Origin of the sequence: Mycobacterium sp. WMMD1722, assembly GCF_049315205.1 — a bacterium.
Classification (GTDB): domain Bacteria; phylum Actinomycetota; class Actinomycetes; order Mycobacteriales; family Mycobacteriaceae; genus Mycobacterium.
Genome location: NZ_CP186056.1, coordinates 3932720 through 3987940, shown reverse-complemented (window position 1 = coordinate 3987940; position 55221 = coordinate 3932720). Strand labels below are relative to the sequence as shown.

At 68.7% G+C, this 55221-nt stretch carries 59 protein-coding genes (2 of these 59 only partly in view); 28 read left to right on the top strand and 31 right to left on the bottom strand.

The genetic code is table 11. From position 1 onward, the window contains the following. From ACN27E_RS19075 to ACN27E_RS19040, 8 genes are all read left to right on the top strand, one after another. Positions 1-1391 carry the 3' portion of an acyl-CoA dehydrogenase family protein gene (locus tag ACN27E_RS19075; RefSeq protein ID WP_422743808.1) on the top strand. 13 nt of this gene lie to the left of the window's left edge, so 1391 of the gene's 1404 nt are visible here — the last part of the coding sequence; its start codon lies off the left edge, out of view; its stop codon occupies positions 1389-1391. 60 nt (positions 1392-1451) lie between these two features. Next, positions 1452-2630 (top strand): zinc-dependent alcohol dehydrogenase, encoded by a 1179-nt coding sequence (locus tag ACN27E_RS19070; RefSeq protein WP_422743806.1) that lies wholly within the window; start codon positions 1452-1454, stop codon positions 2628-2630. Between the two features lie 161 nt (positions 2631-2791). Then, the gene (locus tag ACN27E_RS19065) at positions 2792-4648 is read left to right on the top strand and encodes a hypothetical protein (RefSeq protein WP_422743804.1); all 1857 of its coding nucleotides are present in this window, start codon (positions 2792-2794) and stop codon (positions 4646-4648) included. Further along, positions 4645-4809: a hypothetical protein gene (locus ACN27E_RS19060; RefSeq protein WP_422743802.1), complete on the top strand. Its 165-nt coding sequence runs from the start codon at positions 4645-4647 to the stop codon at positions 4807-4809. Before ACN27E_RS19065 ends, ACN27E_RS19060 begins: the two co-directional genes overlap by 4 nt. Positions 4810-4856: 47 nt before the next feature. Continuing rightward, positions 4857-5264, top strand: coding sequence for a hypothetical protein (locus ACN27E_RS19055; protein WP_422749981.1), 408 nt, complete (start codon positions 4857-4859; stop codon positions 5262-5264). After that, positions 5261-6598 carry a hypothetical protein gene (locus ACN27E_RS19050; RefSeq protein WP_422743801.1) on the top strand — a complete coding sequence of 446 codons (1338 nt, stop codon included), beginning with the start codon at positions 5261-5263 and terminating at the stop codon, positions 6596-6598. Before ACN27E_RS19055 ends, ACN27E_RS19050 begins: the two co-directional genes overlap by 4 nt. Before the next feature lie 29 nt (positions 6599-6627). Next, positions 6628-7296: a PAS and ANTAR domain-containing protein gene (locus ACN27E_RS19045; RefSeq protein WP_422743799.1), complete on the top strand. Its 669-nt coding sequence runs from the start codon at positions 6628-6630 to the stop codon at positions 7294-7296. 27 nt (positions 7297-7323) lie between these two features. Beyond that, on the top strand, positions 7324-7872 hold the full coding sequence (locus ACN27E_RS19040) for a nicotinamidase (protein ID WP_422743798.1): 549 nt from the start codon (positions 7324-7326) through the stop codon (positions 7870-7872). On the opposite strand, the gene ACN27E_RS19035 is transcribed toward ACN27E_RS19040, so the two are convergent. Then, on the bottom strand, positions 7869-8669 hold the full coding sequence (locus ACN27E_RS19035; protein WP_422743797.1) for an enoyl-CoA hydratase/isomerase family protein: 801 nt from the start codon (positions 8667-8669) through the stop codon (positions 7869-7871). The genes ACN27E_RS19040 and ACN27E_RS19035 overlap by 4 nt on opposite strands. A gap of 162 nt (positions 8670-8831) precedes the next feature. On the opposite strand from ACN27E_RS19035, the gene glgX reads away from it, so the two are divergent. After that, the gene (glgX, locus tag ACN27E_RS19030; protein ID WP_422743796.1) at positions 8832-10967 is read left to right on the top strand and encodes a glycogen debranching protein GlgX; all 2136 of its coding nucleotides are present in this window, start codon (positions 8832-8834) and stop codon (positions 10965-10967) included. Positions 10968-11035: 68 nt separating this feature from the next. Here the strand turns inward: glgX and ACN27E_RS19025 are convergent, their stop codons facing one another. After that, entirely contained in the window at positions 11036-11425 is a 390-nt protein-coding gene (locus ACN27E_RS19025) for a hypothetical protein (RefSeq protein ID WP_422743794.1), read from the bottom strand. A gap of 101 nt (positions 11426-11526) precedes the next feature. Here ACN27E_RS19025 and ACN27E_RS19020 point away from each other — a divergent pair, with 101 nt between their 5' ends. After that, on the top strand, positions 11527-12687 hold the full coding sequence (locus ACN27E_RS19020) for an acyl-CoA dehydrogenase family protein (protein ID WP_422743793.1): 1161 nt from the start codon (positions 11527-11529) through the stop codon (positions 12685-12687). A gap of 10 nt (positions 12688-12697) precedes the next feature. Next, positions 12698-13816: an acyl-CoA dehydrogenase family protein gene (locus ACN27E_RS19015; protein ID WP_422743792.1), complete on the top strand. Its 1119-nt coding sequence runs from the start codon at positions 12698-12700 to the stop codon at positions 13814-13816. Between the two features lie 10 nt (positions 13817-13826). Here ACN27E_RS19015 and ACN27E_RS19010 read toward each other — a convergent pair whose 3' ends face one another. Then, a complete protein-coding gene (locus tag ACN27E_RS19010) occupies positions 13827-15107 on the bottom strand; it encodes a maltokinase N-terminal cap-like domain-containing protein (protein ID WP_422743790.1) in 1281 nt (426 codons plus the stop codon). A 57-nt stretch (positions 15108-15164) separates the two neighbouring features. Here ACN27E_RS19010 and ACN27E_RS19005 point away from each other — a divergent pair, with 57 nt between their 5' ends. Genes ACN27E_RS19005 through ACN27E_RS18995 form a run of 3 tightly spaced genes read left to right on the top strand, consistent with a single transcriptional unit; the run spans position 15165 to position 17769 of the window. Further along, positions 15165-15965 carry a HugZ family protein gene (locus ACN27E_RS19005; RefSeq protein WP_422743788.1) on the top strand — a complete coding sequence of 267 codons (801 nt, stop codon included), beginning with the start codon at positions 15165-15167 and terminating at the stop codon, positions 15963-15965. Beyond that, positions 15958-16536 carry an orotate phosphoribosyltransferase gene (locus tag ACN27E_RS19000; RefSeq protein ID WP_422743786.1) on the top strand — a complete coding sequence of 193 codons (579 nt, stop codon included), beginning with the start codon at positions 15958-15960 and terminating at the stop codon, positions 16534-16536. The genes ACN27E_RS19005 and ACN27E_RS19000 overlap by 8 nt, the downstream gene beginning before the upstream one ends. 30 nt (positions 16537-16566) lie before the next feature. Next, positions 16567-17769: a DUF222 domain-containing protein gene (locus tag ACN27E_RS18995; RefSeq protein ID WP_422743784.1), complete on the top strand. Its 1203-nt coding sequence runs from the start codon at positions 16567-16569 to the stop codon at positions 17767-17769. A 22-nt stretch (positions 17770-17791) separates the two neighbouring features. Here the strand turns inward: ACN27E_RS18995 and ACN27E_RS18990 are convergent, their stop codons facing one another. The 4 genes from ACN27E_RS18990 to ACN27E_RS18975 are packed head-to-tail and all read right to left on the bottom strand — an operon-like array spanning position 17792 to position 21631. Further along, positions 17792-18826: an ABC transporter ATP-binding protein gene (locus ACN27E_RS18990; protein WP_422743782.1), complete on the bottom strand. Its 1035-nt coding sequence runs from the start codon at positions 18824-18826 to the stop codon at positions 17792-17794. Beyond that, positions 18823-19638 carry an ABC transporter permease gene (locus ACN27E_RS18985; protein WP_422743781.1) on the bottom strand — a complete coding sequence of 272 codons (816 nt, stop codon included), beginning with the start codon at positions 19636-19638 and terminating at the stop codon, positions 18823-18825. Before ACN27E_RS18985 ends, ACN27E_RS18990 begins: the two co-directional genes overlap by 4 nt. Then, positions 19635-20480, bottom strand: coding sequence for an ABC transporter permease (locus ACN27E_RS18980; protein ID WP_422749979.1), 846 nt, complete (start codon positions 20478-20480; stop codon positions 19635-19637). The genes ACN27E_RS18985 and ACN27E_RS18980 overlap by 4 nt, the downstream gene beginning before the upstream one ends. A gap of 11 nt (positions 20481-20491) precedes the next feature. Further along, entirely contained in the window at positions 20492-21631 is a 1140-nt protein-coding gene (locus ACN27E_RS18975) for an ABC transporter substrate-binding protein (RefSeq protein WP_422743779.1), read from the bottom strand. A gap of 182 nt (positions 21632-21813) precedes the next feature. On the opposite strand from ACN27E_RS18975, the gene ACN27E_RS18970 reads away from it, so the two are divergent. Both ACN27E_RS18970 and ACN27E_RS18965 read left to right on the top strand, forming a co-directional pair. After that, positions 21814-22527: a hypothetical protein gene (locus tag ACN27E_RS18970; RefSeq protein WP_422743778.1), complete on the top strand. Its 714-nt coding sequence runs from the start codon at positions 21814-21816 to the stop codon at positions 22525-22527. A gap of 7 nt (positions 22528-22534) precedes the next feature. Then, entirely contained in the window at positions 22535-22954 is a 420-nt protein-coding gene (locus ACN27E_RS18965; RefSeq protein ID WP_422743776.1) for a TIGR03668 family PPOX class F420-dependent oxidoreductase, read from the top strand. 9 nt (positions 22955-22963) lie between these two features. Here the strand turns inward: ACN27E_RS18965 and ACN27E_RS18960 are convergent, their stop codons facing one another. Next, on the bottom strand, positions 22964-24598 hold the full coding sequence (locus ACN27E_RS18960) for a dihydroxyacetone kinase family protein (protein ID WP_422743775.1): 1635 nt from the start codon (positions 24596-24598) through the stop codon (positions 22964-22966). A gap of 178 nt (positions 24599-24776) precedes the next feature. On the opposite strand from ACN27E_RS18960, the gene ACN27E_RS18955 reads away from it, so the two are divergent. Further along, complete coding sequence (locus tag ACN27E_RS18955; protein WP_422749978.1) at positions 24777-25991, top strand: MCE family protein; 1215 nt, start codon at positions 24777-24779, stop codon at positions 25989-25991. A gap of 106 nt (positions 25992-26097) precedes the next feature. Further along, positions 26098-26697, top strand: coding sequence for a sigma-70 family RNA polymerase sigma factor (locus tag ACN27E_RS18950; RefSeq protein ID WP_422743773.1), 600 nt, complete (start codon positions 26098-26100; stop codon positions 26695-26697). Positions 26698-26708: 11 nt separating this feature from the next. Here the strand turns inward: ACN27E_RS18950 and ACN27E_RS18945 are convergent, their stop codons facing one another. The 4 genes from ACN27E_RS18945 to ACN27E_RS18930 all read right to left on the bottom strand — a co-directional run bounded on the left by ACN27E_RS18945 (position 26709) and on the right by ACN27E_RS18930 (position 31370). Then, complete coding sequence (locus ACN27E_RS18945) at positions 26709-27602, bottom strand: DMT family transporter (RefSeq protein ID WP_422749976.1); 894 nt, start codon at positions 27600-27602, stop codon at positions 26709-26711. A 103-nt stretch (positions 27603-27705) separates the two neighbouring features. Beyond that, positions 27706-27978, bottom strand: coding sequence for a hypothetical protein (locus tag ACN27E_RS18940; protein ID WP_422743771.1), 273 nt, complete (start codon positions 27976-27978; stop codon positions 27706-27708). A 62-nt stretch (positions 27979-28040) separates the two neighbouring features. Further along, complete coding sequence (locus ACN27E_RS18935; protein WP_422743769.1) at positions 28041-30377, bottom strand: MMPL family transporter; 2337 nt, start codon at positions 30375-30377, stop codon at positions 28041-28043. 132 nt (positions 30378-30509) lie between these two features. After that, positions 30510-31370: a hypothetical protein gene (locus tag ACN27E_RS18930; RefSeq protein ID WP_422743767.1), complete on the bottom strand. Its 861-nt coding sequence runs from the start codon at positions 31368-31370 to the stop codon at positions 30510-30512. A gap of 95 nt (positions 31371-31465) precedes the next feature. Here ACN27E_RS18930 and ACN27E_RS18925 point away from each other — a divergent pair, with 95 nt between their 5' ends. Beyond that, a complete protein-coding gene (locus ACN27E_RS18925; protein ID WP_422743766.1) occupies positions 31466-31726 on the top strand; it encodes a hypothetical protein in 261 nt (86 codons plus the stop codon). A 29-nt stretch (positions 31727-31755) separates the two neighbouring features. Next, positions 31756-32712 carry a TIGR03557 family F420-dependent LLM class oxidoreductase gene (locus tag ACN27E_RS18920; RefSeq protein WP_422743764.1) on the top strand — a complete coding sequence of 319 codons (957 nt, stop codon included), beginning with the start codon at positions 31756-31758 and terminating at the stop codon, positions 32710-32712. On the opposite strand, the gene ACN27E_RS18915 is transcribed toward ACN27E_RS18920, so the two are convergent. From ACN27E_RS18915 to ACN27E_RS18905, 3 genes are read right to left on the bottom strand one after another with little or no spacing between them, the layout of a single operon-like run. Next, positions 32713-33585 (bottom strand): rhomboid family intramembrane serine protease, encoded by an 873-nt coding sequence (locus tag ACN27E_RS18915; RefSeq protein ID WP_422743762.1) that lies wholly within the window; start codon positions 33583-33585, stop codon positions 32713-32715. Then, positions 33582-33995 (bottom strand): VOC family protein, encoded by a 414-nt coding sequence (locus ACN27E_RS18910; protein WP_422743760.1) that lies wholly within the window; start codon positions 33993-33995, stop codon positions 33582-33584. The genes ACN27E_RS18915 and ACN27E_RS18910 overlap by 4 nt, the downstream gene beginning before the upstream one ends. 57 nt (positions 33996-34052) lie before the next feature. Next, positions 34053-35243, bottom strand: a complete 1191-nt coding sequence (locus ACN27E_RS18905; RefSeq protein WP_422743759.1) for a cytochrome P450 — start codon at positions 35241-35243, stop codon at positions 34053-34055. 136 nt (positions 35244-35379) lie between these two features. Between ACN27E_RS18905 and ACN27E_RS18900 the strand changes: the two genes are divergently transcribed. After that, positions 35380-35895 carry a TetR/AcrR family transcriptional regulator gene (locus tag ACN27E_RS18900; RefSeq protein ID WP_422749974.1) on the top strand — a complete coding sequence of 172 codons (516 nt, stop codon included), beginning with the start codon at positions 35380-35382 and terminating at the stop codon, positions 35893-35895. A 17-nt stretch (positions 35896-35912) separates the two neighbouring features. On the opposite strand, the gene ACN27E_RS18895 is transcribed toward ACN27E_RS18900, so the two are convergent. From ACN27E_RS18895 to ACN27E_RS18855, 9 genes are all read right to left on the bottom strand, one after another. Further along, positions 35913-36380: an ATP-binding protein gene (locus ACN27E_RS18895; RefSeq protein WP_422743757.1), complete on the bottom strand. Its 468-nt coding sequence runs from the start codon at positions 36378-36380 to the stop codon at positions 35913-35915. Between the two features lie 32 nt (positions 36381-36412). Beyond that, positions 36413-36760, bottom strand: coding sequence for an STAS domain-containing protein (locus ACN27E_RS18890; RefSeq protein ID WP_422743756.1), 348 nt, complete (start codon positions 36758-36760; stop codon positions 36413-36415). 132 nt (positions 36761-36892) lie between these two features. Continuing rightward, positions 36893-39106 carry an MMPL family transporter gene (locus ACN27E_RS18885; protein ID WP_422743754.1) on the bottom strand — a complete coding sequence of 738 codons (2214 nt, stop codon included), beginning with the start codon at positions 39104-39106 and terminating at the stop codon, positions 36893-36895. Between the two features lie 57 nt (positions 39107-39163). After that, entirely contained in the window at positions 39164-39859 is a 696-nt protein-coding gene (locus ACN27E_RS18880) for a hypothetical protein (RefSeq protein WP_422749973.1), read from the bottom strand. A 17-nt stretch (positions 39860-39876) separates the two neighbouring features. Then, a complete protein-coding gene (locus ACN27E_RS18875; protein ID WP_422743753.1) occupies positions 39877-40779 on the bottom strand; it encodes a hypothetical protein in 903 nt (300 codons plus the stop codon). Further along, positions 40776-41762, bottom strand: coding sequence for a hypothetical protein (locus ACN27E_RS18870; RefSeq protein WP_422743752.1), 987 nt, complete (start codon positions 41760-41762; stop codon positions 40776-40778). Before ACN27E_RS18870 ends, ACN27E_RS18875 begins: the two co-directional genes overlap by 4 nt. Next, positions 41753-42226 (bottom strand): hypothetical protein, encoded by a 474-nt coding sequence (locus tag ACN27E_RS18865; protein ID WP_422743750.1) that lies wholly within the window; start codon positions 42224-42226, stop codon positions 41753-41755. Before ACN27E_RS18865 ends, ACN27E_RS18870 begins: the two co-directional genes overlap by 10 nt. Beyond that, the gene (locus tag ACN27E_RS18860) at positions 42216-43088 is read right to left on the bottom strand and encodes a DUF58 domain-containing protein (protein ID WP_422743749.1); all 873 of its coding nucleotides are present in this window, start codon (positions 43086-43088) and stop codon (positions 42216-42218) included. The genes ACN27E_RS18865 and ACN27E_RS18860 overlap by 11 nt, the downstream gene beginning before the upstream one ends. A gap of 4 nt (positions 43089-43092) precedes the next feature. Next, entirely contained in the window at positions 43093-44094 is a 1002-nt protein-coding gene (locus ACN27E_RS18855; protein WP_422743748.1) for an AAA family ATPase, read from the bottom strand. A gap of 128 nt (positions 44095-44222) precedes the next feature. Here ACN27E_RS18855 and ACN27E_RS18850 point away from each other — a divergent pair, with 128 nt between their 5' ends. The 4 genes from ACN27E_RS18850 to ACN27E_RS18835 all read left to right on the top strand — a co-directional run bounded on the left by ACN27E_RS18850 (position 44223) and on the right by ACN27E_RS18835 (position 46358). Continuing rightward, a complete protein-coding gene (locus ACN27E_RS18850) occupies positions 44223-44843 on the top strand; it encodes a TetR/AcrR family transcriptional regulator (RefSeq protein ID WP_422743747.1) in 621 nt (206 codons plus the stop codon). A gap of 51 nt (positions 44844-44894) precedes the next feature. Next, a complete protein-coding gene (locus tag ACN27E_RS18845; RefSeq protein WP_422749971.1) occupies positions 44895-45164 on the top strand; it encodes a hypothetical protein in 270 nt (89 codons plus the stop codon). Between the two features lie 73 nt (positions 45165-45237). Continuing rightward, positions 45238-45717, top strand: coding sequence for a DUF5078 domain-containing protein (locus tag ACN27E_RS18840; RefSeq protein WP_422743745.1), 480 nt, complete (start codon positions 45238-45240; stop codon positions 45715-45717). Next, positions 45714-46358 (top strand): class I SAM-dependent methyltransferase, encoded by a 645-nt coding sequence (locus ACN27E_RS18835; RefSeq protein WP_422743743.1) that lies wholly within the window; start codon positions 45714-45716, stop codon positions 46356-46358. The genes ACN27E_RS18840 and ACN27E_RS18835 overlap by 4 nt, the downstream gene beginning before the upstream one ends. A 3-nt stretch (positions 46359-46361) precedes the next feature. Here the strand turns inward: ACN27E_RS18835 and ACN27E_RS18830 are convergent, their stop codons facing one another. From ACN27E_RS18830 to ACN27E_RS18815, 4 genes are read right to left on the bottom strand one after another with little or no spacing between them, the layout of a single operon-like run. Next, positions 46362-46832 (bottom strand): SRPBCC family protein, encoded by a 471-nt coding sequence (locus ACN27E_RS18830; RefSeq protein WP_422743741.1) that lies wholly within the window; start codon positions 46830-46832, stop codon positions 46362-46364. Further along, on the bottom strand, positions 46829-47665 hold the full coding sequence (locus tag ACN27E_RS18825) for an SDR family NAD(P)-dependent oxidoreductase (RefSeq protein WP_422743739.1): 837 nt from the start codon (positions 47663-47665) through the stop codon (positions 46829-46831). The genes ACN27E_RS18830 and ACN27E_RS18825 overlap by 4 nt, the downstream gene beginning before the upstream one ends. Before the next feature lie 9 nt (positions 47666-47674). After that, on the bottom strand, positions 47675-50575 hold the full coding sequence (locus tag ACN27E_RS18820) for an RND family transporter (RefSeq protein ID WP_422743738.1): 2901 nt from the start codon (positions 50573-50575) through the stop codon (positions 47675-47677). Further along, positions 50572-51000 carry an MmpS family protein gene (locus ACN27E_RS18815; protein ID WP_422743737.1) on the bottom strand — a complete coding sequence of 143 codons (429 nt, stop codon included), beginning with the start codon at positions 50998-51000 and terminating at the stop codon, positions 50572-50574. Before ACN27E_RS18815 ends, ACN27E_RS18820 begins: the two co-directional genes overlap by 4 nt. A 348-nt stretch (positions 51001-51348) precedes the next feature. On the opposite strand from ACN27E_RS18815, the gene ACN27E_RS18810 reads away from it, so the two are divergent. Both ACN27E_RS18810 and ACN27E_RS18805 read left to right on the top strand, forming a co-directional pair. Next, positions 51349-51702 carry a DUF732 domain-containing protein gene (locus ACN27E_RS18810; protein ID WP_422743735.1) on the top strand — a complete coding sequence of 118 codons (354 nt, stop codon included), beginning with the start codon at positions 51349-51351 and terminating at the stop codon, positions 51700-51702. A 17-nt stretch (positions 51703-51719) separates the two neighbouring features. Beyond that, on the top strand, positions 51720-52217 hold the full coding sequence (locus ACN27E_RS18805) for a hypothetical protein (protein WP_422743733.1): 498 nt from the start codon (positions 51720-51722) through the stop codon (positions 52215-52217). A 17-nt stretch (positions 52218-52234) separates the two neighbouring features. On the opposite strand, the gene ACN27E_RS18800 is transcribed toward ACN27E_RS18805, so the two are convergent. Beyond that, positions 52235-52501, bottom strand: a complete 267-nt coding sequence (locus ACN27E_RS18800; protein ID WP_422743732.1) for a hypothetical protein — start codon at positions 52499-52501, stop codon at positions 52235-52237. Between the two features lie 155 nt (positions 52502-52656). Beyond that, positions 52657-53055, bottom strand: a complete 399-nt coding sequence (locus ACN27E_RS18795; protein ID WP_422743731.1) for a heme-binding protein — start codon at positions 53053-53055, stop codon at positions 52657-52659. Between the two features lie 399 nt (positions 53056-53454). Here ACN27E_RS18795 and ACN27E_RS18790 point away from each other — a divergent pair, with 399 nt between their 5' ends. After that, the gene (locus tag ACN27E_RS18790) at positions 53455-54417 is read left to right on the top strand and encodes a ferritin-like domain-containing protein (RefSeq protein ID WP_422743729.1); all 963 of its coding nucleotides are present in this window, start codon (positions 53455-53457) and stop codon (positions 54415-54417) included. Positions 54418-54504: 87 nt separating this feature from the next. On the opposite strand, the gene ACN27E_RS18785 is transcribed toward ACN27E_RS18790, so the two are convergent. Further along, positions 54505-55221, bottom strand: the 3' portion of a protein-coding gene (locus tag ACN27E_RS18785) for an APC family permease (RefSeq protein ID WP_422743728.1). 624 nt of this gene lie beyond the right edge of the window; only the last 717 of its 1341 coding nucleotides appear in the window; the start codon falls outside the window, past its right edge — the gene reads right to left on this strand; its stop codon occupies positions 54505-54507.

Below are 55221 nucleotides of genomic sequence, written 5' to 3'. Positions count from 1 at the left end.
TCACGCCCACGATCGCCCAACACGACCTGGCGCGGCGCACACATGAGTTCGCCGAACAGTGCATTCGCCCCGTGGCGCGCGACTACGACCAGCGACAGGAATTCCCCTGGGCGGTATTGGAGGAGGCGGCTACTCGGGGTTTCTACAGTCCGCTGTTCTACCGGGATCTGATCGGCGATCCCACCGGGCTGTCGCTGCCGATGTTCATGGAGGAGTTGTTCTGGGGCTGCGCCGGCATCGGGCTGGCCATCGTCATGCCCGCACTCGCGCTCTCGGCCATCGGGCAGGCCGCCTCACCGGAACAGATGCTGCAGTGGGCCCCCGAGTGTTTCGGCACGCCGGGCGATCTCAAGCTGGCCGCGTTGGCGATCTCCGAACCCGAGGGCGGTAGCGACGTGCGCAACCTGCGCACCACCGCTCGCCGGGACGGCCCGGGCAAGGATGCCGACTGGATCATCGACGGCCACAAGATGTGGATCGGAAACGGCGGCATCGCCAACGTCCATGTGGTCAACGCTGTCGTCGACCAGGAGCTCGGCCACAAAGGGCAGGCGCTGTTCGTGGTACCCGGCGGCACCCCCGGCCTCGAGCTGGTGCGCAAGCTCGACAAATTGGGCTGCCGGGCGTCGCACACCGCTGAGCTGAAGTTCAACAGCGTGCGCGTGCCCGCCGAGAATCTCCTCGGAGGTCACGAAAAACTCGAGCACAAGCTGGGCAAGGCCCGTGAAGCCGCTGAAGGAGTGGCGGGGGGCGCGTCGAAATCGTCGGCCACCCTCGGTGCATTCGAGCAGACCCGGCCGATGGTGGCCGCCCAGGCGCTCGGCATCGCCCGCGCGGCCCTGGAGTACATGACCGAATACGCCAACCGGCGCGAGGCGTTCGGGGCGCCGATCATCGACAACCAGGGCATCGCGTTCCCGATCGCCGATCTGGCCACCCAACTCGACGCGGCCCGGTTGCTCACCTGGCGGGCATCGTGGATGGCCGCCACCGGCGTGGCCTTCGAACGCGGAGAAGGGTCGATGGCGAAGCTGGCCGCCAGCGAACTCGCCGTGAAGACGACGGAGCGGGCGATCCAGACGATGGGCGGCTGGGGCTACATCTCCGACCACCCGGTCGAGAAGTGGTACCGCGACGCCAAGCTTTACACCATCTTCGAGGGCACCAGCGAGATCCAACGGATGGTCATCTCCCGCGCGCTGGGCGCGGCCGACGGTGCTCCCCCGCTGCACGTCGACCTCGAACCGAGCGGCGGCCCGCTCAACCGGTACTTCGGCCGGGGCACCCCGCTGCGCAGTCGCGCCGCCGACAAGGCCCTGGGCGCCAAGGACCGGGTGCCCGAGTCGGTCATGCGTCTGGCGATGAAAGTGCTTCAGCCGCCGCGCAAGTGAGTCGCGTTTGGCCGGCCCGGAGACGGGAACGCTGTTGCGACGCCGACTTCAGGAGGATGCATGCGCGCAGTCACATGGCAGGGACGTCGGAACGTCTCGGTCGACAACGTTCCCGATCCGGTGATCAAGGAGCCGACCGACGCGATCATCCGGGTGACGAGCACCAATATCTGCGGATCCGATCTGCATCTCTACGAGACGCTGGCGGCGTTCATGAGCCCCGGTGACATCATCGGCCACGAACCGATGGGCATTGTGGAAGAGGTCGGGGCACAGACCGGTGACCTGAAGGTCGGCGACCGGGTGGTGATCCCGTTCAACATCTCCTGCGGGCACTGCGTCATGTGCGGTATCGGACTGCAGAGCCAGTGCGAGACCACCCAGAACCGCGACCAGGGCACCGGTGCCGCGCTGTTCGGCTTCTCCAAGCTCTACGGCGAGGTGGCCGGCGGTCAGGCCGAATACCTGCGGGTCCCCCAAGCCCAGTACACCCACATCAAAGTCCCCGGGGACGGGCCCGATGAACGCTATGTCTACCTGTCCGACGTACTGCCGACAGCCTGGCAGGGCGTCGAGTACGCCGAGGTGCCCGAGGGCGGCACGCTCGTGGTGCTCGGACTCGGACCGATCGGCTCGATGGCGTGCCGCATCGCCGCCCACCGCAAGGACTGCCGCGTGATCGGCGTCGATCTGGTGCCCGAGCGGCTCGACCGGGCCCGTCCGTACTGCGCCGAGGTCGTCGACCTGCGCAGCCAGGACGTCGTCGACGTGGTCAATGAGCTGACCCAGGGCCGGGGCGCCGACTCGGTGATCGACGCGGTCGGCATGGAGGCACACGGCTCGCCCGTGGCCACCGCCGCCCAGACGGTCGCCGGTTTCCTGCCGTCGAGCGTCGGCCGAGCGGTGATGAAGACCGCGGGCGTGGACCGCCTCGCCGCGCTCAACTCGGCGATCGCCCTGGTCCGACGGGGCGGCACCATCTCGCTGTCCGGCGTGTACGGCGGCGCGGCCGATCCGATCAACCTGATGACGCTGTTCGACAAGCAGGTGCGCTTGCACATGGGCCAGGCCAACGTGAAGCGCTGGGTCGACGACATCCTGCCGCTGCTCACCGACGCCGACCCGCTCGGTGTCGAGGACTTCGCCACCCACCGGCTGCCGCTCGAGGAGGCCCCGGGGGCGTACGAGACCTTCCAGAAGAAGCAGGACGGCATGGTCAAGGTGGTTCTCCAGCCCTGACCGACCCGGATTGGGCGACCGCACAGCGGGGTACCTCACCCGCGTGAATCGCGCCGAGTCCGGAATCAGCGGGGGCCAAATACCCGGTACCCCTGGTTTCACCTCGGGTGGTTCTGGCAATATTACTCAGCGGTAGGTTCGGCTTGCGCTACTCCGGGGAGATGACAGTGACGTTATTCAGCAAAGCCTCGAACATGTCGGTGTTGGCTCAGGGCAGCGAGGGTGGCGGCACCGCCATCCACGAGATCATCATCCTGTCGGTGGCGGCGGCCGTCGTCGCCGCGGTGCTGGTCTACATCGGCTATCTGCACCGGAACCACAAGATCACCTGGCTGACCAGCCTCGCCGAGTGGTCCGGTCGCCGCTTCAAACGGCCGCCCTGGGTCGCGCTACCGGTTGGGATGTTCATCTCCTCGATCCTGTGCGCGCTGTTCGGCTTCATCTGGGACGTCAGCCTGCACATCGGTAACGGCCGGGACGACGGCGCGCTGGCGAACCCGGCCCACTACTTCATCCTGATCGGGCTGTTCGGCATCTTCGTCGCCGGCTGCACCGCGATGGTGCTGCCCTACGACAAGCCCGGACCGGCCGCGGTGCGCATCACCGACCATTGGCACGCCCCCGTCGGCGGCATCGTGATGGCCGGCTGCGGCCTCTACGCGCTGACCGGCTTCCCGCTCGACGACATGTGGCATCGCATCTTCGGCCAGGACGTCACCCTGTGGGGCCCGACGCACCTGATGATGATCGGCGGCGCCGGATTCTCCACCATCGCCGCCCTGTTCCTCGAGTACGAGGGCCGCCGGGCCAACGCCGGCGTCGACGACGCCCCGCGCGACGGCATCGGCCTGAAGTTCGTGCAGTACCTCGCCTTCGCCGGTGTCCTGGTCGGCGCGTCGGTCTATCAGATCGAGTTCGACTTCGGCGTGCCGCAGTTCCGCCAGGTCTTCCAGCCGATGCTGATCGCCGCGGCTGCCGGTCTCGCCCTGGTCGCCGCCCGGATCTTCATGGGCCGCGGCGCCGCTCTGATCGCCGCGATCATCGGAATCGGTCTGCGCGGCATCGTCGCCCTGCTGGTCGGCCCGGTCCTGGCCGCGCCGATCAACTGGTTCGCGCTCTACCTGGGCGCCGCCGTCGTCGTCGAGCTGATCGCCCTGACGCCGCTGATGAAACGTCCCATCGTGTTCGGCGCGGTCGCCGGCCTGGGCGTCAGCACCGTCGGACTGTGGCTGGAGTCGTTGTGGGTCGACGCGGTGTACCCGCTGCCCTGGCCCTCGAGCATCTGGCCCGAGGCGCTGGCGATGTCGGTTCCGGTGGCTGTCCTCACCGGCGTCTGCGGCGCGATGCTCGGCATGGTGCTGACCGGTCAGCGCCTCCCGCGACGCGCCATCAGCGTCGGCCTGGTCGCGCTGACCGTGCTGGCTATCGGCGGCGCAGCGGCCAACGGTCTGCGCTACAACGTGCCCCAGAACGCGACCGCGTCGGTCACCCTCACCGAGGCGCCCGCCGTCGACGGAGAACGCTTCGCGACCGCCGATGTGCGGTTCAACCCGCCGGACCTGGTCAGCGACAACCCGAACTGGGTGGCGGTGCTGGGTTGGCAGGGCGGCCTGCCGCAGCAGCGCGGTGAGTTCGTCGACACCCTCGAGAAGGTCGGCCCCGGACACTACGTCTCGACGCAGCCGATGCCGATCTCGGGCAGCTGGAAGACCCTGCTGCGCGTGCACGACGGCAAGACCCTGACGGCCGTGCCGATCTACCTTCAGGGCGATCCGGGTATCGGCGCCGAAGAGGTGCCCGCCGAACCGCAGTTCACCCGGCCGTTCGTCTCGGAGATCACCATCCTGCAGCGGGAGCGCAGCCCCGACATCCCGCAGTCGCTGTGGCTGATCGGCTGCCTGATCGTGCTGGCCTGCAGCCTGGCGATGGTCGCCGGCATCAGCTGGGGTGGTGGCCGGATCAACAACACCGAGCCGACCGGCACCAAGCCCGAACTGCAACCCTCCGCGCAATCATGACGGCCGACCCGGACATCGCGATCCTCGCCGACCATCCGATCTGGATCGCGGTGCCGGCGTTCGCCCCGGCGTTCGTCGTCGCCGGCGTGGTCGTGTACATCGCCGCAAAGAACCGTCGCAAGCGCGACGCCAGCACACCCGAACAAGATGGGACGCCGTGAGGACACCTGACCGCCCGTACTCGATCATCCTGGTGACCGCGGCGGCGATGCTGGTCGCTGCGTGCGGGAGCTCCTCGGACAGCAGCGGCCAGACGTCGGCACCGGACGGGAGCCCCCCGGCGTCGGCCTCGGGGTCCCCCTCGGCGGCCGGCCCGTCGGATCTGCCGGACCAGCAGCAGCCACCCAACCGGTTGACCATCGACGTCGACATCGCCGGGGGCCAGGTCACGCCGACCAACGCCCAGCTGCAGGGCAAGGTCGGTGAGCCGATCATCCTGCAGGTCACCAGCGACGTCGCCGACGAGCTGCACGTGCACTCGGTACCCGACCACACCTTCCCGGTCGAGGCGAAACCGAATCAGCGCTTTCAGTTCACCGCCGACGTCCCGGGCAACGTCGAGATCGAACTGCATGACCTGAACCGGGTCGTCGCGAGCGTGCAAGTCCGGCAGTGACCGCGGCACCGTCGGTCGCGATCCTCGCTCACGGCCTCGGTGGTTCCACCGATCTACCGATTCCGTACACCTACGCACTGCTGGGTGCCGCGTGGGCGCTCACCGCGACCTTCGCCGTGGTCGCCCTGGCGTGGCGCAAACCCCGCTTCGACGAGACCCGGCCGGGACGGGCGCTGCCGTCGTGGGTGACCGCGGCCGTGGATGCCCCCATCACGCGCTGGGTGATCGCCGCCGTGGCGCTGCTGGCCACCGGGTGGATCGCGATGGCGGCGTTCTTCGGTCCCCAGACCGCGGACAACCCCGTGCCGGGGGTGTTCTACGTCCTCATGTGGGTCGGCCTGGTGGCGGTGTCGTGGGCGATCGGCCCGGTGTGGCGGGCCATCTCCCCGGTCCGCGCGGTCTACCGCCTGCTGCGGCTGGACCGCCGCCCACCGCGGCGGCCCTACCCGGTGCGGCTGGGCTACTGGCCGGCCGCGCTCGGCCTGTTCGCCTTCGTCTGGCTGGAACTGGCCAGCCCCGATCCCGGTTCGGTCGGGGCCATCCGCACCTGGTTGCTGGTCTATCTGGTCGTCACCTTCGCCGGTGCGCTGTGGTTCGGCCGACGCTGGTTCAGCCACGCGGACCCGTTCGAGGTGTACGGCGTGGTGGCCTCGCGGTTGTCCGCCCTGCGCCGGCAACGCGACACCGGCCGCATCGCGATCGGCAACCCGTTCGACCACCTGCCCACCCTGCCGGTGCGACCCGGCACCGTGGCGGTGCTGTCGGTGCTGCTGGGTTCGACCGCATTCGACAGCTTCTCGGCGATGCCGGTATGGCGGAACTTCGTCGACGACACCGCCGGATCGGCATGGGCGGCGACGGTGCTCAAGACCGCGGGCCTGGCAGTGTTCGCGTTGGTGGTGGCCGGCACCTTCACCGCGGCCGCACGCGCGACGGGTGGGGTGGACCGGCAGCGGCGGCGCGAACTGCCCGGGCTGATGGCGCATTCGCTGATCCCGATCGTGATCGGATACGTGTTCGCCCACTATCTGACCTATCTCATCGAACGCGGACAGCAGACGCTGATCCTGCTCGCCGACCCGCTCGGGCGCGGCTGGAATGTGTTGGGCCTCGGCGATACGGAAGTCAGCTACGTGCTGTCGATGCATCCCTCGGTGCTGGCGACGCTGAAGGTGGTGTTCGTGGTGGCCGGGCACATGGCCGGGGTGGTGGCCGCCCACGACCGGGCGCTCAAGCTGCTGCCCTCGGCGCACCAGATCACCGGTCAGCTGGCGATGATGCTGGTCATGGTGGGCTATACCTTTACCGGTTTGTATCTTTTATTCGGGGGTTGACATCCCGCGGGCGGAGTTACTGTGGCTAAGTGCCGCCCGAACACCTTCTGGAGCGGGCACTGGCCGGTGGGACACCGCAGAACGTGGGATGGTTCCGTTTCCACTTCGCCGACGAACGCTGGGAGTGGTCCGATCAGGTGCAGCTGATGCACGGCTATGAGCCGGGCACGGTCACCCCCACCACCGAACTGGTGCTCGCCCACAAACACCCCGACGACTACGTCTCAGTCGCCGCCACCCTCGACGACATCCTGCGCAGCCGAAGAACTTTCAGCACTCGTCACCGCATCATCGACGTGCAGAAGCGGGTGCACGACGTGGTGGCCATCGGGGATCGCATGCTCGACGAATCCGGGGAGATCATCGGCACGCAGGGCTTCTACGTCGACGTCACCGAGACCACCGCCCAGTCCGCGCGGGAGATGGCCGCCGCGGCCGCGGCGGCGGCGGCCGAGCACCGTGCCTCGATCGAACGCGCGAAAGGCATGCTGATGCTCGTGTACCGCGTGGACGCGGTCGCGGCGTTCGAACTGCTGAAGTGGCGCGCCTCGGAAGCCAAGGTGAAGCTGCGGACCTTCGCCGAGCGGTTGCTCACCGATTTCACCGCCCTCTACTACGAGGAGACCCTGCCGCCTCGCTCGACGTTCGACCACGTCCTGCTCACCGTCCATCAGCGGGTCGACGCCGCGGGTGTCTGATCCGCGCCGCGGCGCTACGGTGGCGCCATGCGCGCACTCGTCGTCGTCGACGTCCAGAACGACTTCTGTGAAGGCGGTTCACTGGCCGTGTCCGGCGGCGCCGAGGTCGCCCGGCGTATCAACGAGCTGCTGACCCGCCCCGAATACACCCACATCGTCGCCACCAAGGATTTCCACATCGACCCGGGCGATCACTTCTCCGACCACCCCGACTACCGCAACTCCTGGCCGCGACACTGCGTCGCCGGCACGACCGGCGCCGACTTCCACCCCGACCTCGACGCCACCCCGGTCGAGGCGGTGTTCACCAAGGGTGAATACGCCGCGGCGTACAGCGGCTTCGAGGGCCGCGACGCCGACGGCACCTCGCTGGCCGAATGGCTGCGCGGCCACGACGTCGACGAGATCGACGTGGCAGGTCTGACCACCGACTACTGCGTCCGCGCCACGGCCTCCGACGCCGTCGCCGAAGGCTTCCGCACCCGGGTGCTGCTCGACTACACCGCCGGGGTCGCCGAGGACACCACCGCCGAGGCGGTGGAGGCGCTGCGCGGCGCCGGCGTCCAACTCGTCTAGCCGGGGCGGCCCGTCCAGCGCGGCGCGCGTTGTTCCAGAAACGCCCGTACCCCTTCGCGGGCGTCGTCGTGGGCCATCAGCCGCCGGTGGATCTCGGTCTCCCGGATGCCGACCTGTTCGCGGTCCAGGTCGAAGGACTGCCAGAGCAGCCGCTTGCTGGCCGCCACCGATTGCGGGGCGGTGTTCGCGGCGATGTCGCGGGCCAGGTCATGCGCCGCGGGCAGCACCTCGCCGGCCGGAAGCACCCGGCTGCCCAGCCCCATCGCGACCGCCCGGTGGCCGTCGAACGTGGCACCGGTGAGCAGGATCTCCGCGGCGGTCGACACGCCGACCAGCCGGGGCAGCACCCAGTGGCTATAGGCGTCGCCCACCACACCGCGACGGACCTGCACCACGCCGTAGCGGGCGTCGGCGGCGAACAACCGGATGTCGCACTGCAGCGCCAACGTCAACCCCAGGCCCAGCGCATGTCCGTTGATCGCCGCGATCACCGGTTTGGCCAGCGACCAGGCCGGTACCTCGAGGCCCGCCGCGCTGAAGGCCGGCGCGGGATCGGTGAACGTCCGGTCTCCGGCGGCGAGGTCCGCCCCGGCGCAGAACGCCGGCGGCGCCCCGGTCAGCACCACCACCCGGACCGCGTCGTCGGCATCGGCGCGACGGTAGGCGTCGGCGAGCTCCTCACGCATCCCGTCGCCCAGCGCGTTACGTTGCCGCGGCCGGTTCAACGTGATGGTGGCGACGCCGCGCTCGACGTCGACCGTCAAAGTCCGATACCTCGGCAACTCTTGGTCCGTCATCAATTGGGTATACCTCCTGCGCGACGACGCGGGGCTGTTCGGTCGGGAAGCCACCTTCCCGGCCGACCCGTATCGTCGCCTTGTCAGTTGGCCCGTCCGTCAGGAGTGTGCACTTTGGCTTCACCCGCCCGTCCGAACGACAGCGCGACCACACAGTCGCCGTTGACCGGACCTATTTCGGTTGTTCCGGAGGTGTGGCCGGGCAAGGCCTATCCCCTGGGCGCCACCTACGACGGCTTCGGCACCAACTTCGCGATCTTCAGCGAGGCCGCCGAACGCGTCGTGCTGTGCCTGTTCGATGCCGATGGTGACGAAAGCCGCATCGCCATGCCCGAGGTCGACGGTTTCGTCTGGCACTGCTTCATCCCCAACATCGGACCGGGACAGCGCTACGGCTACCGCGTGTACGGCGATTACGACCCGGCCAACGGCTGTCGCTGCAACCCCAACAAGCTGCTGCTCGACCCGTACGCGAAAGCCATCGACGGCACCTTCGACTGGGGCCAGCCGCTGTTCAGCTACAACTTCGGCGACCCGGACAGCCGCAACGACGACGATTCGGCGCCGTACATGCCGAAGTCGATCGTGATCAACCCGTATTTCGACTGGGGCGTGGACCGGCCGCCGAATCACGAGTACGCCGACACCGTGATCTACGAAGCGCATGTCAAGGGTCTGACCCAGACCCATCCGGACATCCCCGAGCAGATTCGCGGAACCTATTCGGCGCTCGGGCACCCGGTCGTCATCGATCACCTGAAGTCCTTGGGCGTCAATGCCATCGAGCTGATGCCGGTGCACCATTTCGCCAACGACTCGACGTTGATCGACAAGGGTCTGTCGAACTACTGGGGTTACAACACCATCGGATTCTTCGCACCCGACCCGAAGTACAGTTCGTCGGCCACCCCCGGCGGGCAGGTGCAGGAGTTCAAGGCGATGGTGCGGGCGCTGCACGAGGCGGGCATCGAGGTCATCCTCGACGTGGTCTACAACCACACCGCCGAGGGCAACCACATGGGCCCGACGCTGTCGTTCCGCGGCATCGACAACGGCGCCTACTACCGGCTCGTCGACGACGACAAGCGCTACTACATGGACTACACCGGAACCGGCAACAGTCTCAACGTCGGTCACCCGCACGCGCTGCAGTTGATCATGGACTCGCTGCGCTACTGGGTGACCGAGATGCACGTCGACGGCTTCCGCTTCGACCTCGCCTCCACCCTGGCCCGCGAGTTCTACGACGTCGACAAACTCGCGACATTCTTCGAACTGGTGCAACAGGATCCGACCGTCAGCCAGGTCAAGCTCATCGCCGAACCGTGGGATGTGGGTCCGGGCGGCTACCAGGTCGGCGGGTTCCCGCCCCAGTGGACGGAGTGGAACGGCAAGTACCGCGACACCGTCCGCGACTTCTGGCGCGGTGAAGACGCCACCATCGACGAATTCGCCTCGCGGTTGACCGGGTCCTCGGATCTCTACGAGAGCACCTCGCGCCGGCCGGTCGCCTCGATCAACTTCGTCATCGCCCACGACGGCTTCACGTTGCGAGACCTGGTGTCCTACAACGAGAAACACAACGAAGCCAACGGTGAGGACAACAACGACGGCGAGAGCCACAACCGGTCGTGGAACTGCGGCGTGGAGGGTCCGACCGACGATGCGGAGGTCAACGCGCTGCGATCACGGCAGCAGCGCAACTTCCTGACCACACTGCTGCTGAGCCAGGGTGTCCCGATGATCTGTCACGGTGACGAACTGGGCCGCACGCAGAGCGGCAACAACAACGTCTACTGCCAGGACAACGAGTTGTCGTGGATCGACTGGTCCACAGCGGACGCCGAGCTCATCGAGTTCACGCAGAAGGTGTCAGCGCTGCGCGCCGAACACCCGGTGTTCCGCCGTCGTCGCTTCTTCTCCGGCCGGCCGGTGCGCCAGCGCGGCGCTCCGGGGTTGCCCGACATCGCCTGGTTTGCCCCGGACGGCAACGAGATGAGTGATGAGGACTGGGCCAGCGGCTTCGCGAAGTCGATCGCGGTGTACCTCAACGGCCACGGCATCCCGGATCTCGACGTACGCGGCCAGCGCGTGGTGGACGACTCGTTCCTGCTGTGCTTCAACGCCTATCACGAGCCGATCGAATTCGCCACTCCGGCACCAGAATTCGGTCGGTCATGGCGACCGGTGGTCAACACTGCCGACGACTCCGAGCAGCGCGAAGATGTGTCACCGGGTTCGAAGATCGAGGTGGCCGGCCGTTCGGTACTGGTACTGCAGGCGGTCAACGAACCGTAGGGACAGCGAAACAACAGGGCCCCGGCGATTCGCCGGGGCCCTGTTGTCACAGCTGGTCACTCCGCTGATCACTCCACGACGGGGAACAGGGAGTCGCCGTCCTCCGGCGTGCCGCTGATCTGGCCCTCGTCGGTACCGGTGTCGCCGGGCACCACCCGGTCCAGCTGATCGTCGGCGAGTTCGGCGGTGTCACCGGCCGACGCATCGTCGGCGGCCGGCGCCTGGGCCGCGTCGGGCACCTCCGCGGCGAGTTTGTCGTCGAGGGACTCCCCACCACCCTCTTCGCCGCGCGGCAGGGCGTCCGAGCGACTGGCCTCACTCCAGTCGTCCGGCGGATCGACCACGTTGTCGCCGTCGTCGTTGCGCACGTCGTCGGCGTCGAGCGCCTCGGTGGGCCGCAGCGTGTCGCCGGTGCCGCCCTCATCGTTCGCGGATGGGAAGTCGGTGTTGTCGCTCATATCGGCCCGGTTGCCCCGCCCGTCGAACCACTAAACCCCGGCCGACCAGCGTCACTACCGGCCGGTAGCAACCCCGACCAACCGGTGAGTTAGTGTGCGATATGCAATTGGCGCTGACCGACGAGGAAGCCGCATTCCGCGACGAATTGCGGACTTTCTACCGAACCGAAATCCCCGAGGACATCCGCGAACGTTCCCGGCGCGGCGGTGAGGTGTCCAAGGAAGACATCGTCACCACCCACAAGATCCTCCACGAGCACGGCCTGGCGGTACCGGCCTGGCCGCTGGAGTGGGGCGGTAAGGACTGGACCCCCACCCAGCATCAGATCTGGCTCGACGAGATGCAGCTGGCCTGCGTCCCCGAACCGCTGACCTTCAACGTCAAGATGATCGGCCCGGTGATCGCCGAATTCGGATCGCAGGAGATGAAGGAGCGGTTCCTGCCGCCCACCGCGAGCCTCGACATCTGGTGGTGCCAGGGCTTTTCCGAGCCCGAGGCCGGATCCGATCTGGCCTCACTGCGGACCACCGCGGTCCGCGACGGCGACAGCTACATCGTCAACGGACAGAAGACCTGGACCACCCTCGGCCAGCACGCCGACTGGATCTTCAACCTGGTGCGCACCGACCCCAACGCCCCCAAACGTCAGGCCGGCATCTCGATGCTGCTGATGGACATGAACACCCCGGGCATCACACTGCGACCGATCAAACTCGTCGACGGCAGCTACGAGGTCAACGAGGTCTTCTTCGAAGACGTCCGGGTGCCCGCCGACCAGCTCGTCGGCGAGGAGAACCAGGGCTGGAGCTACGCGAAGTTCCTGCTCGGCAACGAGCGCACCGGCATCACCCAGGTGGGCCGCACCAAGGTCAAACTGGCCGAGGTGAAGGCCCGCGCGAAGGAGTCGGGTCTGCTCGACGATCCGCTGTTCGCGGCGCGCCTGGCCGAAGCGGAGAACGACGTCATCGCCCTGGAGCTGACCCAGATGCGGGTGAATTCCGGTTCGGTCGGCGGCAAGCCCAACCCGGCCTCCTCGGTGCTCAAGCTGCGCGGCAGCCAGCTGCAGCAGCTGGCCACCGAATTGCTCATGGAGGTGGCGGGACCCGATGCGCTGCCCTACGACGCCGGCGACGCGATCGCCTCGCCGTATTGGGCGCAGCACTCCGCGCCCACCTATCTGAACTACCGCAAGACCTCGATCTACGGCGGCAGCAACGAGGTCCAGCGGACGATCATCGCGTCGACGATCCTCGGACTGTGAGGTTGTAACCATGGACTTTGCCCTCAGTGACGAGCAGGTTCTGCTCCGCGACACCAGTCGCGAGGTACTGGCCCGCACCTATGACATCGAGACCCGGCTCAAGGTCATCGACAGCGAACTCGGCTGGAGCCGCGACGTCTGGAACCAACTGGCCGAGGTCGGTGTGCTTGGACTCGGATTCGAGGAGGACGCCGGCGGCCAGCTCGAGATCATGGTCGTCTCCACCGAGATCGGACGACGGCTGGCACCCGAGCCGGTCATGTCGGCGGCCCTGGGCCCCGGTGCGCTGATCGCCGAACTCGGCTCCGAGGAGCAGAAGCAGCTGCTCGACGAGGTCGCCTCGGGCAGCCGGCTGCTGGCCTTCGCGCACACCGAGCCGGGGCTGCGCGGCGCCGCAACGACGGTCACCACCACGGCCGCCCAGCAGGGCGACTCGTGGACCGTCAGTGGCCGCAAGAATCCGGTCATCGCCGGCGACGCCGCCGACACGCTGATCGTCAGCGCCGCCCTGCCCGACGGCGGGACGGGCCTGTTCCTGGTCGACGTCGACGGCGAGGCCGCGCACGTCACCCGCCAGGCCTACCGCACCTTCGACGGTCAGCACGGTGCGCAGATCGACCTCGACGGTGCGGCCGCCCAGCCGCTCGGCGCGGGCGGGGACGCCTCGACGGCGATCGCCGACACCCTGGTGCGCCTGCAGTCGGCGCTGTGCGCCGAGGCGCTCGGGGCGATGGAGGAGGCGCTGCGCCTGACCACGGACTACCTCAAGACGCGTAAGCAGTTCGGCGTCACGCTCAGCAAATTCCAGACGCTCACCCAGCGCGCGGCCGATATGTACGTCTCGCTCGAATTGGCCCGCAGCATGACCTACTACGCGGCGATGTCCATCGCCGACGGCAACCTCGACCCCGCCATCGCGGCGCGGGCCAAGCTGCAGATCGGCCGATCGGGGCGACACATCGCCCAGGAGGCCATCCAGCTGCACGGCGGCATCGGGGTGACCGCCGAATATCCGGTCGGGCATTACGCGGCGCGGCTGACCGCGATCGAGCACACCCTCGGCTCGTCGCAGGACCAGCTGCACGTGCTGACCGGTGGTCTGGGCGATTACGAGGTCGTCACCGTCTAGGAGACACCCCTCAGCCGACGAGGCGGGCGATCGACCGCATCGGAATGGGCAGCCAGCCCGGCCGGTACCGCGCTTCGTAGCCCGCCTCGTACACGGCCTTGTCGAGTTCGTACGCGCCGAGCACATCGGCGTCGTCGCGCGGATCGGTACCCACCGCCGCGGCGTAGCCGTCACAGAAGGCGGCGACGTTGGCCTCGACCCACGCGCTGGCGCGCTGGGCCAGCGCATCGTCCCCGCCGGTCTCGATGAGGCGCTGATACGCGGCGTACTCATAGGACCGCAGCATCCCGGCGACGTCGCGCAGCGGTGAGTCCGGGCGGCGGCGATCCTCGAGCGGCTGGCCCGGTTCGCCCTCGAAGTCGATGAGCAGCCAGCGCTGCGGGCTGCGCAGCACCTGACCGAGATGCAGGTCGCCGTGCACGCGGTGCACGGTGATGTCGCGGTCGGCCAGCGCGCGGTAGCGCTGTTCGATCCGCGCGACATAGGGCGCCAGCTCCGACACCGACGAGGCGACCGTCGCGAGCCGCGCGAGCACGGTGTCCGCGGGGAACGGCACCGACGAGGTGTCCAGTTCGGCCGCGAGCGTGGCGTGCACGGAGGCGACCGCCTCGCCGAGCGCCTTCGAATCGGCGGTGAAGTCGGTGAAGTCACGCGCGCCCGCGACCGCCATATCCCACCCTTCGGTGGAACCCGCCGCGAATTCGGCGACCATACCGAGCGCGGAGGGTTCGCCGTCCAGGCTGGTCTCGAACGATCCGAGCAACTTCGCGACGTGGACGTTGCCGGCGCGACCGAGCACCCGGTTGAGTTCGATGTCCGGGTTGACCCCGGGGGTGATCCGGCGGAAGACCTTGAGCATGGCCTCCTTGCCGAAGATGACGCTGGTGTTGCTCTGCTCGGCGCTCGACACCTTCGGAGCGGCAGTCAGCGGCAGCGTGACGTCGGGCTCTCTGGTGAAGCTGACCTCGCCGATGCGGGCCGAGCCGTCGATCAGCGACAGCAGGTGGTGCGCGGCATCGGGGTCGTGGAGGGCGTCGTAGCCGGTCCGGTCGCCGTCGGTGCCGATCAGCGACGTGTCGCCGTCCCCCGGCGTTGCGGCCGGACCCCAGCGCACCACCACCTGATACCGCTCGGGCTCGCCCGTCGCGAAGTGGGCGTCGAGGAGCATCAGGTCGAGGTCGTCGCGCAGGGCCACCACGGCCGCCGCGTCGACGGAGACCAGTTCGCGGCTGCGTCCGCCGTACCAGCGCTGCTGGGGAAGCCATCGGTCGAACGGCAGGTTCGTGTCCATTGATGTTCTGCTACCCATCGCGGGCTGACCTGAATCCCCGGCGGTATCGTCCCGCAGGTGGCCAACCGTGATCACGGCGACCCGGGTGACGCGCCCTCGGTGCCTCCGCCGCTGAACCCGCCGGAGAGTAGCGTCCGGCCGTCGGCCGCCGAGGAGGCGCGCACCATCGCCGCCTCCACCAACACCGGCACACTGGCGTCACTGACCTCCGACGGCGACCCATGGGCCTCGTTCGTCACCTACGGACTGCTCGGCGGCGCACCGGTGCTGTGCGTGTCGAATCTGGCCGAACACGGGCGCAACCTCGCCGGCGATCCGCGGGCGAGCCTGGCGATCGTCGCGCCGGCGACCGAAGCCGATCCGCTGGCCAACGGGCGGGTGACCCTGGCCGGGGTGGTCGAACGGCCCGAGGGTGACGAGCACGCCGCCGCCCGCGCTGCGCATCTGGACGCGGTGGCGGCCGCGAAGTACTACATCGACTACAGCGACTTCACCCTGTGGGTGCTGCGCGTGCAGCGGGTGCGATGGGTCGGCGGCTACGGCCGGATGGACTCGACGACGGGACAGGCCTACGCCGCTGCCGAGCCGGATCCGGTGGTGCCGCACGCCGCGGGTGCGATCAGCCACCTCAACGCCGACCACGCGGACTCCCTGCTGGCGATGGCACGGACCCTCGGCGGATATCCGGACACGTCGGCCGCGACGTGTACCGGCGCCGACCGCTACGGTCTCGATCTTCGGGTGGAGACCGCGCGCGGGGTGGCCTACACCCGGGTGGGATACGCCCGACCGATCAGTTCCTACGGCGAGTTACGTTCGGCAGCAGTCGAATTGACGAAAAGAGCACGACATGGTTGAACCGACCGACCGTCCGGACAGCTGGCAGGCGGCGTTCGAGTTGATCCGCACCCGCGGTTACGAACATCGAGAAGAGCCGTTCCGGCTGGCCAGCGGTCAGCTCAGCCACGACTACATCGACGGCAAACACGCGATCGACAACGGCGAGCGACTGACGACGGTGGCTCGGGCGATGGCCGATGTCGCGGCGCGCAACGGGATCGAGTTCGATGCCGTCGGCGGGCTGACCATGGGCGCGGACTCGATCGCGATCGGCATCGCGATCGTCACCGGCGCCGCCTGGTTCTCGGTGCGTAAGGAGCAGAAGCAGCGCGGCCGCGAGCAGTGGATCGAGGGCACCCGCATCGAACCCGGGATGCGGGTACTGCTCGTCGATGACGTGATCAGCACCGGCGGTTCGACGGCCATCGCCTTCGACCGGGTGGTCGCCGCGGGGGCCGTGGTCGCCGGCGTCATCCCGATGGTCGACCGCGGCGACGTGGCCGCGGAACTCTTCGCCGGCCGTGGCGTCCCGTTCGCCGCGCTGGTGACCTACCGCGATCTGGGGATCGAGCCGATCCGGGCGGTCTAGCGTGTCGGACCCTGCTGCTTGGATGGAGTCATGTCCGGCAGCGCAACCTCTCTGGTCGATCGGGTAAGCCCGAAGGACCGCATCGAGGAGTTGTTCGACGAGATCGCGGAGCTGACCGGACAGCGCAATGCGATCGATGCCCGCATCGTGGAGATCGCCGCCGAGATCGAGCGTGACGAGCTCGCCGGGATGACCGGCGCCCGCTCCGTGCCCGCGTTGATCGCCTGGAAGACCGCGACTTCCTCGCGAAACGCCGAGACGATCGTCGCGATCGCGCGACGGATCGACCAGTTCCCCCGCTGCGCGGCGAGTATGCGGGAGGGCCGGCTGTCGCTGGATCAGGTGGGCGTCATCGCCGAGAACGCCGCTGACGGCTCTGACGCCCACTACGCCGAACTGGCGCGATCAGCGACGGTCAATCAGCTGCGGACCGCGGTCAGATTGGAGCCGCGCCCCGCGGCCCCGCCGAAACCCGAGTCCGGCGCCTCGCTCACCAAGTACACCGACGGCGATCACACCACCTGGAAGATCCGCCTGCACCGGCTGGAGTCCGCGAAGTTCGAGGCGGCGTTGCAGTCCCATCGGGACGCGCAGATCGCCGACCACGCCGGCGACCAGGCGCGCCCGTTTCCGACCACCCTCGATGCGTTCAACAGCCTGGTCGAGGCCGGCTGGGACGCCGACGCGGTGCGCCGCCCGCACGGTCAGCACACCACGGTGGTGATCCACCTCGACGTCGAGAGGCCCGCTGCGGCCTTGCATCTGGGCCCACTTCTCTCCGACGAAGATCGCCGCTTCCTGCTCTGCGACGCCACCTGCGAGGCGTGGTTCGAACGCGACGGCCGCGTCATCGGCTCCGGGCGGGCGACCCGAACGGTCAGTCGACGCCTGCGCCGCGCACTCGAGCATCGGGACCGCTGCTGCGTGGTGCCCGGCTGCGGGGCCACCCGGGGTCTGCATGCCCATCATCTGCGTCACTGGGAGGACGGCGGCGCCACCGAACTCGACAATCTGGTGTTGCTCTGCCCGTACCATCACCGCCTGCACCACTCGGGCGGCATCGATCTCCGGGGACCTGCCGGCCAGCTGGTCGTCACCGACCATCGCGGGCGACCACTGAGCAGCGCCGCATTGGCCCGCCCGCCGACGACACCCCCGCCGAGCGTCGCGCCCTGCCCGGGACCGACCGGGGAGCGCGCCGACTGGTGGTGGTATCAGCCGTTCGGGGCCTAGGCTCTGCCCGGTCCACTCCGGCCTAGACCACCAGCACCGCATTCGGCTCGACGCCGACCGACACCGGATCCCCGGCGGCGAAGTCGCTCGCCGACGAACTGGAAAGCTGCGCGCTGCACACGGTTCCGTCCTCCAGCGCCAGATACACCCGCGAGATCGGGCCGAGGAACGCCACCGACGTCACGGTCGCATTCGGTTCACCGTCGACGCTGACGGACACCGACTCGGGACGCACCATGGCCAACCCCGCACCCGAGGTGACCGAACCGGGCAGCGTCGGGACCGACGTGCCGAGCAGATGTGCTGATCCCGACGAAACCTGTGCCGGCAGTTTGTTGTTCAGCCCCACGAACTCGGCGACGAACGGTGTCGCCGGGTTGGCGTACAGCTCGGCCGGGGCGGCGAGCTGCTCGAGCCGGCCTTGGCTCATCACCCCGACCCGGTCGGCGACGGCCAGCGCCTCCTCCTGGTCATGGGTGACGAACAGCGTCGTCGTTCCGAACTCCAGCTGTACCCGCCGGATCTCGTCGCGCAGCTGCGCGCGCACCTTGGCGTCCAGGGCGGAGAGCGGTTCATCGAGCAGCAGCACGCGCGGCTGGATGGCCAGCGCTCGGGCCAGCGCCACCCGCTGCTGCTGACCGCCGGACAACTCGCGCGCGTACTTGTGCTGATGCGCCGACAGTCCGACCACCTCGAGCATCTCAGCGGCCCGAGAGATACGGTCCGCCTTGGCCTTTCCGCGCATCTTCAGGCCGAACGCGACGTTGTCCAGCACGGTCAGGTGCGGAAAGAGGCTGTACGCCTGGAACACCATGCCCATGTCGCGCTTGTTCGCCGGAACCCGGCTGACATCGCGGCCGTCCACGCTCACCGTGCCGAAGGTCGCCTCGTCCAGACCCGCCAGGATCCGCAGCGCCGTGGTCTTCCCGCACCCCGACGGGCCGAGCAGCGCCACCAGCTCACCGGGCCGCATGTGCAGCGTCAGCCCGTCGAGCGCCTTGACGGTGCCGTACACCCGGGTGAGGTCGTTGAGTTCGACGGCGACTCCGACGGTCATGCGGCTCCTGCGGTGGTGGGGGTGGCGCCCGGCACGGGCACGGGCGCGGATGCGGGATCGGCGCGGCGGCGCCCGCGGGTGACCGCCGACAGGATGAGCAGCAGCGCAAAGCCGAACAGCAGCACCGCCAGTGACGCCGCGACCGACGTCGGGCCGTCGGTCTTGCCGAGGGCGACGATCTGCACCTGCAGCGTTTGATAGCCGGACAGCGAGGCGATCGTGTACTCGCCGAGCACCACGGCGATCGAGATGAACGCCGCAGACAGGATGCCCGACCAGATGTTGGGCACCACCACCCGCACGATCGTCGTGAACCAGCCCGCCCCCAGCGAGCGCGCCGCCTCCGAGAGGGTCTGCAGGTCGATCCCCGACAGCGCGGCGTCGATCGCGCGGTAGGCGAACGGCAGCACCAGCACGACGTAGACGAAGGTCAGCGTCAGCGCCGACTCACCGAGGAAGTAGGTGACCCACAGGTAGACGTTGCGCAGGCCGACGACGATCACCAGCGCCGGGATGGTCAGCGGGAGCAGGCACAGGAATTCGACGGGCCGGCGCGCCCACGGCACCCGCAGCCGCACCCAGATCATCGTCGGGACCAGCACCGCGAGCATGGCCAGGACCGTCAGCACGGCCAACGACAACGAGACCAGGATCGACTCGTAGAGCGCCTGGTCGGACACCAGGTTCTGCCACGCCTGCAGCGTGCGCCCGCCCGAGACGAGGTCGCGGGTCGAGAAGTCGGCCATCGCATAGAGCGGGAACAGGAAGAACAGCGCGAAGGCGACCCACAGCAGGGCCCGGACCGCTCTCATTGCAGCCACCGCGCAGTGCGCCGAAGCAGCGCGTTGTAGGCCACCATCACCACCGCGACCACGACCACCATCTCCAACGCCAGCGCGTACGCGAAGCCGGACTGGCCGAGTACCACCTCACTGGTGAGCGCCGCCCGGATGAGCAGTGGCACGATCGGACTGCCCTGGCTGACCAGCGCCGCCGCCGTCGCATAGGCGGCAAAGGCGTTGGCGAACAACAACAGTGCCGATCCGAGGAACGCCGGTGCGAGCAGGGGGAAACCGACCTCACGCCAGTACCGCCAGGTGGACGCACCCAGATTGAGCGCGGCTTCGCGCCACTGTTCGCGCAGCCCCTCCAGCGCGGGCACGAAGACGATCACCATGAGCGGGATCTGGAAATAGGTGTAGACCAGGATCAGCCCGGTCAGCGTGTAGAGCCACCCCGAGCCGGCCAGGTTCCAGCCGAGCGCCTGCTGCACCCACAGGGTCAGCACCCCGTTGAGCCCCACGGTCGCCAGAAACGCGAACGCCAGTGCGACACCGCCGAATTGGGCCAGCACACTGCACAGGGCGAGCACCGCCCTGCGCAACATCGACTGCGGCGGGCTGCTGACGATCAGCCAGGACAGCAGCGCACCGAGCACCGCACCGATCAGGGCGGTGCTCCCCGAGAGCAGCACGCTCTTCCACAGCGCGGACAGGGCTGTCTGGGAGAACAGCGCCTGGATGCGAGCCAGGGAGAACACCCCGTCGGCGAAGAACGCGCTGATGACGACGGTGATCGTCGGGATGAGCAGGAAGACCGTCAGGATCGCGAAGAACGGCAGCAGCGGCACACTGTCGCGGACCCGTCGGACCAGCACGGCGGTGGTCAGCCGATCGCGCTGGCCCAATTCGCGGCCAGATAGTCGGTCGCCGCCTTGTTCTGCTCCACCGAGACGATCACCGGTTCACCGGTGACCGCCGGCAGCGCCGCATACGCGGCCGCATCCAGCGTCTTGGCGGCGAGCATCGGCTCGGCCCGCACCGGGCGGGCACCGCCGCCGAGGTAGAGGTTCTGGCCCTCGTCGCTGTAGAGGAACTCCTGCCACAACCGGGCGGCCGCGGGATGCGGCGCTTCCTTGTTGATGGCCTGGTAGTAGTAGCCGGCGACGGCGGGACCGGGCGGCACCACGACCGTCCACGACGGCAGCTTCTTGGTCTCCGCGGCGTTGAGGTAGTCCCAGTCGATCACCACCGGCGTCTGACCGGATTCGATGGTGGCCGGCGTCGGGTCGACGGGCAGGAAGTTGCCGGCCTCCTTGAGCTTGCGGAAGAACTCGACGCCCGGGGCGATGTCGTCGGCCGAACCGCCCTGGCTCAGGGCGACCATCATGACGCCGGAGAACGCGGCGCCGGCCTGGGTGGGATCGCCGTTGAGCGCCACCTTGCCGCGGTATTCGGGCTTGAGGAGGTCGTTGACCTCCTTGACCGGGGGCACCTTGCTGGCGTCGTAGCCGATGGACATGTAGCCGCCGTAGTCGTTGACCCAGGTGCCGTCGGGGTCCTTGAACTCCTCGGGGATGTCGTCGAAGGTGGCGACCTTGTAGGGCGCGAACATCGCGGTATTGGCCAAGGCGACCGACTGGCCGAGGTCGAAGACGTCGGGTGCGGTGCTCTTGCCGCGCTGCTGATTGGCGGCGTTGATCTCGTCCTGGCTGGCGGCGTCGGGCTGCGCCGAGTTCACCTTGATGCCGTATTTCTTGCCGAACGCTTCGATGATGGCGCCGTAGTTCGCCCAGTCCGGCGGCAGGGCGATGACGTTGAGTTCGCCCTCCTGCTTGGCCGCCTCGACCAGCTTGTCCATCCCGCCGAAGTCGTCGGCCGAGGTGGCCTTGCCGACCTCGACGCCGGAGTCGGTCTGCCCGCCGCCGCTGTCCTTTTCCGGCGGTGCGCACGCGGCGAGGCCGAGCCCCACCAGAGCGGACGCGCAGACGGCGAAGAGCCGGGAAGTGAGCCGTGAAGAGGTCATGCCGAACCTTCCGATGGTCAGGAAGCGCCGCGGTGACACGTCGGTTACCGCGACGGGTCAGCGCAGTTAATGGATCCCGATGGGGCGAGAAGACACTATCGTGACGGGGCGCTTCGGGCAGGGCGTTGGGGATGTCCGCCGCGACCGCGCGATCGCACTGTTCGCACCGATAGCATCGGGACGTGGCTGAAGGCAGACCGCAGTTCGAGGCCCCGGCGCAGTCCGACTACCGCTGGGACGAACCGACGCGTGGCGTCGACCAGGACTACCTGAGTCAGGACTTCGTCGACGAGGACGCCGACGAGATCCTCCAGCCCGCCGCCGACGACTACGCCGAGCAGCAGCAACCGGCTCGGCCCCCGGAATCCGTCGAGCCGCCGCCCTTCGAGCCGCCGCCTTACGAACCGCCGGCCCCACAGCAGGACCGCTTCGACGCATTCAACGCCAACACCTGGACCTTCCGGCCCCCGCCGACCCCGTGGTACCGCACGCGTCAGGCCGTCACCGTGCTGCTCGCGCTGGCCCTGGCGGCCGGCGCCCTGGTGGTGGCGGCGGTACTGCTGATCTTCGGCGGTTCGGAGGACGAGGACGGTCCGGCTGACCGGCCCGGCGTACAGCCCACCCCCACATCGACGCCGTCGCCGACACCCACTGCGACCAGTCAGCTCCCACCCCCGCTGCCTCCGCCCCCGCCACCGCCGCCGCCCCCACCACCACCGCCGGTCGCGGGCAACGGCGGCCCGGTCTACTACCCGACGGAGCGCCCGAGCAAGAAGCCGGAGATCAACGTGACGCGCACGCCGTCGGTCAAGACCCAACCACCGCGCGCGACCAACATTCCGCGGGACAAACCGGAGGTGGGAGCGAATCGCGGGTCGTCGAGCGACGAGGACTGATGTCGCCGTGACCGCGTACGGCGAACAGCCGAGCCCCGCCGAGCGGTTCGCCACCGCGCCGGTCGCGGTGCTGGCGACGCTCAACCCCGACGGGGCCCCGCATCTGGTGCCGGTGGTGTTCGCCGTGCACCGCGACGTGGTCTACACCGCGGTGGACGCCAAGCGGAAATCCACCCGCGAGCTGAGGCGGCTGGCGAACATCGAGGCCGACGAGCGGGTCTGCGTGCTCGTCGATCACTACACCGAGGACTGGACCCAGCTGTGGTGGGTGCGCGCGGACGGCGCCGCGGCCGTCCACCACAGCGGCGACGAGATGGCTACCGGTTATGCGCTACTGCGCCAGAAGTATCCGCAGTACGAGCGGTTGGCGCTCAATGGTCCGGTGATCAGCGTCGCGGTACAGCGCTGGTCGTCCTGGCAGGCCTGAGCCCGGCCGTCAACGGGATTCCGCGGCCGCCTCGAACAGCCACGAGACCACCAGCGCGCCGGGGTCGATGGCGCCGCGGCCGGCGTCTCCGACGTAGCTCGCCCGGCCCTTGCGGGCCACTCGGTCGCGCGTCGACTCCGCCCCGTCGGCGGCCGCTCGCGCCGCCTCGGCCGAGGAACCGCCGTGCTGCAACGCCTCGTTGGCCGGATGCAGCGCGTCGACGACGGTGTTGTCCCCGACCTGGGCGCCGCCCAGGTCGACCACCGCCCCGAGCCCCGCACGCACCCCCTCGGCGAAGGCCCGGTCGAACGGCTCATCACCGGAGAAGCTTTTCGACAGTTCCCGCAACAGCGTGCCGAACACCGCGCCGGAGGTCCCCCCGGCCCGGACGAAGAAGGATCGGGACAGCGCGTCGAGCACCTCGGCATCCGTCCCCCGTAGCGGCAGCGCGAACGGGCCGAGCGCCGCGGACATGTTGACCCCGAAATCTCCGTCACCGGCCTGCCGGTCGAGCGCGGTCAAGTCATCGATCGCCTCCTGCACCCGGCCGACGAAAGCGGTGAGCCAACCGCATTCGGGACCGGAGTCGGCGTGGTCGTCGGGTTCGGCCAGGGTGGTGTCGACCAGGTCGGCGGGCTCGGCGGCCGCCAGTCGCGGCCAGGCCGGGGCGTCGGTCGGCGCGTCCCAGCGGCGCACGATCTCGTCGTCGGCGCGCACCACCGTCACCGAAGCCCCCCGCATGTCCAGAGCCGTGACCAGGGTTGCGACCAGACTGCGCACCACCCGAACCCCGGCGGCGCGCAGCTGCGCGAGGACGTGGCCGTAGACCAGGTGCAGCTCGAGCGGGTGGGTGCTGCCGAGCCCGTTGACCACCACGATCACCTGTTCGGCGCCGTTCGGCGCCAGCGAGCCGAGGATTCGCTCGAGCAGGATCTGCACGATCTCCCCGGCCGGGCGCAGCGCAGTGCGCTCCACCCCCGCCTCACCGTGGATGCCGATGCCGATCTCCATCTCACCAGCAGCCAGCTCGAACGACGGCTGGTCGGATCCGGGCACCGTGCAGGGGGCGAGCGCCACCGACATGCTGCGGGCGTTGTCCGCCACCCGCCGGCCGAGGGCGGCCACCTCGGCCAGTGACGCGCCGTCGGCGGCCGCGGCCCCGCAGACCTTCTCGACCAAGATCGTGGCGCCGGTGCCCCGCCGGCCCGGCCCGTCGTCGTCGGAGTCGGTCGCGACGTCGTCGGCCACCACCACGACGTCGGTGTCGATTCCCTCCTCACCCACGATGTCGCGGGCGATCCGGAAATTCATCATGTCGCCGGTGTAGTTCTTGACGATGTGCAGCACCCCGGCGCCGGAATTCACGTGTCGCGTGGCACCGGCGATCTGTAAGGCGTTCGGGGAGGTGAAGATCTGGCCTGGGCAGACCGCGTCGAGCAGCCCCTGCCCGATCAGGCCGGCGTGCATCGGTTCGTGTCCCGACCCGCCGCCGGACAGGATCGCCACCCGCCCCGGCGTCGGCTCCCGGCGCGCGAGGAAGCCCGGATCGCGGTGCCACGCCACGTCGGGGTTCGCCGCGACGAAGCCGCGCAAGGCGTCGGGCAGAAAAGACTCGACCGAATCGACGAAGTAACGCTGGGACATGCCCCGACTGTAGGCGGGAACCACCGACCGTGATGTGGGCCGCATCTTCGGCACAGAGCTTGCGTTGGCGTCAACCGGTTGGAAAAGTGAGTTAACTTAACTATCCGGTTCGGGTCGTTACGCGAAATGGCCGACTGCTTCCGGTCGGGGAAAAGGATGTGCGGTGGCGTCGTCGGCGATGCAGCGACGGTTGACCAAATGGCGGTTCGACCCGCCTCTGAAAATCGCCTTCCTGGTGACCGTGCTGCTGATCGTCGTGGTGCTGGTGCTGGTGTGGATGCAGTTCCGCGGAGCTTTCACCCCGAAGACCAGCCTGGTGCTGATCGCCGAACGCTCGGGACTGAACATGGACCCCGGGTCCAAGGTCACCTACAACGGCGTGCAGATCGGCCGCGTCGACACGGTCGAAGCCGTCGACGACAACGGAAACCCCGCCGCGCAGCTCAACCTGGACGTCGATCCCAAGTACATCGACCTGCTACCGGCCAACGTCGACGTGGCAATCCAGGCCACCACCGTCTTCGGCAACAAGTACGTTTCGTTCACAGCACCGGAAAACCCTGTGCCGCAGCGTGTCTCGAGCGCCGATGAGATTCGCGTGAGCGGGGTGAGCACCGAGTTCAACACGCTGTTCGAGACCATCGTGGACGTCGCCGAGCAGGTCGACCCGATCAAGCTGAACCAGACGCTGACCGCCGCCGCCCAGGCCCTCGACGGGCTGGGGGACCGCTTCGGTGAGTCGATCATCGACGGCAACGCGATCCTGGCCGACGTCAACCCGCGGATGCCCCAGATCCGCCGCGACACCCAGCTGCTCGCCGACCTCGGCGAGGTCTACGCCGATGCCGCACCGGACCTGTTCGACGGCCTGGACAACGCCGTCACCACCGCACGCACCCTCAACGAGCAGCGCGGCAACCTCGATCAGGCGCTGATGGCCGCCGTCGGGTTCGGCAACACCGGCGGCGAGGTCTTCGAACGCGGCGGACCCTATCTGGTGCGCGGACTGGAGGACCTGATCCCCACCGGTGAGGTGCTCGACCGCAACAGCCCGGCGCTGTTCTGCACCATCCGCAACTACCATGACGTCGCGCCGCGGTTCAGCCAGTTCAACGGCGGCAACGGGTATTCGGTGCAGTTGCACAACACCATCCAGGGCGCACCCAACCCGTACGTCTACCCGGACAACCTGCCGCGGGTCAACGCCAAGGGCGGACCCGAGGGCCGGCCCGGCTGCTGGCAGCCCATCACCCGCGATCTGTGGCCGGCGCCCTACCTGGTGATGGACACCGGCGCGTCGATCGCCCCCTACAACCACCTCGAACTCGGCCAGCCGATCGCGATCGAATACGTGTGGGGCCGGCAGGTCGGCGAGAACACCATCAACCCCTAGCCCGACGGGTCTACCGGCTAGCAGGTAGCCGGTTTTGGCGCTCGCGTGGACGACTTTGCTCAACGCAGCGGCGAGTCTTGGTGCAAGGACACGAAGGGAGCTCGCCATGCAGGTCCTCGCCCACCCGGCCGCTGATCAGGAACTCGTCCGACGATTCCAGCGTGCGGCCCAGCCGCTGCTGCCCGATCTCCATCAGCGCGCTCTGCGGCTGACGCGCAACCACCACGACGCCGAGGATCTGGTCCAGCAGACCGTGCTCAACGCCTTCCGTGGCTTCGCGAAGTTCAGCGAGGGCACGAACTTCCAGGCGTGGATGTACCGCATCGAACTCAATACGTTCATCAACGACTACCGCAAACTGCGACGGCGGCCGCAGCAGCAGCTCACCGCCGAATTCAGCGACGCCGAGCTGGCCGACGTCCAGCGCGGCGGGCGCGCGACGCGCTCGGCCGAGGAGCACGCCCTGGAACTCCTGCCCAACGCCGAGCTGCGCGCGGCGCTGCAGTCCCTGCCCGAGCAGTTCCGCACCGCGATCTACTACGCCGATGTGGCCGGGTACCCCTTCCGCGAGATCGCCGAGATCACCGGCGTCCCGATCGGGACGGTCATGTCGCGGCTGCACCGCGGCCGCAAGCAGTTACGCCGGTTGCTGACCCTGGCCGGCGAGCACCGGCCCACCACCGAACCACACGCACTGGCCGGCTGAGTCCGGCTGAGTTACGCGCCGCGGTCGGCCATCTCGGCTTCGAGCTTCTCCTCGTACGCGCCTTCCCCACGGCCCAGCGCCACGGTCGCGGCCACCATCGCGAACGCAGCGGCGGTCAGCGCGACCGGCTCGGCACCGCTGATCGACAGATGCTCGCCGAGCACGATGGCGCCCAGCACGACGGCGATCACGGGCTCCAGCACGAGCATCGTCGGCACCGAGGTCTGCAGCGATCCGGCGTGAAACGCCGACTGCTGCAACAACGTCGCCGCCACCCCGAGGATGAGCACCAGGTACAGGGCCGGAGTGGTCAGCGCACTGACGAACTGCCCTTCGGTGAGCATGTGCATGACGATCTTCGTGAGCACGGCCACCAGGCCGAACAGCACCCCGACCCCGACGGCCAGCAGCACCGCGCGCCGCCAGTCGCTACTGCGCACGGCCAGGGCCACGCTGGCCAGCACGATCACGACCGAGACCGCCACCACCACGACGGTCAGCGCCACCGGGATGTCGTAGTCGCCGGCGCTCGCCTTGGCCAGGGCGACGAATACGGTCAGCGCCGCCGTCAGCACCAGAGCCCACGTCCATTCCGCCCGGGTCACCCGGCGTCCGGCCAGGCGCGCGCTGAGCGGAAGCGCGAACAACAGCGCTGACACCAGCACCGGCTGGACGAGCAGCAGCGACCCGTAGCCCAGCGCCAGCGCCTGGAATGCGTATCCCGCGACCGCGGCTGCCGTGCCCGCCCACCACAGCCGGCGGCGCAGCAGCGTCGTCAGCATCATGGTGCTGACGCCCTTCTCCGCCGGCACGTCCATGGTGGCCCGCTGGCGGACGACGATGCCCACCGCGGCGAAGATCGCTGCCAGCAGGGCGAAGAACACCGCTAATCCATGGCCGAACAAGCCGGTCACTCCTCTGCGCCGTGTGAGACCGCTGTCGACGGACAGCACCCACCACCGTAGAGGCAGCGCGCAACCACGTCCCTATGGCCGCGGGACCGCCAGGTCAGACCGCTTTGAGCCGGACGGGTTCGGCGGTGTCCTCCACCGGCGCCGCCGGCGCGATCCGGTCGTTGACCGAGGCGACGACGGTGTCGACGCGGTGCACCGCCGCGTCGCACATATCGCGGACCCGGTCGCCGGCGGCGTCGACGTCATCGGCGGCGGACAGCAGATGGGCCCGGACGGCGACCCGTAGCCGCTCGCCCCGCCGGCGGATCCGCTGCCGCCACCGGTCGTCGATCTCCACCGTCACGTACGGCATCACCCGGATCTTCATGCGACTGCTCCCGTCCCCGGTCCCTGGCTCTCTGCCACAGTAACGGCGCGACCAGGGTGCGGTCACACCGTGACGGCACGGGCGTCCGCGTCCGCGCCGTCGCGGGCGGCCTCGGTGAGCCGGCGACTGAGCTTCTCGCCCTCGATGTCGAGGTCGGGCAGGAATCGGGCCACCCGTCGCGGCAACCACCAGGCCCGGTCCCCGAGCATCGACATCACCGCAGGTACCACGGTCATGCGCACCACGAATGCGTCGATCAGCACACCGAACGCCAGCGCGAAGCCCATCTGCTTGATCATCGGGTCGGCGTTGAACACGAACCCGGCGAACACCGCCGTCATGATCAGCGCGGCCGCCACGACGACCCGGCTGGCCTGGGTGAAGCCGTGCGTGACCGCAGCGTCGCCGCGGTGGCCGTGCACATGCGCCTCCTTCATCGACGACACCAGGAACACCTCATAGTCCATCGCCAGCCCGTAGAGCACGCCGATCACCATGATCGGCAGCAGGCTGAGGATCGGTCCGGTGGCCGAGAGACCGATCAGCTGCTGGAACCAGCCCCACTGGAACAGTGCGGTGGTGGCGCCGAACGTGGCCAACAGCGTCAGCAGGAAGCCGGCGGTCGCCTTGAGCGGCACCGCGATCGACCGGAACACCAGCGTCAACACCAGGATCGAAAGACCCATCACGATCGCGACGTAGACCGGGATGGCCTTGCCGAGGCGGTCTGACATGTCGATGCCCATGGCCGTGATGCCGGTGACGCCGAGGTCGACGTTGCGCAGACTGGCCAGCGGGCCGGCATGAGCGCGGATGTCACGCACCAGCTGCGCGGTCGACTCGTCGGTCGGACCGGCGTCGGGCACCACCGAGAACACCGCGGTGTCGGATGCGTCGTTGAGCCCGCCGAGGCTGACCTCGGCGACCCCGGGCAGCCGGCGTAGCTCGTTGTAGGTGTCCACGACCTCGGCGGTGGTGAGCGCATCGGCGCCGGTCGGTTCGGCGACGACGACCAGCGGGCCGTTGTACCCGTCGCCGTAGTGCTCGGCGATCGCGTTGTAGCTCTCCCGTTGTGGGGTGCCCTGGTTGTAGCTGCCGCCGTCGGGCATGCCGAGCGTCACGCTCAGCGCGGGCAGCGCGATCACGCCGGTGACCGCCAGCCCAGCCAGCGCGGCGGGCACCCGGTTGCGCAGCACCGCACCCACCCACGCCGAGGCGAACCGGTGGTTGCCCCGTTCGGAGGTGTCGGTGTGCTTGCCCTGCGGCGAGCAGATCCGCTCGCCGACCAGACCCAACAACGCCGGAAGCAGGGTGATCGAGGCGAGCACGGCGACGATCACCGTCGCCGCGGCGGCCAGTGCCATCGGGGTCAGCAGCGAGATCCCGACGATGGTCAGCGCCACCAGGGCGATCACCACGGTGGTGCCGGCGAACACCACCGCACTGCCCGCGGTGCCGACCGCACGGGCCGCGGCTTCGGCGGCGGACAGACCTCGGTCCATGATCAGCCGGCGCTGCCGGTTGACGATGAACATCGCGTAGTCGATCCCGACGGCCAGGCCCAGCATCAGCGCGAGGACGACCGTCATCGATTGCACGTTGAACAGGTGCGAGAACAGGAAGGTCCCGCCCACTCCCACGCCCACCGACAGCAGCGCGGTCACCAGCGGCAGGCCGGCGGCGACCAGCGAGCCCAGCGTCACGATCAGGACGACCGCGGCGACCATCAGACCGACCACCTCACCGGCACCGACCATTTCGGGCATCTGCGCCATGGCCGCCGACGGCAGGACGGCGATCCCGCTGTTGCCGACCGCCTCCCGGGCGGCGTCGACGGTGTGCTCGACGACTCCGGTGGGTAGCTCGTGGGTCTGCTTGTCGAACTGGAACTGGTAGAGGGCGACGGCGCCGTCCGCCGAGACGGTCACCCCGGGTACCGGTTGCCCGTCGACGAGCAGGGGCGTGGGTGCGCCGGGTTCCGGAGGCGCATTGATCCGCGCCTGCCCGATCGCCGCCGATGCGGCCAGCGTGGGGCTCTGCGGACCCTTCGCCATCTCCGCGCGGGCCAGTTCCCGCGGGTCCAGGACGTGGTCGGCGCGCGACACGGCGTCGACGGCGGCCAACACGGCCGCCCGGTTGGCCCCGGCGTCGATGCGCTGGCCGTCGGGTGCGGCGAACGCGATGCTGCCCTGCCCGCCGGAGGATTGCGGCATGCGCTCGGCGAGCTGGTCGATCACCTCCTGGGCGGGGGTGCCGTTGATGCGCATCTCGTTGGAGATCTTGGGCGGGTTGAGCGCCAGGACGCCGCCCACCACCGCGATGAGGACCAGCCAGCCGGCGATGACGCGCCAGGGGCGGTGGTAGCCGAATCGCCCGATCCGGTACAGAAAAGTCGCCATGGCATCGAGGGTAGGGAGGCAACCGAGAGCGGGCTTTCACTTGTCGTGAACGACACGTTGGGGCAAAGTGCATGATCCGCACCACTTTTCGCACCTTTGCGGCAAACCCTGTTTGGGTGCGCGGCGGGCGGGTTATCTCAGTGCGTCCCGCGCGGCCCGGACCACCTCTGCGGCCTGCCGGCCCGCCCTCTTGGCCTCCTGATAGGCGGCCTCGGCGTCGCTCAGGGCCTCCTCGGCCCTGGCCAGCCGATCCCGGGCGTCGTCGCGCCGCAGTCGCGCGGTCGCCAGGTCGCTCTGCCGCTGCGCGGTCGCGTCGTCGGCGTCGGCCTTCGCCCGCTCCGCGGCGGCCAGGACAGCGCGGGCCTTGCGCTGGGCCGACTCATCGAACGTCGGGGTCTCCGGTGTCGGGGTCTCCGGTTTCGGCGTCTCCGGTTTCGGCGTCTCCAGTTTTGGCGTCTTCTTCGCGGGCGCGGCCGCCTTCTTCCTCGGCACCGGGCGGCTGAGCACCGCCTCGGTCTCGCCGAAACCGCCGAAACCCGACCACTGCTCGGCGCGCACCAGCCGGCCCAGCCGGGCGGTCACCTCCGGATCGGCGACCGCGGCCTGCAGCGTGTCGGTCACATCGTCGCGCAGTGCGGCCGTCGGGTCGGCGATACCGGCGGCCGAGAGGGCCGCGCGGGTCAGTCCGGCCACCAGCGTGCGCTGCTCGGCCGACAGCTCCCGGATCCGCTCGCCGTCCATCTCCGCGTGCGCGGACCGCAGCCGCTCCCCCACGTCAGCGATGCGGACCACGGCCGCGCGATCCCCGTGCACGAGGCGGTTGACCACCGACGCCGCGACGGTGGGCTTGCGGGCCGCGCTGATCTGCGTGGCGGTCGCAGCGTCGCCGCGCTTCTTGGCCGCCGCGGCCAACTCGGTGCGCAGCGCGGTGAACTGCTCGGGCGCCACGGCATAGAGCTGGTCCAGCGCGTCGTCGAGCTGCTCGGCGGCCATACAGCCATGATGGCCCGGCCGCGTCGACCACCCGCGCGCCGCTGACCTGATGTCCCGAGTTTGGTCCGTGGCGGCATCCGGGTACCTGCGAGCCCATGAGCAACCTCACCGACAGCCCGATCGAGGAGGTCGCACCCGGCGACCTCATCTCCGTCGACCGCGGCCAGGGCACCCAGGCCTACAAGGTCGTCCACAAGAACGAACCCCAGGCCCACGGCGATCGGTCCTACCTGATCACGTTGGAGGGCGCTGACGGAGAGACGTTCGACCGCGAGTTCGCCGCCGGTACGACGGTGACCCGGTCGCTGGAATCGAAGTGGGAGTCCGACCAGAGTCCGACACCGCACGCCGAGTAAGCACGCAGCGACGGGGTACCCGTGGCGCCATGTCCAAGATCGGGTATTTCCTCTCGAGTGAGCAGTACACCCCCGCCGAACTGGTCGACCAGGCCAAACGTGCCGAAGCGGCCGGCTTCGACGCGCTGTGGATCTCCGACCACTTCCATCCCTGGAACGACGAGCAGGGTGAGAGCGCCTTCGTCTGGGGTGTGATCGGCGCGCTCTCGCAGGTCACATCCCTCCCGGTGTCCACCGCCGTCACCTGTCCGACGGTCCGCATCCATCCCGCGATCATCGCGCAGGCGGCGGCCACCGCGGCTGTTCAGCTCGACGGGAAGTTCGTCCTGGGCGTGGGCAGCGGCGAGGCGCTCAACGAGCACGTGCTCGGCGATCCGTGGCCATCGGTCGGTGTGCGCCTCGAGATGCTCGAGGAAGCGATCGACGTGATCCGCCTGCTGCATTCGGGCCGGGAAGTCAGCCACCACGGGCTGCACTACGAGGTGCAGGACGCCCGCATCTACACGCTGCCGGAGAACCCGGTGCCGATCTACATCTCCGGGTTCGGACCGCAGGCCGCCGAGTTCGCCGGGCGGCTCGGCGACGGGTTCTGCACCACCATGCCCGACGCGGACCTGATCAAGACGTTCCGAAACTCTGGCGGCGGCGACAAGCCGGTGCAGGCGGGCACCAAGGTGAGCTGGGACCGCGATGCCGACAAAGCCCTCGAGATCGCCCACCGGCTGTGGTTCAACGAGGTGCTGCCCGGCCAGCTGGCTCAGACGCTGCCCCGGCCGCGGGACTTCGCCGATGCCGGGACCCTGGTGCCGCCGGACATGGTCGGCGATTCGATGGTGTGCGGCCCCGACGTCGACAAGCACGTCGCGCAGGTCCGCGAGTTCCTGGAGGCCGGCGTCGACGAGATCTACGTTCAGCAGGTAGCCCCCGACAGCGAAGGCTTCTTCACCGCCTGGGAGCGCGACGTACTGCCGCAGCTGCGGTCCTGATCAGCGCGCGCCGAACAGGTCGAGGATCTGTCCGGTGCGCCACCAGATCAGCACGAGGAACAGCACGAGGACGGCCGTCGTGGCACCCGCCTGGATGGCGGTGCGGCCGTTTCGGGGGGCGTAGGTGTAGACCGCCGCGATCGCCGCGCCGGTGACCAGACCGCCCACGTGCGCCTGCCAGCTGACGGCCTGTCCGCTGATCAGCGGATAGACGAAGGTGAAGACCAGGTTGATCACGATGATCGCCGCGATGCCGCGGATGTCGAGGTTCAACCGCCGCGACACCACGAACAGCGCACCGAAAAGACCGAACACCGCACCTGACGCACCCGCGGTGGCCGCGTTGACCGGCGAGAGCAGGTACACCACCACGGAGCCGCCCAGAGCGCTGAGCCCGTAGAGCGCTCCATATCTGAGCCGGCCCAGCCAATTTTCGAGCGGCGGGCCGACGACGTACAGCGCCCACATGTTGAACAGCAGATGCATGACGCCGTAGTGCATGAACGCCGAGGTGACCAGGCGGTACCACTGGCCGTCGGCCACCGCGGGGGCCCACATGACGAATCGGCTCTCCAGATCACCGGAGGCGGTCTGCAGGATGGCCACCAGCACGTTGATCGCGATCAGCACGTAGGTCAGCACCGGAGTGGCCGAGTTCGGGGTGCGGCCCCCGAACTGGGTGCGGGGCCGGCGCACCGAGCGGTTGCCCTCCTGCACGCATTCCGGGCACTGGTGGCCGACGGCGGCCGAGCGCATGCAGTCCGGGCAGATGAACCGGCCGCAGCGGGTGCACCGGACGTGGGTCTGACGGCCGGGATGCCGGTAGCAGCTGGGCGCCTCGGCCGGGGACTGGGGGTTGGGCGGTGAGGTCACAGTGTTCCGAAGAGTTCGATCCAGTTGCCGTCGGGGTCGGCCAGGAACATCCACCCCATGCCGGGTACCGGCGCGAACTCCGTCACCGGTTCGACGATCTCGTACGGCGAATCCTCGACGGTCGCCGCGACCGCCCGCAGATTCTTGACGCCGATGGTGAAGTAGCGCACCCCGGCCTGGGCGCGGCCGCCGCCCGGGGCCGCCGGCTGAGCCGGCGGCGATGCATAGGTGACGAGTTTGAGCACTCCGTTGCCGAGCGTGTAGCGGCGCTGTGACCCGCCGGGGAAGTCGAGCTCACCCTGGCATTCCAACTCGAGGAAGCCCTCGTAGAAGGCGACCATCGCGTCGAGGTTGGTGGTCACCAGACCCACCTCGATACCGGGGGTCAGCAGGTCCAGTTTCACAGCCACCTCGTTACTCGTCGGACGACAACGCCTCCATTGTGGCCAAGACGAGCGCGCACGCCATCAGCGCACCAGGATCCGCAGCTTCTCCCAGCCGCGCACGGTGGATGTCGGCGCCAGTCGTGCGGTCGCGTGATCGATGTCCCACTCCGGCCAGCGGTTGAGCAGTTCGTCGAGCGCCACCCGGCCTTCCAGCCGTGCCAGGTTCGCACCCAGGCAGTAGTGCAGACCCTTACCGAAGGTGAGGTGGCTGATGGATTCGCGGCCGATGTCGAAGGTGTCCGGGTCGGTGTAGCGGCGCGGATCGCGGTTGGCGGCGCCGAACAGCAGCAGCATCGCGCTGCCCTGGGGCACCGTCATGCCGTAGGCGGTGAAGTCGCGGGCCAGCCAGCGCGCCACATGCGGACCGGTCGGTTCGAACCGCAGCGTCTCGTCGACGGTACGGGTGAGCAGCGATCGGTCGGCGTGGACCAGGCGTCGCTGGTCGGGATGCTCGGCGAGCACCTTGGCCAGCCAGCCGATCAGCCGACCGGTGGTCTCGTTACCGGCACCGGCCACCACCTGGGTGTAGTGCAACACCTCTTTGCGGGTGAGCTTGCGGGTGACACCGAGTTCGTCGGTGAATTCGATGTTGAGCAGACCGGTCATCAGGTCGTCGGACGGGTTCTTCGACCGCCACTCGACGTAGTCGGCGTAGATCCGGCCGTCGGCGATCCGGTCGGCGGCGAGCACCTTCATCGGCGCGCCGGGTGTGGTGCGCAGGCTCGCGTCGTTGGCGTCGCGCACCGAGATCTGGTCCGACTCGGGGATGCCCAGCAGCATGCCAATCACCCGCATGGGCATCATCGACGCCAGCTCGGCGATGATGTCGAAACCGTCGGATCCGACGTGCGGATCGAGGCAGTTCACGCAGAACCGGCGGATCTGGTCCTCGATCTCGGCCATCCGGCGCGGGGTGAACACCCGCGACATCAGGTTGCGCAGCATCGTGTGCACCGGTGGGTCTTCCATCATCATCACGCCCTCGGGCATGGGGAAGTCGGATTGCACCAGTTCGAGGATGTCGCTGCGGCTGTTGGAGAACGTCTGCCAGTCCGACAGCGCCCGCTCCACGTCAGCGTGCCGCGACAACGCCCAGAAGTCGTAGCGCTCGTTGTGATAGAGCGGTGCCTCGTCGCGCAGCCGCGCGTAGGTCGGATAGGGATCGGCGACGATGTCGATGTGGTACGGGTCGTAATAGACGCTGGTGGTCATTTCGCCTGCTCTGTTCCGCCCACGCTGTTGGGCGATCGCTCAACACTAGGCTGGGGCCATGTCTAGCAGTCGCTCCGATGCACGGTCAAGGGTGGGCGACACGCGCCGGGCGCTGCTCGCGGCGACGGCCGAGATCATGCTCGAGGAGGGCTACGCCGCGGCCACGTCACGCCGGGTGGCGGCCCGGGCCGGAGTGAAGCCGGCGCTGGTGCACTACTACTTCCCCAGCATGGACGATCTGTACCTCGCGGTGCTGCGGGCGGGAGCCGACGCCAACCTGGACCGTCAGCGCGAGTCGATGACCGGTCCGACTCCGCTACGAGCACTGTGGCAACTCAACAACGCCCAGGGCGCCCAGCTGTGGATGGAGTTCATGGCGCTGGCCAATCATCGCAAGACGATTCGCAGCCAGATCGCCGACTACGCGCAGCGCTTCCGCGACCTGGAGGAACAGGCGATGGCCGACGCCATGCGGGCCCACGGTGTCGACGCCACCCGATTCCCGCCGGTGGTCATGTCGATGATCGTGACCAGTCTGGCCCGCGTCGTGCGGCTGGAACAGGGTCTGGGCATCACCCGCGGACACGCCGAAGCCGAGGAGTTCATCGCCGGTCATCTCGCGCGGCTGGAACCCCCGCTGACCGAGCCGTAGGCAGGCGCGGGGCGATATCAGGCTGAGATAGGGGTGCGGGCCCCAACCCGCAACGGGCAGTGGTCGAACTGCAGATGAACCTGCGTGCCCTCGGAGGTGGTGTCGATGTCCACCCGGTCGGACAGCGCACGCATCAGCGGAATACCGCGACCACGGGACAGCGTCTGATTGGTGGCGTCGCTGACGCGCCATTCGCCGCGATCGGTGACGGTCACGATCAGGGTGTCGGTGGCCCCGCGGTGGGTGGCCTGCAGCGTGATGGGGTCGGCGGTGTCCCGATTGCGGTAGGCGAATTCGGCAGCGTTGGCGAGCGCTTCGTTGACCACGAGGATGATGTCACTGCTTCGCACGTCGTCGAGGTCGAGCTGGACGCACAGCCACTCCGAGAACTCTTCCCGCAACCGAGCGACGGCCCGCGCGTCGGCGGCCGTCGTGCGCACGAACCGGTGGTCCGTGGGGTCGGTCTCGATCTGTGAGGAACTCATGATGGACATGGGCTACCCCGTTGAGGCGATTGTCATTCCGCCAGTGTGTCCAACGCCGCATCCAGGCTGGCGAAAAGCTCGATGAAGTCGGTCAAACCCATGATCTTCAGCGGACGGCTGGTTCCGGGCCCATCGGCCACCACCGCGAAACGGGCGCTTTCGCCGACCTCCTGGTTGGCGATCACCAGCGTCTGCATCCCGGCCGAGGACAGGAAATCCACCTGCGACAGGTCGACGACCACACTCGCAGGCTGCTGGGCGTGAGCGGCCCGGATCGCCTCGAGCAGCGGCGGAGCGGTCAGCATGTCGACGGCGCCGACGGCGCGTACGACAGCGATCCTGCCGTGCCACTCTTCGACGTGCGCGTTGTCCTGTTCCATTCCCACCCTCACTGGTGTCCGTACCCGGCCGACGGTTCGCGAGGCACAACTGTGAAGGCTGCGAGTTTGAACCAGCACGTCGTGGCTTCGAGATACGACGACAGCAAGGCTAGCTCAGACCGCCTGAGAGGGTCAGACGGTCACCCCCTGCGAGGGCGTTTCGGCCCCCACGTTGTCGCGCATGTTGCGCCCCTCGACGTCGACATTGGGCAGGATCCGGTCGAGCCAGCGGGGCAGGTACCAGGCCTTCTCGCCGAGCAGCGACATCACCGCGGGGATGAACACCATGCGCACGACGAACGCGTCGAATACGACGGCAGCAGCCAGGGCGAAGCCCATCGACTTGGCGACGTTGTCCGGAGCCAGGATGAATGCGGCGAACACCGAGATCATGATCACCGCGGCGGAGGTGACCACGCGCGCGCCCCGCTGGAATCCGGTGACCACCGCGGCCCGTGCGCTGAGATCACCGGCCACCTCCGGGTCACGCTGTACCGCCTTCTCTCGCATCCGAGTGACCAGGAAGACCTGGTAGTCCATCGCCAGGCCGAACACGATGCCGATCAAAAAGATGGGCAGGAAGCTGATCAGCGGCCCCGGGCTGGCGACCAGGCCGAACCATCCGAGCTGGAAGATCGCGACGGTGACCCCGAAGGTGGCGCCGACCGAGAGCACGAAACCGAGCGTGGCCGTCAGTGGCACCGGCAGTGAGCGGAACACCAACGTCAGCACCAGGAAGGCCAACCCGATCACCAGCGCGAGATAGGGCACCAGCGCCTTGGTCAGCGATTCGGACAGGTCGGACAGGATCGCGGTCTGGCCGGTGACGCCGATCTCCACCCCCTGCTGATCGGCGAGCTGGCGGGCCAGCCCGCGGATGTCGTCGACCAGCGCCTGGGTCTCGGGGCTGCTGGGGCCGCTGCGGGGGATCACCGTGATCAGCGCGGCACTGCCGTCGGCGTTGGGTCTCGGCGGGGCGACCATCTGCACGTCGTCGAGTCCACGCAGCGCATCGGCGGTCGCGGTGTAGCCGGCCGCCGGGTCGGGGGTGTCCGCCCCGTCGACCACCACGATCAGGGGGCCGGTCAGCCCCTCGCCGAAGCCGCGGTCGATGAGCTGGACCGCTTTCTTCTGGTCCCCGGTGGCCAGATCCATGCCCAGTTCCAGCTTGGTCACCGGCAAGGCAACCACCCCGAGTCCGATGACGACGGCCAGGATGGCCGGGACCGGATGGGCGGCAACGAGTTTGGCCCAACGGAGACCGTTGGTCGGCGCGGTGTCGGGTTCATCGCCCTGGCGCAACCGGGCCAGTCGCAGCGCGAAGGTGCGCCGGCCGAACAGGCCCAGGAACGCCGGCAACAGCGTCACCGCGGCGAGCACCGCGAAGACCACCGCCAGCGCCGCGGTGAGACCCATGACCGAGATCATCGGGATGCGCACGACGGTCAGCCCGACCAGCGCGATGACGACGGTCAGCCCGGCGAACACCACCGAGGAGCCCGCGGTCCCCACCGCGCGGCCCGCCGCCAGCGCGCGGTCGTCGGTGACGCGCAGCTCGTTGCGATAGCGGGACACGATGAACAGCGAGTAGTCGATGGACACCGCGATTCCGATCATCGAGGCGAGCAGCAGCGCGGAGCTGTCCATGTCGACCAGCGAGGTGGCGCCGGTGATCAGCGCGACCGAGATGCCGACCCCGAACAGCGCGGTGATGATGGGCAGCGTCGCGGCGACCACCGAGGCGAAGGCGATGACCATCACGACGAGCGCGACCCCGAACCCGATCGCTTCGCTCATCCCGCTCTGCGGTGACTGGCCGTTGAACAGGGTGCCGGTGGCCTCGACGGTCAGGCCGCTGTCGCGGGCTTGGGCGAGCACCTGCTCGAAGGCCGCGATCTGGTCGGCGGAGACGTTGACGAACTTCTGGTCGTAGACCACGTTGAGATAGGCGATCGAGCGGTCGGGGCTGATCTGCGTCGCGGCGGCCGCAGTGGTGAGCGGGTTGACCACCGCGGGCGCTCGGACGTGCTCGAGCCCGCGCAGCCCGTCGGCCAGGGCGTCGATCCTGGCGACGGTGTCGGGCGCATCGAGGGTCTGCCCCGGCGGAGCGGCCACCACGACCATCGCCTGCGCGACCTCGTCCGCGTCGCCCTGCTCGGGGAACTTCTCGGCCAGGAAGTCACTGGCCTGCTGCGACGGGGAACCCGGCAGCGAGAAGTCGTTCTGGAACGGTTTGGCCAGCGTGGTGGCGCCGAGCGCGGCGAGCAGCATCAGCAGCCACAGGCCGATCACCAGCAGTCGCCGCCGGTACGCGAAGTGACCGACACGGAACAGGAAGGTCGCCATAGCTGAGCTAACTACCCAATGGCCACGGCTTCACACCCTCAGCCGGCCTTCACACCCTCAGCCAGCAGAGTCGCGCAGGATTTGCTGCAGCCGCTCGATCGGATCGGCTCCCCGCGGGTCGAGTCGGCGTTCGACGTCGGGGGCCGGGTCCTCGGACGACCCGTCCGGCGCCAGGACCGCGGGCGGCGGCGGTGGCGGCGCCGCAGGGGCGGGCGGCGGAGGCGGGAGCGGCGGCAGCTCGTCGACGGCCGCGATCTTCGCCCGCAGTCGGGCCTCGGCGTCGGCCCGGACCGCGCGGCGCTGCGGATCCGGATCGGCGTTGCCGGCGAAGCACCGTGGCGGCGCCTCGGCCACGACGCTCAGCGCCGCTCGGTAGTGCTCGCGGGCGGCATCGGCCCTGCGATCGAATCCGGCGTGATCCCCGAGACGCTCCCGGACCAGTGCGAGATTGACGCGCACCGGACACGACCGGTCGGCGGGGGTACGTGCCAGCGCATCGGAGAAGGACGTTGCGGCGTCGGCGAGCCGATCGTCGAGCACGGCCGAAAGGCCCGCGACGAACGGCGCTTTGGCCGGTTCCACCACATTGACGACGCCCAGTACCGCAGCGTCGGAGCGCAATGCGTCCGCGTCACCGTCGGCGAAGTCCTCGACCGCGGCGTGTCCGGCGACCACGACCGACACGAGTTTGACCACCACGACCAGCACCACCGCGACCAGCGGGGCCGACCACAGCAGCAGACGACGGCGCATCCGCAACCGGGCCGGAGTCACGCGGTCACCTCCCGCCGCGCCACGCGGCTGTACCGCAGCTCCCGGACACTGATCCAGATCTCGGCGAGCAGCAGCACCGCCGCCAGCAGGCAGAGCAGCCAGTACAGTTCCGTGCGCGCTGCCGCGGGGGCCGGCTCGGCCGCCGGCGCCGTCGCGGTGTCACGCACCGCCAGCTCGGGCAGCGCACCACCGCCGGCCCGGTTGGCGTACGGCACACCCAGTTCGGCCGCGATGCGGCGCAGGGTGGCTTCGTCGATGCTCTGATCGGGCGCGGCCCCGGACGGATATCCGAGCACGATGCCGCCGTCGACCGTGGCGGCCACGACGTCGAGATCTCGCGGCGTGGCCCGTGAGCCCGGTGCTCCGGCCCCGGCGTACACCACGAGGTTGGCCGAGCCCGGGTACTGCTGGTCGGCCTGAATCAACTGGTAGCGCAGGATGTTGCCGGCGGCCGCGGCGTCGGCCTGGGCCGGGTCACCGGGTGCCGGCGCAATCAGGCCCGCGACCTCGGCCGCGAGGCTCCACACGTCAGCGGACAGCGGCCACGCCAGGGTCGGCGGGGCGAAGGTGATGACGGCGAAACGGGCGGCGGGATACCGCTCGATCAGCGCGTCGATGTCGGCGCCGGCGTCCACGGTGCGGTCGGCCACGACGACGATGTTGGTGTCGGCGCCGGCGCCGTGGGCAGCGGTGTCCCCCGCGGAAACCAGGGCCGGACGCGTCGTCGCCAGCAGCAGGGCCGCGACGGCCAGCGTCATCGCACCCCAGCGCAGCAGGGCCTTTCTCCGGTGCTCACCGCGCGCGGTGAGCACTTGGCGCAGCGTGATCAGCCGGGCGAAGAGCAGCGCGACGGCGACCACCGCGAAGATGGCCAGCGGGAGGATCGGGGCGAACGTCACCGGCGCAGCACCACCAGGGTGACGCTGAGCAGGGCGGTGACGACGAGCACCACGGCCAGAACCGGCACCGGCGCGTCCTCGGTGCGACTGGTCACCCGGGTGCCGTCGGCGAGGACGAGCGGGGGCGGCCCGGCGTCGATCTGGTCGAGTCCCCGGGTCACCCCGGCGTCGTCGGTGGCGACGACGAACCGGCCACCGGTCCGCTCGGTGAGGCTGCGCAGTGCGGCGTCCTCGCCGGCGGCCACCACATTGATCTGCGCCCCGGCCCGCTCGGCGAGGTCGGTCACCCGGCGGGCGTCGAACAGCTCCGGACGCGGCTCACCCGGGTCGCGCAGATCCGGCGGTCCGAGGTACACGATCGACCGGCGGTGCGAGCTCGTCTGCTCGAATCCGGGAAAACCGGTCAGGCACAACGCCAAGACGTCCTCGACACCGGCCGCGTAGTCGACATACCGCACCGGTGCGGCGAATGAGCGCAGTGCGGCCCGGTCGGGCCTGGGCGTCTGCGAGAGCGCGGCGAAGTCGGCGAACCGGGCCGCGGCGTACTGGTAGTCGCGGGTCAGCGGCACGACCCGCGAGTTCACCGACGTCAGCCCGATGCGTTGGGTCTGGTAGCCGTCAGCCTGCCGGGCGTAGTGCCGCAGCAGAGTTCCGGTGCTGGGGTCGGTGACCGGTGCGCCCACGCAGAGCATCAGATCCTGGGGGTGGACGGCGTCGAAGGTGTCGTCCACGCCGGTGGGACGGGCGGCCGCGACCGCCGCCGCGGTGAACAGCACGAGCAACAGCGCCAGCGTCAGCACCGTCGAGATTGCCTGCAGTCGCGCGGCCCTGACGTATTCCGGCAGGCGGGTCAGCCGGGTGACATTGGCCAGCGGCCGCAGCGCCCGCCGGTCGGGCGACAGCGCAAGGCCGGCGGCCAGCGCGAAACACAGCGCCAGGCAGGCCAACGCGGCCGCCGCGATCCACCACCACCTCAGATCCACGTGCGCACCAGCTCCTGCGCGCGGACGCCGGCCTGTCCGGCGTCGACCTCGGAGTCATCGTTGAACCGGATGTCGCCGAGATCGGCCAGCAGCGGCGCCGCCTGCGCGAGCCGGCCGGCCGCGATCGCGTCGACCTGCATGTACTGCACCCGCACCCCGGTGCTCTGATGCAGGAAGCTGCGCAGCGCGCGGTCCACCTCGGTGGCGGCCTCGGCCGGGGTGAGCCGGCCGGCCCGCAACTCGGTGTCCACCGCGGCGATACGCCGCGCGTAGCGCTCACGCAACACCCGCGCGTGCACCGGGCCGATTCCCGGCAGCGTGCGGAGCCGCTGCGCGGGCAACGTCGCGACGATGATGACGGCGTAGCCGCCGATCACGCCGATGACGAGGAACGCGGCCAGCCCCAGCCACCACCACGAGTACGGCGTCGGACCGGAGACGAACCTCAGCAGGTCATCCGGCACGGGCGACGACCTCGGACAGGGCGACGAGTTCGGTGCGGATGCGCGCGCTGCCGGGCACGACCGCGTAGGGGACGCTGCGCGCGGCCAGCGCCGCGGCGAGTCGGCGCGTCCGCGCGGCCTCGGCGCGCCGATAGGCGGTGAGCACCCGACGGCCCAGGGTGGCGGCATTGAGCACCACCCGGCCGGTGCCCACGTCGTACCCGTCGCCGTCTTCGGGTCCGCCGCCGATCGGGGACATGTCGGGCACCATCGTCCACATGATGTCGTGGCGCGCGGTCAGCCGGCGCAGAACGTCGTCGAGTCGTGGACCCGGGTCGGGCTCGTCGGAGACGACCACCAGCAACCTGCTGTGCCCGTAGTGGGTGGCGACGTAGTCGAGTTGGGCGACGATGTCGCTGGGACCGGGCCGATCCAGACTGTGCTGGTACCACCGGTGCAGGGCGTATTCGATGTGCGTCTCCCCGCGGCGGGCCGGGATGTTGACGCATCCCCGCGAGTCGCCGTACACCATCCCCACTTCGTCGGACCGCCGCAGGCTGATCAGGCCGATCGCACCGAGGATGTGCGCGGCCACCTCTCGGCGGCATTCGGCACTGGGGGTGAGCGCGGACATGTTCCGGCCCCCGTCGGCGACCAGCAGGATCTTGTGGTGCTTCTCGGAGACGAAACGTTTGATCAGCACGCTGCCTGACCGGGCCGAGGCCTTCCAGTCGATGTCGCGGACGTCGTCGCCGGGTACGTAGGGGCGCAGGTCGTCGAATTCCAGGCTGCGGGTGTGCGACAGCGCGTAGCGCCCGCCGTCGAGCAGGCCGCGGGTGTCGGTGCCGAAGTGAGCCTTGGCCCGGTTGAGGTGCTTACCCACCGGGTCAGGGCACCCGGACGGCCTGCAGCACCGCGTCGACGACGGTGTCGGCGGTGACGTCGGCGCTGGCCGCTTCGAAGCCGAGGATCAACCGGTGCCGCAACACGCGGTGGGCGAGGCGGGCGATGTCCTCGGGCAGGACGTGGCCGCGGCCGCTGAGCACGGCCAGCGCCCGCGCCGACTGACACAACGCGATGGTCGCCCGCGGGCTGGCGCCGTACTCGACGAACCGGGCGAGCTGTTTGGGCAGATACTGACCCGGCCGCCGGGTCACCTCGACCAGTCGGCTGGCGTACTGGATCAGTGCCCGATCCAGATGGACGTGGCGCACCACGTCCTGGGCGCGCCGGACGTCGTCCAGGCCGACGACGGGGGCGCTGCGCCGGGCGCGCTCGTAGACACCGGCGTCGATGCGGGCCATCACCTCGACCTCTTCGTCGGCCGTGGGATATTGCAGCAGATCCTTGAGCATGAACCGGTCGGTCTGCGCTTCCGACAGCGGATAGGTGCCCTCCTGATCGACCGGGTTCTGGGTGGCGATCACCAGAAACGGCTCCGGGATCGGATACACCTGGCCGGCGATGGTGGTCTGCCGCTCCTCCATCGCCTCGAGCATCGCGCTCTGAGTCTTGGCGCTGGAGCGGTTGATCTCGTCGAGCAGCACGATGTTCGCGTGCACCGGGCCCAGCTGCGTGACGAACCGGTTGGTCGCCGCCTCGTAGATCTGTGTGCCGATGATGTCGCTGGGCAGCAGGTCGGGCGTGCACTGGATGCGCTGGAAGGCTCCGTCGATGGCGTCGGCGACGACGCGTGCCGCCGTGGTCTTCGCCAGGCCGGGCACACTCTCGATCAGGACGTGGCCGCCGGTGAGCAGGCCGACCAGTAGCGATTCGCGCAGGTTCTGCTGTCCGACCACTTTTGCCGAAAACGCCTCGGAGACCGCCCGGACGACGCGCTGGGTTTCGGCCATGGCCCGCTGATCGGGCTGGATTCGCGCAGCAGTCATCCGGCGATGGTTACCCGAAGCCGCCGCGTTCACACCAGTGGCGCAATCACCGCGGGCCACATCCGCGGACCGAAGGTCCGACCGCGCTAGCCTTCCTGTGAGGGCCGACGACGCCGAAGGCAGGATTGATGGGGACGAATTCGGGATCCACGGGGGTGCAGCGACCGCAGCGGTCGGACGCGTTTGCCAATCTGCACCGGATCGTCGCAGCCGCGCGCGAGGTGTTCGCCCGCGACGGGGATGCGGCCACGCTGAGCCAGGTGGCCGCCGCCGCCGGGGTGGCCAACGCAACGCTCTACCGCCATTTCCCGAATCGGCAGGCGCTGGCCGCGGCGGTCTACGAGGACATCGTCGTCAACGAGATCAAACCGGCGATCCTGGCGCTGGGCAACGACGCGCCCCGCGAGGCCTTCATCGACGCGCTGTCCCGGCTCGAGGACGTCATGTTCAAACAGCGTGAACTGCTCGCCTCGATCGACGATCTGGCCGAGTTGACCGCCCGGCTGCTGACCCGGGACCGCGGGCAGATCAATCACATGATCGACCAGTCGCAGGCAACCGGGCATCTGCGCGCGGATCTGACCTCCGACGACGTGGCGACATTCGTCGCGATGGTCACCACCGCATCCGTCGCCATGAATCAGCCGCGGCCGCTGCGCCGGCGCTACCTGAGCCTGATGTTCGACGCGTTCAGCGCCGATCCCCCGACGCCGCTGCCGCCCATCGCCCACGGATCGACCAATGGTTAAATACTCTAAATAGTCAGCTGTCCGTCGACTCTGGAGAATGCCGTGCACAGGTTGAATCTCTTCTCGCGTTCGTTCGTCGTCGCGTGCGGTGTGGTCGCCGGGGCGCTCGGATTCGGCGCCGCGACAGCAGGTGCCCAGCCGCCGCCGCCTCCGCCGCCGGTGATCGGCGAGGTGCCGCCGGCCTGGGCGCCGCCGAAACCGGCCGAACGGTGGGCGGGCCAACCGGTGGTATGGAACTCCGGCTGGGGCGGCCGCTGGGGCGTGTGGATCAACGGCGCATTCATCACCCTGTCCTCTAATCCGGTGACCAACGGTGGCTGATCGCGGGATACCGCTGTAGCTAGCTGCGCTATATAGTCGATGTGATCTGCACACGAACGAGGCGGGAATGACGATGAGTGGACTGTTGAAGCGGGCCGGCCGGGTGGGCGTCGCCCTGGCCGCGGCGGCATCGGCATACCTGGGTTCGGCCAGTGTGGCCCCGTCGGTCGCGGGAGCCGACGCCACCGACGACTATCCGATCCCCCACCGCATCATCGTGACCACCTGCGACGTCGAGCAGTACATGGCCGCCGCCCGGGACACCAGCCCCGTCTACTTCGAGCGCTACATGATCGACCGGAGCAACCGCCCGGCCGATGTCCAGCAGATGGCCTTCGACCGGATCCACTGGTTCTTCTCGCTCGATCCGGTCGCACGTCGCCAGTACTCCGAAGACACCGCGACCAACGTGTTCTACGAGCAGACCGCCACCCGGTGGGGCAACTGGGCCAAACTCTTCTTCAACAACAAGGGCGTCGTCGCGCACGCCACCGACGTCTGCATGAACTACCCCAAGGGCGACATGTCCGTGTGGAGTTGGCCCGTCAGGTGACCTCAGCCGTCCCCCATCGGGCGCTCAACTCCGCGGTCACCGGCTTCTGGAGCCTTGCGGCACCGGCGTACGACACCCAGGTGCTGCAACGGTTCGTGTACCGGCCCGCCCAGGATGAGGTGATCGCTCAGTTGCGCGCTCACGGTGCCGGCCGCATCGCCGACATCGGCTGCGGCACGGGCATTCTCGCCGACCGGATCCAACGCGAACTCGAACCCGACGAGGTGTTCGGTGTCGACATGTCCGAGGGCATGCTCGCCCAGGCCAACGCCCGGTCGTCGAAGGTGTGGTGGATGCGCGGGCCGGCCGAGAAACTCCCCTTCGCCGACGGTGCGCTCGATGCCGTGGTCAGCACGTCGGCGTTCCACTTCTTCGACCAGCCGGCCGCACTGCGCGATTTCCACCGCGTGCTGGCACCCGGCGGGATGGTCGCCGTGGCGACCATCAGCGTGCGATACCCCCAGGCGCTCGATCAGCTGACGGCCGGGCGCCTTGCCCCGGCCCACAACCCCACGCCGGGCGCCCTGCGAAAGCTGTTCACCGGCGCCGGTTTCGAGGTGGGCGACCAGCATCCGGTGAGCCGGCCACTGTGGACGAAGTTCGTGAACGACGTGATCACCGTCGGCCGGAAGGCCCGCTGAACATCAGGCGCTGAAGTGGTCGTGCAGCCGGCGCAGGGTCTCCTCGATGCCCGCCGCGTTGCGCTTGGCGAAACCCGTGCGCTCGTAGTAGTCGAACCGGTCCTTGAGCGCGCCGGTGTCGCGGTAGTCGAAGGTCTCGGTGACCCGCGACCGGTGCGGCGTGATCTCCTCGACCTCGAATCGCCAATGGTGCCCGAAGGGGTGCCGCCATTCGAGCAGTCGGCCGGGGTTCAGCGCGGTCACGGTGCTGGTGATCCGGTATGGCACGCCTGCCATGCGCATCTTGGTCGAGAATCGCGCTCCTGCAACCAAATCGGCGGGTGCGTCGATGTTCGCGCCGACGGTGCCCGAGCCGTCGAACTCGTGGTGGCGGCGCGGGTCGGCGAGCAGGGCGAACACCTCGGCCGCCGGAGCGTCGACCTCGACGGAGCGGCTGACCTGCCGCGGGCCGTTGTCGACCACCGTGACGCTCATGACAGCGCCTTCGCGCTGACCAGCTCGATGCTGCGATCCCACAGCCGCGCGGCCAGCGCCGCGTCGTCGGCCAGCCGGTTGGGTTTGCGCACCTTGTGTTTGACGTAGTACTCCCCGGAGCGCCAGTCGGTACCGGGCGTCGCCGACGCGAGCCAGACCAGCTCGTCGGAGCCCTGTTCGGGTCCGATCAGCGCCAGATGCCGCAACGGGGTGCGGTACAACAGCCCGAACATCGGATTGCGCACCTCTGCACTGAAATTGGACGCGACCGGCCCGGGGTGGAAGGCCGCCGTCGAGATACCCGCGCCGTGGTAGCGGCGGTGCAGTTCCCGGGTGAACAGGATGTTCGCCAGCTTCGACGAGGCGTACGCCAGGGCGCCGTGCTGGTTCTGGACCACATCGAGGTCGTCGAAGTCGACGCGCACGAACCGGCTCGCCATGCTCGAGGTGTTGAGCACCGCAGCACCGGATTCGGCGAGGCGGTCGAGCAGCAGCGTCGTCAACAGAAGCGGCGCAAGATGATTCACCTGCAGCGTCTTCTCGAAGCCGTCGACGGTGATCTCGCGGGTGTTCATCATCCCGCCCGCGTTGTTGGCCAGCACGTCGATGCGCGGACAGGCCTCGAGCAGCCGGCCGGCGAGTTCGCGGACCTGCGCCAGGTCCGCGAAGTCGCAGACGAAGGACTCCACACCCAGCCCGTCGGCCACGGCGGCCGTCTTCTGCGGCGAGCGACCGACCACGACGACCCGCTCGCCGCTGCGGTGCAACCGTCGCGCCGCAGCGGCGCCGAGGCCGTCGCTGGCACCCGTGATGACGATCGTTCTCCCGGCCATGCACCGAGCCTACGGGGCCGGTATCGCCTCCGGGTTCTTCGGCGGCGGCGGGGTGGGCCACTTGGCCGGCACCGGGGCGTTGCGCACCCGCTGCGGCCACCAGAACCACTTGCCCATCAGTGCCGCGATCGCCGGTGTCATGAACGCCCGCACCACCAGGGTGTCGAACAGCAGGCCCAGGCCGATCGTCGTACCGACCTGACCGATCACGGTCAGCTCACTGACCGCCATCGAGATCATCGTGAACGCGAACACCAGACCCGCAGCCGTCACCACCGACCCCGATCCGCCCATCGCGCGGATGATGCCGGTCTTGAGCCCGGCGTGGATCTCCTCCTTGAGCCGGGAGACCAGCAGCAGGTTGTAGTCCGCGCCGACCGCCAGCAGGATGATCACCGACATCGCCAGCACCATCCAGTGCAGTTCGATGCCCAGGATGTGCTGCCAGATCAGGACCGACAGGCCGAACGACGCCCCCAGCGACAGCACCACCGTGCCGACGATCACGGCCGACGCGACGATGCTGCGGGTGATGATCAACATGATGATGAAGATCAGCGCCAGCGCCGCGATGGCTGCGATCACCAGGTCGTAGGTGTTGCCGTCGTTCATGTCCTTGAACGTCGCCGCGCTACCGCCGAGGTAGATCTTCGAGCCCTCCAGCGGGGTGCCCTTGATCGCCTCCTTGGCGGCGGTCTCGATCCGGTCGATCTTGGCGATGCCCTCCGGGGTGAGCGGATCCCCGTCGTGGCTGATGATGAACCGGACCGCGTGCCCATCGGGCGACAGGAACTGCTCCATTCCGCGTTTGAAGTCGGCGTTGTCGAAGACCTCCGGCGGCAGATAGAACGAGTCGTCGTTCATCGAGGCGTCGAACGCCTCGCCCATGGCCGACGAGTTCTGCTGCATGGCCGCCATCTGATCCTGCATCCCCTTCTGGGTGGAATGCATGTTCAGCATCATGGTCTTCATCGTCTTCATGGTCTGGATCATCTCGGGCATCATCGCGACCATCTGCGGCATGAGCCGGTCCAGCTCTTCCATCTGCGGGACGATCGCCTTGATGTCGTCGGTCATCACGTTGATGCCGTCCAGGGTGTCGAACACCGACCGGATCGCCCAGCAGACCGGGATGTTGTAGCACTTGGGTTCCCAGTAGAAGTAGTTGCGGATCGGCCGGAAGAAGTCGTCGAAGTTGGCGATGCTGTCGCGCAGCGACTCGACGTCGACCACCATCTCCTTCATCTGCAGAACCATCTTGTGGGTGACATCGCTCATCTGCTGAGTCAGGTTCTGCATCCGGGTCATCGTGTCGATGGTGGTCTGCATGTCGTCGGCCTGTTTGAGCATCTGGGCCGTCAGGTCCTCGTTGTACTTCCTGGTCAGCTCCTGGGACGTGCCCTGCATGCTGATCTGGAATGGGATCGAGGTGTGTTCGATCGGCTTACCGTCCGGGCGGGTGATGGCCTGGACGCGGGCGATCCCCTCGACGCGGAAGATCGCCTTGGCGATCTTGTCGATCACCAGGAAGTCCGCCGAGTTCCGCAGATCGTGATCGCTTTCGATCATCAACAGTTCGGGGTTCATCCGGGCCTGCGAGAAGTGCCGGTCGGCGGCGGCGTAGCCCTCGTTGGCCGGCAGGTCGGCCGGCAGATAGCTGCGGTCGTTGTAGTTGGTGCGGTAGCCGGGCAGGGTGAGCAGACCCACCAGCGCCAGCGCGACCGCCCCGACCAGGATCGGACCGGGCCAGCGGACCACCGCGGCACCCATCTTGCGCCAGCCGCGCACCCGCATCGCCCGCTTGGGTTCGAGCAGCCCGAACTTGCTGGCCACCACCACGATCGCCGATCCGAGGGTCAGCGATGCGACGACCGCCACCACCATGCCGATGGCCAGCGGCACACCGAGGGTCTGGAAGTACGGCAGCCGGGTGAAGCTCAGGCAGAACGTCGCACCCGCGATCGTCAGGCCCGAGCCCAGCACGACGTGCGCGGTGCCGCGGAACATCGTGTAGTACGCGGACTCCTTGTCCTCCCCGGTGCCTCTGGCCTCTTGATATCGGCCGATCAGGAAGATCGCGTAATCCGTCGAGGCCGCGATCGCCAGGGTGACCAGGAGGTTGGTCGCGAAGGTCGAGAGCCCGATGATCTCGTGGTAGCCGAGGAAGGACACCACACCGCGCGATGCGGTCAGCGACAGCACGACCATGATCAGCACCGAGATCACGGTCAGCACCGACCGGTAGACCAGCAACAGCATGATGATGATGACGCTGAAGGTGACCGCCTCGATCATCCGCATGCTGCGGTCACCGGCGATGTGCTGGTCGGCGGCCAGCGCCGCCGGTCCGGTCACATACGCCTTCACCCCCGGCGGCGGCTGCAGTCCGGCGATGATCTGCTGAACCGCTTCGACCGACTCGTTGGCCAGTGACTCGCCCTGGTTGCCGGCGAGCTTGACCTGGACGTAGGCCGCCTTGCCGTCATTGCTCTGGGACCCGGTGGCGGTCAGCGGATCGCTCCAGAAGTCCTGCACCGACTGGACGTGCTTCGGGTCGGCCTCGAGCTTGTCGATCATCTGGTCGTAGAACGCGTGGGCGTCGTCGCCGAGCGGTTGCTCACCCTCGAGCACGATCATCACGTTGCTGTCGGAGTCACCCTCCTCGAACAGCTCGCCGACCTTCTGCATCGAGATCATCGACGGGGCGTCCTGCGGGCTCATCGAGACGGCGCGCATCTGGCCGACCTCTTCGAGCTGGGGCACCGAGACGTTGAGGAACGCGATGATCGCGATCCAGATGAGGATGAGCGGCACCGCGAACATGCGGATCAGCCGCGGGATCATCGGGCGTTTGGCCGGGCGTTGCGGCGGAAAGGCGTCGGTCGGCGCTTCGGTGCTGGGGGCGCTCATGCGGACTTCACGAAGCAGTAGGTAAGGGCGTTCACGCCGCTTGCGGTCCTCTCGTCCTTGACTTCATCGTCGACCACGATGCGGCAGCCGATGGAGTTTCCGTCGCCCTGAGCGAGGATGTTGGGGGCTGCGGACGGTGCCGTCGTCTCCAGCACGAGCGTCCAGGGCAGGGCGGCGTTGTCCAGCCGCTGCGGCTTGGCGTCCAGATCCAGGTAGTTGATGTTGGCGTAGCTGCCGGAACCCCAGACCTCGTACCGGACCACCTTCGGGTCGAACGGTTCCGGGTCGTCGGCGAACACCCGGGGGGTCACGGTGATGCCCTCGGAGCCGAAGTAGCCGCGCACCCGGTGCACGGTGAACCCCGCGATCACCACCACCACGATGATGACAATCGGTATCCACATCTTCTTGGCCAGACCCAGCATCTATATCCCCGACACTCGTAGAATCGTCGTCACGGCCGAACGGCCGCGCGGGACACGACCGCATCCCGCGGATTGGCGATGTCTTCTCCGCAATCTTCGCGGATCGCGGCCGACGCCGCGGCATCGGACCCGGCGCCGGGTGTGCGTCCGAATGCCCGAGACACGTCCGATCCTCCTCGATCCTGATGAAAACTTAGCCAATATAACCAGGAACCTTAGAGGATTTAAATGTTTAATGCAGCTTCCGTCTACCAGCGGAGACGCCCGTCACAAGGTCGTCATGGTGTGGCGCCGGTCACTTGGCTCAGGCGGCTGACGTTTAGCTTGGCTAGCGGTATCATCCCCGCCATGAAGGCAAGCAGGACCATCGTGGCCGCCATCGGTTCGATCGCGGCGGCGGCCACGATGTCGCTGACCGTGGCGGCCCCCGCACAGGCCGATCCGGACACCGATTTCGCCAACGAACTCCACACCTTCGGCATCTACGGCCAGAAGGATTACAACGCCTGGATCGGCAAGATCGTCTGCAAGCGGATGCGCACCGGCCTGGACGCCGATTCGGTCGAGGCGCACCGCTTCATCGCCATGAACATGGAGAAGGACACCTCCGCGGAGCAATCGTGGCAGTTCCTCGGCAGCGCGATGAAGTACTACTGCCCGGACAAGCTGTCGCTGTTGCTGCCCGCAGAAGCGCCCGCCTGATCGGAGGTGGGCACACGATGAACACCGGCAACTGTTTGGCGAGCGCCGCGGCGCTGCTGGTCGTCGGGTTGTCGACGGTCGGCGTGGCCCACGCCGAGCCGACCGAATCGAGCGACCCACCCGCCCCGGCTCCGGCTGAGGCGCCGGCAGGGGCACCGGCCGACGCCTCGCCCCCCGCACCCAAGACGCTCATCGACACCGACGGCACCTACGCCGTCGGAACGGACATCCTGCCCGGGACGTACACCTCGGGCGGCCCGGTGGACGACGTCGCCTGCTATTGGAAGCGGGTCGCCGGCGACACGCTTGTCGACAACGCGCTGACCAAGAAGCCGCAGACGGTGCGTATCGAGGTCACCGACACGGCGTTCACCACGAGTCACTGTCAGGCGTGGGTGCTGGCCGACTGCGCAGCGGCGTGTCCGCCGCCGCCTCCCCCACCGGGTCCCGGTGCGTTCTTCGGTGATTTGCGCCGGTTCCTCGGACCGGGTCAGTTCGCGGTGCCCCTGCCCTGAGGATCGGCTGTCGCCCCTCAGGCGGCAGCCGGCGCCGGCTGGACCTGGGCCGGAACGGGGGTGCGCTCGACGCGCTCGCGCGCCTGCATGCTGAAGCAGACGATGCTGGCCACGAAGCTGGCCACTGCGACGACGCCTGCGACGGCGGAGGCGATGACATCCGACGAGCCGATGCCGGCCAGGCAGACCGCCACCGCGATGATCGCGGTGAACAGGGAGAACAGACCGGTCGTGGCCACCGCCTCGGTGGTCGCGTCGCCGGGGGCATTCACGCGCTCGCCCATCGCTGCACTCCTTGTTCCGTCGCTGAGCTTGACGGGCTGTTTCTACCCGCACCGGCGGTGATGCAAACGGCGATCAGTCAGCGCCGGCCCTCGTTCCCCGCACACGCCGACGGCCCGCCGCTGCACGCGACGGGCCGTCAGGAGTTGCACTCGGGTCAGCCGGCCATGAACTGGTCGTAAGCCGACGACAGGTCTGCCGGCAGTACCGAGACGTTGCACTGCCGCTGCGTCTCGCCGATCGGCGCCAGGATCCCCCGCAGTTCGTAGTACTCCTGCGGGTTGGCGGTGAAGTAGCCGCGGATGTTGGCCTCGGCGTCCGGACGCGGCTGGTTCATCGCCGCGGTCACCACCTGATTGGCGCCCGGATGCGCGGCGAGATATCCGCGCGCCGAGCCGGTGACGGAGCTGACGGTGTTAGCCACTCCACTGGCGCTGCAATCCGGCGCAGCCGATGCAGTCGGCGCGGCGATGGTTGCTGCGGCCACCCCACCGAACACCAGCCCGGCGAAAACACCGGCAAGCCCACGACGCGCCGCATTACCACTGTTGATCATGATCACTTCCTCTTCAGGACATTCCGTAATTCAGGGGTTCCCCGCCCGAAAGCCAAGGTACACAAGGCGAATGGGCGTACCGGCCGGTCGATCAGGAGCATCGCGTGCCATTCGGCGGCGTTACCGTGCGGTGATGTGAGCTTGACCGCACTTTTGCCGGTCACCCCGCCTATTCGCTCAGGCAGAACGGCCTTTTCATAGACTTTGCAGGCGTTTCTTAAATGATCGTGATCTGAAGCGATATTGAATCGTTACTCGAGTTATCGACATGCATGCAATTGAGGGATACGTCACAACGACGCCATATCGGGTTATCTGAGAGAGCGGACGGCAACCCGAACTGTGGTGCACCCGAGCGCCGACATCGAAACAGTCAACGCGAAAAGGGGCTGAACTACCTTGACCGACATCGATACCACCAAAATTCTCGCCCAGCTGCGCACGCTGCTGGATCTGACCCACACCGAGATCCAGGTCGCCGAGACCCGCGTCGCCCAGGCCCGTACCGAGGCGGTCCGTACCGAACTCGAGCAGAACGCGAGCAACGGCCGCGACCGCGCGGAGGCCATCGAGACCACCATTCGCGACCTCGGCGGTTTCCCGGACGTCATCGGGCCGTTCCTGGGTCGCGCCGCCGCGGCGGTGAAGGCCCTCACCGAGCAGGCCGAGCCGTTCGACGAGGCGCTGCTCGGCGATCTCGCGCTCGAGGATCAGCTCCTGGACCGGGCGCGCTACCTCAAGGCGCTCGCCGTCGCCGCGAAGAACGCCGATGTGCAGGCTCTCGCCGATCGTCTGATCACCGCTCACGGTGCGACGGTCGAGTGGCTGACCACCGTGCTGGCCGAGGACGCGCTGGGCGGGCCGGCCGCGCTGCGCCGCACTCCGCTGCAGGCCGCGACCGGTATGGCGGTGCGTGCGGTGAACCTGCCGATCACCTGGACCACCCGCAGCGTCGACCGCACGCTGGAGGCCCTGCGTAGCACCGGTCCGGCGTTCAACGAGCTGGTCAACCGTGGCCAGTGGGTCAGTGACGTGGCCGGCAAGGCGCTGAACGCCTCGCGGGACGCCGCACTGGCCGCCGCCGAGCAGGTGACCCGCAACGAGGGCGCGGACGATGCGGCCGACGCGTTGCACACCGCGCGCAGCCGGGCCGGCGTCGTCGATTCCTCCGAGCTGCCGATCGCCGATTACGACGATCTGACCGTCGCCGATGCGGTGGCCGCGGTGAAGGATCTGACCGACGCCTCGGACATCCGCACCGTCGTCGCCTACGAGGAGGCGCACAAGAACCGGTCGCGCGTCGTCTCCGCCGCGCAGACCCGCCTCGCCGCGATCGCACAGGAAGTGGTCGGCATCAGCTGATCCCGCGTTCGAACGTCAGCCCCCGCAGCCGCATGGTTGCGGGGGCTTCGTTCTCTTCGCCGCCCGGCGGGTGCCGCGGGGACCTCGTCAGATCCGTTCGCGGCGGGTGGCCGTCCGCGCCACCAGATAGAGCACCGCACCCACCGCGAGCAGGATCGCGGCGAACAGCCACACCTGGGCGCTCTGCTGGGTCAGCAGCACGACGCAGGACACCACCCCCAGCACCGGCACGAAGCTCCACACCCGGAAATGTTCGTGGTCGACGGTGTCACGACGTAACACGAGCACCGCGATGTTGGTCGAGATGAACACGAACAGCAACAACAGCACCACCGTCTCGGCCAGCATCCCGAGGTCACCGGTCAACGTCAGCAGCATGGCCACTGCGGTGGTCGCGACGATCGCGACCCACGGCGTGCGGCGCTGTGGCAGCACCCGGCTGAGCACGACCGGCAGCAGCCCGTGCTCGGCCATGCCGTAGGTGAGCCGACTGGACATGATCATCGTCAGCAGGGCGCCGTTCGCGACCGCCACCAGGGCGATCGCGCTGAACAGCCAGTCGGGCACCCCGACGCCGGTGGCGCCGACGACGGCCAGCAGCGGACCCGACGAGCCGGCCAGTTCACCCGGCGGTAGCGCCGTGGCACTGGCGATACCGACCAACGCGTACACCACGCCGGCGGTGATGAGCGCCCCGAACAGCGCGGTCGGATACACCTTGCTGGGATTGCGGATCTCCTCGGCGACATTGGCCGAGGTCTCGAAGCCGACGAACGAGTAGTAGGCGATGATGGCGCCGCCCAG

What these genes read in the sequence shown, in the direction of transcription:
- ACN27E_RS19070 (WP_422743806.1), top strand. Translation starts at nt 1,452, where the DNA reads ATGCGCGCAGTCACATGGCAGGGACGTCGGAACGTCTCGGTCGACAAC.
- ACN27E_RS19065 (WP_422743804.1), top strand. Translation starts at nt 2,792, where the DNA reads ATGACAGTGACGTTATTCAGCAAAGCCTCGAACATGTCGGTGTTGGCT.
- ACN27E_RS19060 (WP_422743802.1), top strand. Translation starts at nt 4,645, where the DNA reads ATGACGGCCGACCCGGACATCGCGATCCTCGCCGACCATCCGATCTGG.
- ACN27E_RS19055 (WP_422749981.1), top strand. Translation starts at nt 4,857, where the DNA reads ATGCTGGTCGCTGCGTGCGGGAGCTCCTCGGACAGCAGCGGCCAGACG.
- ACN27E_RS19040 (WP_422743798.1), top strand. Translation starts at nt 7,324, where the DNA reads ATGCGCGCACTCGTCGTCGTCGACGTCCAGAACGACTTCTGTGAAGGC.
- ACN27E_RS19035 (WP_422743797.1), bottom strand. Translation starts at nt 8,669, where the DNA reads ATGACGGACCAAGAGTTGCCGAGGTATCGGACTTTGACGGTCGACGTC.
- ACN27E_RS19025 (WP_422743794.1), bottom strand. Translation starts at nt 11,425, where the DNA reads ATGAGCGACAACACCGACTTCCCATCCGCGAACGATGAGGGCGGCACC.
- ACN27E_RS19020 (WP_422743793.1), top strand. Translation starts at nt 11,527, where the DNA reads ATGCAATTGGCGCTGACCGACGAGGAAGCCGCATTCCGCGACGAATTG.
- ACN27E_RS19015 (WP_422743792.1), top strand. Translation starts at nt 12,698, where the DNA reads ATGGACTTTGCCCTCAGTGACGAGCAGGTTCTGCTCCGCGACACCAGT.
- ACN27E_RS19010 (WP_422743790.1), bottom strand. Translation starts at nt 15,107, where the DNA reads ATGGACACGAACCTGCCGTTCGACCGATGGCTTCCCCAGCAGCGCTGG.
- ACN27E_RS19000 (WP_422743786.1), top strand. Translation starts at nt 15,958, where the DNA reads ATGGTTGAACCGACCGACCGTCCGGACAGCTGGCAGGCGGCGTTCGAG.
- ACN27E_RS18995 (WP_422743784.1), top strand. Translation starts at nt 16,567, where the DNA reads ATGTCCGGCAGCGCAACCTCTCTGGTCGATCGGGTAAGCCCGAAGGAC.
- ACN27E_RS18990 (WP_422743782.1), bottom strand. Translation starts at nt 18,826, where the DNA reads ATGACCGTCGGAGTCGCCGTCGAACTCAACGACCTCACCCGGGTGTAC.
- ACN27E_RS18985 (WP_422743781.1), bottom strand. Translation starts at nt 19,638, where the DNA reads ATGAGAGCGGTCCGGGCCCTGCTGTGGGTCGCCTTCGCGCTGTTCTTC.
- ACN27E_RS18975 (WP_422743779.1), bottom strand. Translation starts at nt 21,631, where the DNA reads ATGACCTCTTCACGGCTCACTTCCCGGCTCTTCGCCGTCTGCGCGTCC.
- ACN27E_RS18960 (WP_422743775.1), bottom strand. Translation starts at nt 24,598, where the DNA reads ATGTCCCAGCGTTACTTCGTCGATTCGGTCGAGTCTTTTCTGCCCGAC.
- ACN27E_RS18955 (WP_422749978.1), top strand. Translation starts at nt 24,777, where the DNA reads ATGCAGCGACGGTTGACCAAATGGCGGTTCGACCCGCCTCTGAAAATC.
- ACN27E_RS18950 (WP_422743773.1), top strand. Translation starts at nt 26,098, where the DNA reads ATGCAGGTCCTCGCCCACCCGGCCGCTGATCAGGAACTCGTCCGACGA.
- ACN27E_RS18940 (WP_422743771.1), bottom strand. Translation starts at nt 27,978, where the DNA reads ATGAAGATCCGGGTGATGCCGTACGTGACGGTGGAGATCGACGACCGG.
- ACN27E_RS18935 (WP_422743769.1), bottom strand. Translation starts at nt 30,377, where the DNA reads ATGGCGACTTTTCTGTACCGGATCGGGCGATTCGGCTACCACCGCCCC.
- ACN27E_RS18930 (WP_422743767.1), bottom strand. Translation starts at nt 31,370, where the DNA reads ATGGCCGCCGAGCAGCTCGACGACGCGCTGGACCAGCTCTATGCCGTG.
- ACN27E_RS18925 (WP_422743766.1), top strand. Translation starts at nt 31,466, where the DNA reads ATGAGCAACCTCACCGACAGCCCGATCGAGGAGGTCGCACCCGGCGAC.
- ACN27E_RS18920 (WP_422743764.1), top strand. Translation starts at nt 31,756, where the DNA reads ATGTCCAAGATCGGGTATTTCCTCTCGAGTGAGCAGTACACCCCCGCC.
- ACN27E_RS18905 (WP_422743759.1), bottom strand. Translation starts at nt 35,243, where the DNA reads ATGACCACCAGCGTCTATTACGACCCGTACCACATCGACATCGTCGCC.
- ACN27E_RS18900 (WP_422749974.1), top strand. Translation starts at nt 35,380, where the DNA reads ATGCTCGAGGAGGGCTACGCCGCGGCCACGTCACGCCGGGTGGCGGCC.
- ACN27E_RS18895 (WP_422743757.1), bottom strand. Translation starts at nt 36,380, where the DNA reads ATGAGTTCCTCACAGATCGAGACCGACCCCACGGACCACCGGTTCGTG.
- ACN27E_RS18890 (WP_422743756.1), bottom strand. Translation starts at nt 36,760, where the DNA reads ATGGAACAGGACAACGCGCACGTCGAAGAGTGGCACGGCAGGATCGCT.
- ACN27E_RS18885 (WP_422743754.1), bottom strand. Translation starts at nt 39,106, where the DNA reads ATGGCGACCTTCCTGTTCCGTGTCGGTCACTTCGCGTACCGGCGGCGA.
- ACN27E_RS18880 (WP_422749973.1), bottom strand. Translation starts at nt 39,859, where the DNA reads ATGCGCCGTCGTCTGCTGCTGTGGTCGGCCCCGCTGGTCGCGGTGGTG.
- ACN27E_RS18855 (WP_422743748.1), bottom strand. Translation starts at nt 44,094, where the DNA reads ATGACTGCTGCGCGAATCCAGCCCGATCAGCGGGCCATGGCCGAAACC.
- ACN27E_RS18850 (WP_422743747.1), top strand. Translation starts at nt 44,223, where the DNA reads ATGGGGACGAATTCGGGATCCACGGGGGTGCAGCGACCGCAGCGGTCG.
- ACN27E_RS18840 (WP_422743745.1), top strand. Translation starts at nt 45,238, where the DNA reads ATGAGTGGACTGTTGAAGCGGGCCGGCCGGGTGGGCGTCGCCCTGGCC.
- ACN27E_RS18830 (WP_422743741.1), bottom strand. Translation starts at nt 46,832, where the DNA reads ATGAGCGTCACGGTGGTCGACAACGGCCCGCGGCAGGTCAGCCGCTCC.
- ACN27E_RS18825 (WP_422743739.1), bottom strand. Translation starts at nt 47,665, where the DNA reads ATGGCCGGGAGAACGATCGTCATCACGGGTGCCAGCGACGGCCTCGGC.
- ACN27E_RS18820 (WP_422743738.1), bottom strand. Translation starts at nt 50,575, where the DNA reads ATGAGCGCCCCCAGCACCGAAGCGCCGACCGACGCCTTTCCGCCGCAA.
- ACN27E_RS18815 (WP_422743737.1), bottom strand. Translation starts at nt 51,000, where the DNA reads ATGCTGGGTCTGGCCAAGAAGATGTGGATACCGATTGTCATCATCGTG.
- ACN27E_RS18810 (WP_422743735.1), top strand. Translation starts at nt 51,349, where the DNA reads ATGAAGGCAAGCAGGACCATCGTGGCCGCCATCGGTTCGATCGCGGCG.
- ACN27E_RS18805 (WP_422743733.1), top strand. Translation starts at nt 51,720, where the DNA reads ATGAACACCGGCAACTGTTTGGCGAGCGCCGCGGCGCTGCTGGTCGTC.
- ACN27E_RS18800 (WP_422743732.1), bottom strand. Translation starts at nt 52,501, where the DNA reads ATGGGCGAGCGCGTGAATGCCCCCGGCGACGCGACCACCGAGGCGGTG.
- ACN27E_RS18795 (WP_422743731.1), bottom strand. Translation starts at nt 53,055, where the DNA reads ATGATCAACAGTGGTAATGCGGCGCGTCGTGGGCTTGCCGGTGTTTTC.